Below are 47,342 nucleotides of genomic sequence, written 5' to 3' on the forward strand. Positions count from 1 at the left end.
GGCGTCGATCGCGGGCTGCGGCGCGCAGCCGCTCGACCCCAGCGGCCGCGCCACCTGCGTCGTCTCGTACCCGGCCCCGGGCGACCATGCGGTCGCGGCGGCCTACGCCGGCGACGACGAGCACCGGTCCTCGGCGACCACGGCGGCCGCCGCGGTCAGCATCGCCGCGCCGGGTGGCGGCGGCGGGGGTGGCGGCGGAGGAGGCACCGGCGGCGGTGGGACCGGGGGAGGCAGCGGGCCGCCGCGCAAGCTCGTCCCGCGGATCGCCAAGGTCGTCGCGGGCGCGCCGGCGGTCGGCTCGTTCGCCTACGTCGTCGTGACCTGCGCCGACAAGCCCTGCCGCGGCACCCTGCGGCTGCGCCTGCGACGGCGGGTCCCGATCGGGCGCCGGTCGCTGGTGGTGCGGGTGACCGTCGCCCACCGCAGCTTCGGGATCGGCGACGGCAAGTCGGCCGTCGTCCGGCTGCGGCTCGACCCGGAGACGACGCGGGCGCTGGCGAGGAAGCGGCGGCTGCCGGTCTCCTACACCGCGTCGGTCAAGGGCGGCAAGACCCGCACCGGGCGGCTGACGCTCGTGCTCAAGCCGCGGCGCGGTCGCTGAGCGGCGCGCCGCTTCGGCGCCGAGCGGCCCGTCACCCGGGGTGAGCCACCCCGGTCCGCCGGGTGAGCGGCGGCCGCGGGTGAGCCGTCGTGGCCCACTAGCACCGCCGTGGGTGAGGTGATCCGCGCCGCCGCCGCCATCGCGGACGCGGCACCTGCTCCATCCGGCCACCGGCGCGGCGACCGCCGGCGCGCAAGCTCCCAGGCGGATCGTGACTCCCCCACCGCCGGCGCCCCTCGCGGCGCCGGCGGGACGGGGTCGCGGCCCGGTCGTCGCGCCGCAGTCGGCGGACGGCCGGACGTCAACCGGTGGCGCGTCGGCGGCGCGCCGCCCGGAACCGATCGAGGGGTTCGTCGTGCAGGCACGACTCAGGCATGGATATCGAACATGGTCGCTGGCGGCGCTGCTGTGCGTCGCGGCGATGCTGCTGGCCGCGTGCGGCAGCGACAGCGGCGACTCCGGCTCCGGCGGGGGTGGTGGCGGCGACACGATCAAGGTCGGCGTCCTGCACTCGCTGAGCGGGACGATGGCGATCTCCGAGGTCTCGGTGAAGGACGCCGAGCTGCTGGCGATCGAGGAGCTGAACGCCGAGGGCGGCGTGCTCGGCAAGAAGATCGAGCCGGTCGTCGAGGACGGCGCGTCCGACTGGCCGACCTTCGCCGAGAAGGCCCAGAAGCTGATCAGCCAGGACAAGGTCGCCGCGACCTTCGGCGGCTGGACCAGCGCCAGCCGCAAGGCGATGCTGCCGGTCTTCGAGCGCAACAAGGCGCTGCTGTACTACCCCGTCCAGTACGAGGGCCTCGAGGCCTCGCCGTACATCTTCTACTCGGGCGCGACCACCAACCAGCAGATCATCCCGGCGCTGGAGTACCTGAAGACCGAGAAGAAGGCCAAGTCGCTCTACCTGGTCGGCTCCGACTACGTCTTCCCGCGCACGGCCAACAAGGAGATCAAGGCCTGGGCCGCCGCCAACGGGGTCAAGGTCCTCGGCGAGGAGTACGCGCCGCTGGGCTCGACCGAGTTCTCGACGATCGTCAACAAGGTCAAGGCCGCCAACCCCGACGCCGTCTTCAACACGCTGAACGGCGACTCGAACGTCGCCTTCTTCAAGCAGCTCGAGGGCGCCGGCCTGCCGGCGACCAAGCTGCCGGTCGTCTCGGTCTCGATCGCCGAGGACGAGGTCCGCGGGATCGGCGCCTCGAAGGTCGAGGGCCAGATCGTGGCGTGGAACTACTACCAGACGACCCCGGGCGCGGCGAACGAGAAGTTCGTCGCCGCCTACAAGAAGAAGTACGGCGCCAAGCGGGTCACCGACGACCCGATCGAGGCCGCCTACCTGCAGGTGAAGCTGTGGGCCGCCGCGGTCGAGAAGGCCGGCTCGACCGACGTCGAGAAGGTCAAGGCCGCCTCGAAGGGCCTGACCTACGACGCCCCCGAGGGCAAGGTCACGATCGACGGCGACAACCAGCACATCTACAAGACCGCCCGCATCGGCGTGATCCAGCCCGACGGCCTGATCAAGACGGTGTGGGAGTCCAAGGGTCCGATCAAGCCGGATCCGTTCCTGAAGACCTACCCCTGGGCCAAGGGGCTGTAGGTCGCGGGACACCACCGCGGGGAGCGCGCCGGTTGCGCGCTCCCCCGCCGGTGGGTGCGTGGGTGGCCCGGCTGAGGTCGTCGATGGCTCGTCCGAGGTCGTCGGTGGCCCGGCTGGTGCCCACCCATTCTCCCATGCCGCCCGACGTCCTTTCGGAGTCACACCGTGGAACAGCTCTTCTCCCAGATCTTCGTCGGATTGAGCATCGGCTCGATCCTGCTGCTCGTCGCCCTCGGCCTGACGTTCACGTTCGGCCAGATGGGGGTCATCAACATGGCCCACGGCGAGTTCATCATGGCCGGCGCCTACACGACCTACGTCGTCCAGCAGGCGCTCGGCGACGGCGCGACGTCGACCGCCTTCCTGCTCTCGCTGCCGGCCGCGCTGGTCGTCGCCGGGCTGCTGGGCCTGGCGCTCGAGGCGCTGCTGATCCGCCGCCTCTACGGCCGCCCGCTCGACACGCTGCTGGTGACCTGGGGCGTGGCGCTGATCCTCCAGCAGCTCGCCCGCGACCTCTTCGGCGCCCAGAACGTCGAGGTCAAGAGCCCCGGCTGGCTGAACGGCGGCACCGAGGTCCTCGGCGTCGGCGTCGCCTACAACCGGATCTTCATCATGGTCCTGGCGCTCGCGGCGACCGCCGGCGCCTGGTTCGTGGTCAGCCGGATGAAGCAGGGCCGGCGGATGCGGGCGGTGATGCAGAACCGCCAGCTGGCGGCCGCGTCCGGGATCGGCACCGCCGCCGTCGACCGCCGCACCTTCTTCCTCGGATCGGGCCTGGCCGGCGTCGCCGGGGTCGCGATCACGCAGCTGGGCTCGGTCGGGCCGACGCTCGGACAGAACTACATCGTCGACGCGTTCCTGGTCGTCGTGGCCGGCGGCCTCGGCAAGCTCCGCGGGGCGGTGATCGCCGCGCTGGTGCTGGGCCTCTGCAACTCGCTGATCGAGTACTGGACGGAGGCGAGCCTGGCCAAGGTGATCGTCTTCGTGCTGATCGTGGCGTTCCTGCAGCTGCGGCCGCAGGGGATCGTCGCCCAGGAGACGAGGGGTCTCGCATGAGCGCCTTGCTGGCCACCGTCCGACGGCGGGTCGTCGGCCCGCGCGAGGAGCTGCCCGCGCGGATCGCCTTCGCGATCGTCGCCTTCCTGCTGATCGTCGTCGCGCCGTCGATGCTGAGCGACTTCCGCCTCGGCCTGCTGGCGAAGTACCTGGTGTTCGCGATCGTCGCGGTCGGGATCGCCCTGGCCTGGGGCCGCGGCGGGATGCTCGTCCTCGGCCAGGGCCTGTTCTTCGGGCTCGGCGGCTACGCGATGGCGATGCACCTGCAGCTCGCCGAGGCGCCCGACGGCCAGCCGCCGGCGTTCATGACGCTGACCGGCGCCGAGCACGTGCCCGGCATCTGGGGCCCGTTCGAGTCGACCGCGTTCACGCTGGCGATGGTGGTGCTGCTGCCGATGCTGGCGGCCACGCTGCTCGGCCTGCTGGTCTTCCGCAGCCGGGTCCGGGGGCCGTACTTCGCGATCCTGACCCAGGCGCTGGCGGCCGCGTTCGTGATCTTCCTCGTCGGCCAGCAGCAGTTCTCCGGGGGGACCAACGGCCTGACGGTGATGACCTTCTTCGGGCTCGACCTGGCGGACCCGGACGACAAGCGGACGCTCTACCTGATCGTGGTGGCGGTGCTGGCGCTGGTCTTCCTGATCGGCCGCCAGCTGGTCCGCAGCCGCTACGGGCGGCTGCTGGTCGCGGTCCGCGACGCCGAGGACCGGGTCCGGTTCCTGGGCTACGACCCGACGCTGGTCAAGGTCGTGGCGTTCGCCGCCTCGGCGGGGATGGCGGGCCTGGCCGGCGCGCTCTTCGTGCCGGTCGTCGGGATCATCTCGCCGGCGTCGCTGGGGATCGTGCCGTCGATCGAGATGGTGATCTGGGTCGCGGTCGGCGGGCGCCTGTCGCTGGCCGGGGCGATCGCCGGCGCGGTCCTGGTCAACTACGCCAAGACCGAGCTCTCCGAGCAGCTGCCGTCGGCGTGGCTCTACGGCCAGGGGCTGCTGTTCGTCGTCGTGGTGGCGTTCGCGCCGCGGGGGATCGCGGGGATCGGCGAGTGGCTGCGGGAGAACCGCGGCCGGTTGCGACGAGGCCGCGACGCCACGCCGGCGGCCGCGACGACGGTGGAGGAGGGCGCATGAGCCCGCAGCCGACCCCGCCCCGCGCCGAGGGCGATCCCGCGATCCGGCCCCGCCACCCGAGCGACCCGCCGCAGACCCCGCCCGAGAAGGCCGGCGAGCCGCTGCTCCGGATCCGCGGGCTCGGCGTCCAGTTCGGCGGCTTCCACGCCCTCACCGACGTCGACTTCGACGCCCGCGAGGGCGAGGTCCACTTCCTGATCGGGCCCAACGGCGCCGGCAAGACGACGCTGGTCGACATCATCACCGGGCTGACGAAGCCGACCACCGGCTCGGTCAGCTTCGACGGCCAGCAGCTGGTCGGCCACAAGGAGCACCGGATCGTCCACTTCGGCGTCGGCCGCACCTTCCAGGCCGCGACCGTCTTCGAGGCGCTGACGGTGGGGGAGAACCTGGACCTGGCCGCCAGCTACCGGCTCGGCCTGCGGCGGCTGCTGCGCCAGCCGAGGGGGCACGCCGACGCGGTCGTCGAGGCGCTCGAGGTGACCGGCTTGGCGGACGAGGTCGACAAGTCCGCCGGCGCGCTCGCCCACGGGCAGAAGCAGTGGCTGGAGATCGGGATGCTGCTCGCGCAGGGCCCGCGGCTGCTGCTGCTCGACGAGCCGGTCGCCGGCATGAGCCCGGACGAGCGGACCCGGACGGGCGAGCTGATCCGCTACCTGGCGCGGGGCCGCACGGTGCTGGTGGTCGAGCACGACATGGACTTCATGCGCCGCTTCGCCGACCGGGTCACGGTCCTGCACGAGGGCCGGATCCTGCGGGCCGACGCGACGGTCGCCGAGGTCCAGGCCGACCCGACGGTCCAGGAGGTCTACATCGGCCGCGCGCGGGACGACCGCAACAGCGCCGGCCGCAGCGGGGCCGCCGCCGCAGGAGCCCCGGCGGCGTCCGACGACGAGGAGGCAGCATGAAGCTCACCGCCAGCGACCTGCAGGTCGCGCACGGCCGGACGCAGGTCCTGTTCGGCGTCTCGCTGGAGCTCGAGGAGGGTGGCAGCTGCTGCGTCCTCGGGCGCAACGGCGCCGGCAAGACCTCGCTGATGAACGCGATCATGGGCGTGCTGCCGACCAAGGCCGGGCGCGTGCTGCTCGACGACCGCGAGATCACGTCGCTGTCGCCGTGGGACCGGGTCCGCGCGGGCCTCGGCTACGCGCCCCAGGAGCGCTCCGGCTTCGGCGGGATGTCGGTGCTGGAGAACCTGCAGGTGGTCCTGGAGACCCGCCGCGACGGCAGGCGGTCGGAGATCGACGAGGTCCTCGACCTGTTCCCGCGGCTGAAGCCGCTGCTGAAGCGGCCGGCGACGTTCCTGTCGGGCGGCCAGCGCCAGCAGCTGGCGATCGCGCGGGCGCTGCTGACCAAGCCGCGGCTGCTGCTGCTCGACGAGCCGACCGAGGGCATCCAGCCGTCGATCGTGGCCGAGATCGAGGAGGCGATCCTGGCGCTCCGCGACCGCGACGGGATCGGCCTGCTGATCGCCGAGCAGTACGTCGAGATGGCGCTGCGGATGGCCGAGGACTACGTCGTCCTCGAGGCCGGCAACGCCGTCGCGGCCGGCAGGACCGCGGACATGGACGAGGCGGCGGCGGGCCGGCTGCTGGCGATCTGAGCGGGGGGTGGCGCCGCGGCCGGGTCGGGCCGCGGCGCCGGCGGGCCGTTCGGCTCGGTCGCTGGACGCGGTGGGTCGCGTGTCGGTGGGCGGGGGCGGCGGGTGGCGGGCTGCGGCGGCCGGGGGCGTCGGTGGTGGGCGCGGGGTGCGGCAGCCGGGGGCGCGCGCGGTGGGCGCGGGAACTGGCGACCGTTGAATCGTCGTCTCGGGACGACCCCGAGGCCGAGATGGCGGTTCGACGTTCCTGAGGCGTCGAATCGCTGCTTCGGTGGCGGAGGTACGGCGAGATGACACGAGGCCGGGGCGCAAGCGGGGCGCCCGATCGCGGATCGCCCGCCGAGGCCGGCGTCGCGGAGCCCGTCGGATGGGCACGTGGCCCGCAAGCGCGGCGACCGGCCCGAGCGGCGGTCGCCGGCCGCCTCAGCTCACCGATCCATCCCCGCCCCGCCGATCCGCCCGCGCCGCGCCCGCCCGGCCGATCGCGCCCTACGCTACGGATCCGTAGCTGGGTGTTGACATCTGACGTTGTCAGCTCCATCATCCTGACACCCATGGTTGTCGGGAATCGAGAGGACCGCGGATGAGCGCGTCCGAGCTGGTGCGTCCGTGGCGGGGCAAGAGCCCTGAGCAGCGCGTCGCCGAGCGGCGCGAGCAGCTGCTCGACGCCGCCCTCGAGGTCTTCGCGACGCAGGGCTTCCACCGCTCGCGGGTGCGCGACGTCTGCCGTCAGGCCGGCCTGACGGAGCGCTACTTCTACGAGTCGTTCGCCGGCAAGGAGGCGCTGCTGATCGCGCTCGCCGAGCGGATCGTCGCCGACCTGCTGGCAGCCGCCGCTCCGGGGATCGCTCTGGTCGAGCGCGACCTCGACGCCGCGGTCGACGCCGCCTCGGGCGCGGTCGTCCGCTCGCTGACTGACGACCCGCGCCGGGCCCGGATCCTCTTCGTCGAGGTCGTCGGCGTCAGCCGCGAGATCGAGGACCAGCGCCGCGCGATCATCGGCGGGCTGGCCGGCGTCGTCCGCGCCGCTGCGGCGCAGGCCTTCGGGCCGTGGGTGCTCGAGTCGGTCGAGACCGAGCTGATCAGCCGCGCCGTGATCGGCGCGGCGCAGGAGCTGCTCGTCGCGCACGTGCGCGGGGAGCTGCCGCTCGATCAGGACGACCTGATCGTGAACTTCGGACGGGTGTTCCGGCAGGCGGGGCCGATCGTGGCCGCGATGGCGGGGCAGCAGGACATCGAACGAGCAGGGAGCAGGACATGACCGTCACGACCGCACCGCGGAGCCGCGGCTTGGACCCGGACTACGAGGCGATGCTGCAGACGCTGTCGGAGGGCTCGGTGCACGTGCACTTCGACCCCTACGAGGACATCGCCTGGGACGCGCCGGAGATGACCATCGATCCCCGGGACCCGCGCTGGATCCTGCAGCCGGCGGTCGACCCGCTGGGCGCGACCGCCTGGTACGCCGCCCAGTCGCGCGAGCGCCAGATCGAGATCGGCCGCTGGCGCGTGATGAACGCCGTCAAGGTCGGCGGGTCGTTCGAGAGCATCCTGATCCGCGGGCTCATGCACTACGCGATGGGCCTGCCCAACGGGTCGCCCGAGTTCCGCTACTGCCTCCACGAGATGACGGAGGAGTGCAACCACATCCAGATGTTCCAGGAGCTGGTCAACCGCTCCGGGGCGGACGTGCCGGGCATGCGCACGTGGTTCCGCGCCGCGTCGCCGGTGATCGGCCTGGCCGGCGGCTACCTGCCGGTGATCCTGATGATCGGGATCCTGGCCGGCGAGGAGCCGATCGACCACTACCAGAAGTCGATCCTCCGCGAGGGCATCGAGATGCCGCCCGCGGTGCTGCGGACGATGGAGATCCACATCGCCGAGGAGGCCCGCCACATCTCGTTCGCCGGCGAGTTCCTGCGGCTGCGGATCCCGCGGCTGAGCCGGACGGAGCGGGCGATCGTGTCGGTCGCGTTCCCGATCATCATGCGCTGGCTGGCCGGCGAGATCATGACCCCGCCGCGCGCCTTCCAGCGCCGCTTCGAGATCCCGCGGGAGGTCTTCCGCGAGGCGTTCTGGCAGAGCCCCCACTCGCGGCGGATCATGGCCTCGTACTTCGGCGACATGCGCGCGCTCGCGACCGAGACGGGCCTGATGAACGCCGCCAGCCGGCGCGTCTGGCGGCGGATGGGCATCGACGGCGAGCCGACCCGCTATCGCGGCGAGCCCGACCGCCGCGCCGACCTGGTCGCCTAGGTGACCCCGGTCCCGGCCCCCGGCCCCCGCGACGCGACGAGCGAGCGAGGGAGCCGCTGATGCCCCACGTCGTCACGCAGTCCTGCGTCGGCGACGGGTCGTGCGTGCACGCCTGTCCCGTCAACTGCATCCAGCCGACGCCGGACGATCCGGCGTTCGAGCTGGCGGAGATGCTCCACATCGACCCCGCGACCTGCGTCGACTGCGGCGCCTGCGTCACCGCCTGCCCGGTCGACGCGATCAAGCCGCACGCGCAGCTGGACGAGCACGAGCGGGCGTTCGAGCTGATCAACGCCGCCTACCACCGCGTCCCGCGCAAGCGGGCGCTGCTGGCGCCGGTGCGACCGCGGCTGACCGTCCGCGACCGCGGCCAGGCGCTGCGGGTGGCGATCGTCGGCTCCGGCCCGGCGGCGATGTACGCCGCCGAGGAGGTCCTCACGATCCCCGGCGCCCAGGTGTCGGTCTACGAGCGGCTGCCCCAGCCCTACGGCCTCGTGCGCACCGGCGTCGCGCCCGACCACCGGCGGACCCGGCGCGTCAGCCACCAGCTCGATCGCATCCGCCAGCGGCCGGGGCTGACGATGCACCTGGGCACCGAGGTCGGCCGCGACGTCAGCCACCAGCAGCTGCTCGACGGCCACCACGCCGTGGTCTACGCCGTCGGGGCCGCGTCGGACCGGCGCCTCGACGTGCCGGGCGCGGAGCTGCCGGGCGTGCTGTCGGCCACCGAGCTGGTCGGCTGGTACAACGGCCACCCCGACCATGCGGACCGCGTCGTCGACCTGTCGCACCGGCGGGCGGTGGTGATCGGCAACGGCAACGTCGCGCTCGACGTCGCCCGGATCCTGACCGTCGATCCCGACGCGCTCGCCGAGAGCGAGATCGCGCCGGCGGCCCTCGACGCCCTCCGCGCCAGCCGGATCGAGGAGGTCGTCGTGGTCGGCCGCCGCGGCCCCGAGCACGCGGCCTTCACCCTGCCCGAGCTGGTCGGGCTGCGCGCGACCCCGGGCGTGACGCTCGGCGTCGCGGCCGAGGACCTGGCCGGCGTGCCCGGCGACGACCCGAAGCTCGAGCTGCTGCGGACGCTCGCGCCGCCGGCCAGCGCCGGCCGGCGGATCACGCTCCGCTTCCGGCTCGCCCCGCAGGCGATCGCCGGCGACGATCGGGCCGGGGCGGTCGAGCTGGCCGTCGCCGGCGGGCCCGCCGGCCAGCGGATCGAGGCCGGCCTGGTGATCACGTCGATCGGCTACCGCGGCCTGCCCGTCGCCGGCCTGCCGTACGACGCGGACGCCGGGATCGTCCCCAACGACGAGGGGCGCGTCGTCGACCCGGCGACGGCCGCGGTCGTGCCGGGCAGCTACGTCGTCGGCTGGATCAAGCGCGGCCCGACCGGCTTCATCGGCACCAACCGCGCCTGCTCGCAGGACACGATCGCGGCGCTCGTCGACGACTACAACGCCGGGCTCCTGCCGGCCCCGGCCGCGGCGCCGGTGGCGACCGAGCCGCCGCCGGTCGCGCGCCGGGGAGGGCTTCGCCACCTGACGCGCCGGGCGCTCGCCGGCAGTCGCTGACCTCAGGGCCGCAGCGATCCGAGCACGGCCTGGACCGTCGCGACCAGCCGCTCGACCTCGAAGCGATCGGGGTCCTCGACGATCAGGCGCCCGAAGTGCTCGAGGATCGCCATCAGCGCGTGCGAGACGATCTCGGCGTCCAGGTCGGGGCCGCCGCGCAGCGCCAGGCCGGCCTCCAGCAGCACCGCGATCCGCTCGCGGACGACCTCGCGGTCACGGGCGATCCGCTCGCGGACGGGCGTCGGCGTGCCCTCCGGGGCCAGCAGGATCGGCCGCCAGGTCAGCGGGTCGCCGCCGACGATCTCGACCAGCCGGCGGACGGTGGCGGCGACGAAGGCGTCCGGGTCCTGCAGGTCGAGGTCGAGCGGCAGGACGCCGGTCACCTGCTCGAGCGCGCGCCGCTCCTGGCGCTCGAGCAGCGCGTAGAGCAGCGGCTCCAGTCCGTCGAAGGCCCCGTAGACGACCGGGCGCGTGACGTCCGCCTCGCGCGCGATCGCGTCGATCGAGAGCCGCCCGTAGCCGTCGCGGGCGATCACCTGGATCGCGGCGTCGAGCAGCTGCTCGCGGCGCTGCTCGATCGGCATGCGCGGGGTGTAGGGGCGACGGGTACCGGCCATCTCGCTGCCCGTGAGCGTCCCAGAAACTCCTCCGACCCGAAAGCTACGGTCGTGTAGTATTGCTCCATGGCACTGACGCTGCGCAAGCGCGAGCCGGTCGCTCCGCACGAGGACCACGGCTTCTTCGGCCCCGACTCGGTCACCTGGCGGGTCTGGAGCTACCCGACATCGCTGACCGTCGGCTTCCAGCGCGCGGTCGTGATCGAGGAGCTCGATCCGGCCCTGGTCGCCGCCGTCGACGCGACGAAGGACATCCGCTACCGGCCGCGGACCCGCTACGACCGCACGCTGCGGTATTTCGCGCTGGTCGCCTTCGGCAGCACGCGCGCGACCAGCAAGGCCGCCGACGTGCTGGTCAAGGTCCATTCGAAGGCGATCGGGACCGAGCCGCTCAGCGGTAACCGCTACGACGCCAACGATCCCCACTCGCAGCTGTGGATCCACCTGACCGCGTGGCACTCGATCCTCTACGCGTACGAGCGCTACGGCCCCGGCCGGCTCTCGCCGCAGGACGAGGCCCGCTACTGGGAGGAGTGCGCGATCGCCGCCGAGCTGCAGACCTGCGACCCGGCCGACGTCCCGCGCTCGCGGGAGGGGATCCGCGAGTACTTCGCCCAGATGCGTCCGCGGCTGGCGGGGTCGGAGGTCGCCCAGTCGACGATGGACCACCTGCTCAACGCCGAGGTGATGCTGGCCCCGACCCCGCGGGTGCTGGCGCCCGCCCGGTGGGTGGTCAACAAGGTCCTGCGGGTCGCGACGATCGCGACGATGCCGCACTGGATGCGCAAGATGGCGGGCCTGCGCCAGCCGCGGGCGCTCGACGTGCTGGTGCGGCCGCTGATGCGGCTGAGCTTCGCCACCGTCCACCTGAGCCGCCGGCTCGAGCTGCTGGCGCTGGGGCTGCTGTCGCCCGCGACCGTGCCGGTGGTCGCGCCGATCCTGCTCGGCGTCGCCCCCGAGCGGCCCGAGACGCTGACGCCGGCCGAGGCCCGCGAGCGCTACGGCTACGAGCGGCCGGCCGAGGCCCACCGGGCGTGGCGGGCCAAGCAGCGCGCCCGGGTCTTCGAGCGGGGCGAGGCGCCGAGCGACGCCGGTCTGCTCGAATCCGAGGCGGTGCTCGGCTCGATGGCCGCGGCGGGACCGCCGGTGGCGACCGGCGACTGAGCCGGTCGCGACGGGCGATCGATCAGGCGCAGCGGCGGGTGGCGAAGCCGTCGGTGCCGGTGTGGACGTAGGCGTCGCTGACCCAGCCGCCGCCGATGATCTTGTTCCAGATGTTCGAGCGGCCGTAGGTGCCCGAGACCCACGAGCGGGTCCGCTTCTGGCAGATGATCCGCACGTAGCTGCCGTTCCTGACCTGGCGAATCTGGGTCGACCCGTAGCTCGGACGGGCGCGGACGCCGAGCGTCCAGCCCTTCGCGACCTTGACCTTGGCCGGGATCGTGTTCGGCGGCGGGCACGGGGTGCCGTCGTCGTCGATGCAGCGGGCCTGCGACGTGGCCGGCAGCGTCAGGGCGGCAGCCGGGGCAGCGGCCAGGGCGGCGACGACGGCCAGCGCGACGTGGCCGCGCCGCGAGAGGGCGATGGAGGACATGGGGAACTCCTCGGGAGGTGCGGGACGGGGGACGCGGAGCGGTCCGCGGTGCCGGTCCGGGAGCGGGCGATCGGTGCCCGGGCCGGCGACAGGGAGGACCCTAGGCGCGGGCCGGTCGCCCTGGCGAGGGCGTTCTCATCCGACTCTCACGAGCGATGAGGGACCGTGAGGGCGGCCCCCGCCGCGCGTCACTCGCCGACGTGTCGGGTCAGGACCTCGACGCCGCTCTCGGTGACGAGCACCGTGTGCTCCTCCTGGGCCGAGCGCTGGCCGTCGACGGTGACCGCGGTCCAGCCGTCCTCGTCCCAGATCCGGGCGTCGGGCGAGCCGAGGTTCAGCATCGGCTCGATCGTGAAGGTCATGCCCGGGAACAGCCGGTCGGTCGCCCGCCGGTCGTAGTTGTGGGGAACGTGGAGCCCGTCGTGGAAGTCGGGGCCGATCCCGTGGCCGCCGAACTGGGTCACGATCCCGTAGCGGTTGCGGACGACCTTCTCGATCGCCCGGCCGATGTCGCGCACCTGGCCGCCCGGCTTGACGGCCGCGATCCCGGCCTCGAGCGCGCGCTTGGTCGCGTCCATCAGGTCGCGCGAGCGCTGGTCGACCTCGCCGACCGCGAAGGTCTGGTTGAGGTCCCCGTGGACCCCGTCGACGTAGGCGGTGACGTCGATGCAGACGATGTCGCCCTCGTACAGCTGCGTGTCGAGGTCGGGGATCCCGTGGCAGATGACCTCGTTGATCGAGGCGCAGATCGACTTCGGGTAGTGGTGGTAGTTGAGCGTCGACGGGTAGGCGCCGCGGCTGATCATCAGCTCGTGGGCGATCGCGTCGAGCTCGTCGGTGGTCACGCCGGGGGCGATCGCGGCCGCGACCGCGGCCAGGGCGTCGCTGGCGATCGCGCTGGCGTGGCGCATCCCCTCGAGCTCGGCCGCCGTGCGCGGTCGCGGGCGCTTCGGCGCGGGCGGCTCGCCGAGCAGCGCGTAGGGCGGCTTGGCGATCTCCTTCGGCACCTTGCGGCGCGGGGAGTGCCGTCCGGGACGCAGGGGCGGGCGGGTCGAAGTCGGAGCGGACACCGCCTTCCAGGGTAGCGCCGGGCCGGCCCGCGGCGGTCGCGGCGGCAGGGCGCTCGGCGGGGCGGCGCCGCTCAGGACCGGACCGGTCGCAGTGCCGCGGCTCGCAGCGCCGCGGCCAGCGCCGCGCCGTCGTAGGCCCCGCGGTGGCGCCGGCCGTTGATGAAGAAGGTCGGCGTCCCCGAGACGCCCGAGGCGTCCGCGCTCTGGACGTCGCGGGCGATCCGGGGCGCGTGGCGGCGGCGCCGCAGGTCGTCGGTGAAGCGCTCGACGTCGAGGCCGAGCTCGGTCGCGTGGCGGTGCAGGTCGGCGATGGTCAGCGCGTCGTGGTCGTGCAGCAGCCGCTCGTGCATCTCCCAGAACGCGCCCTGGGCGGCGGCGGCCTCGGTCGCCTCGGCGGCCATCTGGGCGCCGGGGTGGACGTCGCTCAGCGGCAGGTGCCGGAAGACGTAGCGCAGCTCGTCGCCGAACTGCTCCTGCAGCTCGTGGACGACCGGCCAGGCGTCGCGGCAGTAGGGGCACTCCAGGTCGCCGTACTCCAGCAACGTGACCGGGGCGTCGGGCGCGCCGCGGACGTGGTCGCGGTCCGGATCGATCTCGTCGGAGAGGTCGACGATCTGCGGCGCGGTCCCCTCCAGCTGGCGGGCGCGGACCTCGGCCGGCAGCCGCCGCATCGCCCGCACGGCCAGCCACGCGACCAGCGGCGAGAGCAGCGCGGTCAGCAGCACCCCGACCTTGGCCTGCTCCAGCAGCGCGCCGTCGAACGCCAGCGACGCGACCAGCAGCGAGACCGTGAACCCGACCCCGGCCGACGACGCGGTGACGGCCAGCGCCGGCCAGGTCAGGGTCGGGCGGGTGCCGCCGAACGCGGGGCGGGTGGCGACCCAGGTGGCGGCCAGCACGCCGAGCGGCTTGGCGACCACGAACGCGACGACCAGCCCGATCGTGATCGACGAGGTCGACGCGGCCGACAGCAGGTCGCCGTCCAGGTGGACGCCGGCGTTGGCGAGCGCGAACAGCGGCACGATCACCCGGCTGGTCCACGGGTGCAGCAGGTACTGCAGCCGCTCGTTGGCCGAGATCGCCGCCGTCATGCTGGCGCGCGCCGAGTAGGCCAGCTCCGGGGTCGGCTGCTCGCGGAACGAGCGGGCCAGCTCGGTGGTCCGCTCGAGGTCGTCGCGGGCCGGTGGGTAGGCGCTGGTCACCAGGCCGATCGCGAGCCCGGCGATCACCGGGTCGACGCCCGACTCGAACATCGCCAGCCAGACGCCGAAGCCGGCCAGGATCGCGGTCGGCGCCCGCCAGCTGGTGCCGGCGAAGCGCAGCGCGATCAGCACGCCGAACAGCGCCAGCGCGATCGCGAGCGCCGTCAGCGAGACCGTCTCGGTGTAGGCCAGGGCGATGATCAGCAGCGCCACCAGGTCGTCGCTGACGACCATCGAGAGCAGGAAGACCCGCGCCCGCAGCCCGCGCCCGCGGGTCACCAGCGAGAGCGCGCCGAGCGCCAGCGCGGTGTCGGTCGAGACGGCGGCGCCCCAGCCCGACGCGCCCGGGCCGCCGGCGTTGATCAGCAGGTAGACCGCCGCCGCGACCGCCATCCCGCCGAAGGCCGCCATCGCCGGCACTGCCAGCCGGGCCCGCTCGCGCAGCTCGCCGACGTCGAGCTCGCGCTTGGCCTCGAGCCCGACCACCAGGAAGAAGAGGGTCATCAGGCCCTCGTTGATCCACCCGCGCAGGTCGGTCGACAGCCGGTGGTCGCCGACCGCGATCGTGGCCTTCGTCTCCCACAGCTGCTCGTAGGAGTGCGGGGCGAGGTTGGCCCACAGCAGCGCGAGGGCGATCGCCGCCACCAGGATCAGCGAGCCGCCGATCTCGGCGTGCAGGAAGCCGCGGATCGGCGCGGCGAGGTTGCGTGCCCAGGCGGTCCGCCCGGCGGTGGAGGTCGCGGTGGCCATCGGCAGCGTCGGGTCGGCGCCGACAGTAGCGGACGCCCGGACGGGCCCCTCGGCGGCGACGAGGCCGGCCTCTGTGCGCTGGATCACAGGTCCCCGCGCGATCGTTGACCGGTGAAGCGGCTGTTACTCTCGAACGAGGCGTCGCGGTTCTCTCCGCTCCCTTCCACCGCGCACGGTCATGGCCCCTGACACGCTCGATCACCGCGAGGGTCCTCGCGACGAATGCGGCGTCTTCGGCGTCTACGCCCCCGGGCAGGACGTGGCGAAGTTCGCTTACTACGGGATGTACGCCCTGCAGCATCGCGGGCAGGAATCAGCGGGCATCGCGTCGGCCGACCTGGGCGGCTACATCATCACGCAGCGCGCCCTGGGCCTGGTCAGCCAGGTCTTCACCGAGCACGACCTGCGGGCCCTCAGCGGCGACCTGGCGCTCGGCCACACCCGCTACTCCACGACCGGCGGCAACGAGTGGGAGAACTCGCAGCCGGTCCACCGCAACGACCGCCGCGAGCTGGCGCTGGCCCACAACGGCAACCTCGTCAACGCCGTCGAGCTGCACGCCGAGCTGGTCGCCAAGGGCGTCCACTTCCGCGCGACCACCGACTCCGAGATCATGGCCGCGCTGCTCTCCACGGGCGAGGCGAACAGCCTGGAGGACGCGATCGCGGACGCGATGCCGCGGCTGCGCGGGGCGTTCTCGACCGTCGTAATGGACCGCGACCGGGTCTGCGCCTTCCGCGATCCGCAGGGCATCCGCCCGCTGGTCCTCGGGCAGCTCGGGGGCGACGCCTGGGTCGTGGCGTCGGAGACCTGCGCCCTGGACATCATCGGCGCGACCTACGTGCGCGACGTCGCGCCGGGCGAGCTGGTCGTGCTCGACGAGCGCGGCGTCACCAGCCGCCAGGTGATCGAGGGCGAGCGCCAGGCGTTCTGCCTCTTCGAGTACATCTACTTCGCGCGGCCCGACTCGCGGATGAACGGTCAGCTGCTGCAGCGCAGCCGGGTCCGGATGGGCGAGATCCTGGCGCGCGAGGCGCCGGCGGTCGGCGCCGACCTGGTCGTCGCCGTGCCCGACTCGGGGATCCCGGCCGCACGCGGCTTCGCGGCCGCCAGCGGGATCCCGATGGACGACGGCTTCGTCAAGAACCGCTACGTCCAGCGGACCTTCATCCAGCCGGGCGACCAGCTGCGCCAGCACGGCCTGCGGCTGAAGTTCAACCCGCTGCCCGAGGTGATCGAGGGCAAGAGCCTGGTCGTCGTCGACGACTCGATCGTCCGTGGCAACACCACCCGCCAGCTGGTCAAGATGCTGCGCGACGCCGGCGCCCGCGAGGTCCACTTCCGGATCACCGCGCCGCCGATCCGCAACCCCTGCCACTACGGCGTCGACATGTCCTCGCGCGAGGAGATGGTCGCCCACGAGCGGACGGTCGACGAGATCCGCGACCACATCGGCTGCGAGTCGCTCGCCTACCTGTCGCTGGAGGGCGTCTACGAGGCGGTCCGCGGTCAGCGCAGCGGCCACTGCGACGCCTGCTTCAGCGGCGAGTACCCGATCCCGGGTACCGAGGACCACCTCGGCAAGTACGCGCTGGAGAACGCGCTGCCGATGGTCAAGGCCTGAGGCGGGCGCGCGGCCCCGGTCCCGTCGGCCGCGGCCGATCAGCGGTGGGCGACGGCGGGCCGGTCGCCGCTCGTCGCCGGCTTCGGGTGGCGCACCAGGCGGCCCGCGACCAGGTGCCGGTCGAGCCAGCGCCGTGCCGGGGAGCCGAGCAGCCGCGTGTAGGCGCTGACGTTGCCGACGCAGCGGGCGGCGCCGAAGCTGTTGATCGCGGCGATCGCGGGTCCGCGAGGCGTCTCGACCAGCAGCGGGCCGCCGGCGTCGCCGGTGCAGGCGACGGTGGCCGGGCTCCCGGTCGCCGCTCCGACGCAGAGCGCGTCGGGCGCGAGCACGCTGTCGTCGCTGCCGTCGTCGAGCAGCGAGCGGGCCACGCGGCGCGTGAAGGCGTCGCAGGAGCGATCGCTGCGGACCGGCGCCGACCCCGCTCGGAGCTCGCCGGCCCCGATGACGCCGGCGTTCAACCCGGTGTGCTCCTCGTCGGGATCCAGGTCGGCCCAGCGACCGACGCCCCAGCCGATCACCGTCGCGGACCGGCCGGGGGCGATCAGCGCCGCGTCGGCGCGATCGATCAGCGGCAGGGGCGTGACGTCCCGCGGTCGCGCCTCGAGCTCGAGCAGGGCGACGTCGGCGTTCAGGATCGCGCGGCCGCGCACGATCCAGCCGGGATCGATCGCCTGACGGCGCACCCGCAGTCGCTGGCCGCCGTCGTCGTCGCTCGTCGTCCGGCGGCCGAGCACCACGTGGGTCGCCCGCTGGCCGAGGAGGCAGTGGGCGGCCGTCAGTACCACCCGCGGGGCGACCAGCGCGCCGGTGCAGATGGTCCCCTCGCCGTTGTCGACCTGGGCCAGCGCGGGGTGGTCGGCGACCGGGACCGGGCTGCCGCGCAGGACGGCGGACGCCGGCGCCACCGGAGCCAGCAGGGCGCCGGCGGCGAGCAGTGCGGCGCCGGCCGCGCGGCTCGGACGGGGGCGGATGGTGCGGAGGGGCAGCATCCGGCCGATGCTGCGGTCCGCCGGCTGATGGCGCAATCGGGCGCCGGGCCCTGAACCTTCGGCCGCGCGACCCCGAGACGCGAGCCGCCCGCCACCGGGGAACGGCGACGGGCGGCTCGCGGGGGACGGGAGGTGGCGGGAAGCTCAGGTGATCCGGGCCCCGTCGGGCATCGCGGTGATCCGGCTGGTGGGCATGGCCCCAGGATCGAGCCGGGCGGCCGCCTCCGCAGGACCCTTCCGCGGTGAGCCCGACCACCCCGTCGCGTCGCGGTCGCCGAGCGACCGCGACGTCAGGGCTGGCCGCGCCGCCACGGGCACCGACGCGCCCCGACCGGTGCCGGCTCCGCACCGAACCTGCGCCACCCGGCCCGTCGTCCGCTTCGGCGGCTACCGTGAGGCATCGGATGCCGGTCGACGATCCGCTGCTCCACACCCTGCGGGTCGCCTTCGGCCACCCCGCGTTCCGGCCCGGCCAGGAGGACGCCGCGCGGGCGGCCTACGGCGGGCGCGACGCGCTGGTCGTCATGCCGACCGGCGCCGGCAAGTCGCTGACCTACCAGCTGCCCGCGCTCTGCCGTGACGACCTGACGCTGGTCGTCTCGCCGCTGGTCTCGCTGATGCGCGACCAGGTCGAGCAGCTGAACGCCCGCGTCGCGGGGCCGTCCGCGCACACCGCGGCCGGGGCGGCCCAAGCGCGGCCGCCGGCGGCGATGCTCAGCGGCCAGCAGGACCCGGCCGAGAACCTCGCGATCCTCGACCGCGCGGTCGCCGGCGACCTGCGGCTGCTCTACGTCGCGCCCGAGCGGTTCGGCTCGGCGGCCTTCCTGGAGCGGATCCGCCGCGCCCGGGTCGGCCTGTTCGTGGTCGACGAGGCGCACTGCGTCAGCCAGTGGGGCCACGACTTCCGTCCCGACTACTTCCGCCTGGCCGACGCCGCCCGCTGGCTCGGCGTGTCGTCGATCCTGGCGGCGACCGCCACCGCCACGCCGCAGGTCGCGCTCGACATCGAGCGGCGCCTGCACCTGCGCGACCCGGTCAACGTCCGGACCGGCTTCGACCGGCCGAACCTGTCGTTCGTGGTCCGCCGCTGCGCCGGCCAGGTCGAGCGTCGCGGCCGGCTGCTGGCGGCGCTCAAGGACGAGGACGCGCTGCCGGCGATCGTCTACGCCGGCACCCGCGACAACGCCGAGCGGCTCGCGGCCGACCTCTCCGCCCAGCTCGGCGTCGAGGCGGTCGCCTACCACGCCGGGCTCGACCGCAACCGCCGCGACGAGGCCCAGCGCCGGTTCATGTCCGGCGAGGTCCCGATCGTCTGCGCGACCAACGCCTTCGGCATGGGCGTCGACAAGGCCGACGTCCGGACCGTCGTCCACGACAGCGCGCCGCCGTCGGTCGAGGCCTGGTACCAGGAGGCGGGTCGCGCCGGCCGCGACGGCGCCCCGGCCCGTGCGCTGCTGCTGGCCGACGGGCGCGACAAGGGCCTCCACCGCTACTTCATCGAGCGCGGCGAGGTCGACGACCCGACCCTCGACCGGATCGCCGGCGCGATCGTCCGCGGGTCGGTCGAGGGCCGCTTCGACCTCGGCGTCGGCGAGCTGGGCGCCGGTGACGGCGAGTCGGCGCGGGCGGTCCTCGGCCACCTGACCCAGGCCGGGATGGTCCAGCCCGCGCCGGGTCCGCCGGACCGGGTCCGCGGGCGGCTGCTCGGTCCCTACGACGACCGCGTCCGTCACGAGATCCGCTCGCTGGCGCACGAGGCGCAGCAGAAGCGGTGGGCGCAGTACCGGGCGCTCTGGAAGTTCGTCGAGGGGGAGACCTGCCGGCGCGAGGCGGTCCTCCACCACTTCGGCGATCGGGCGACGCCGCACCCCGACGTCCCCTGCTGCGACGCCTGCGTCCCGCTGCTGCTGCCCGAGCCGGAGCCCTCGGCCGGCGGCCGCGGCGGTGGCCGCTCGCGCTCGCGCGGCCCGCTGCGGGCGCTGTCCGGCAACGAGGCGCGGACGATCGACCGCTCGGTGGTCGAGGTCGTCCGCGACGCGAACCCGCCGGTCGGCCGCACGCGCACCGTCGAGATCCTGCGCGGCGGCCGCTCGCAGAAGGTCATCGAGCGGGGCTACGACGGCCTGCCCGGTTACGGCCGCCACGCCGACCTGCGCGACGCCGACGTCCTGGCCCGGATCGACGCGCTGCTGGAGTCCGGCGCGCTCGGCTCCAGCGGCGGCCGCTACCCGACCCTGGTGCTGGTCGACGACGGCCAGCTCGACCTCGAGGACGTGGCATGAGCGACGACGCCGTCCCGGCCCGCGACCCGCTGCGGGTCGGCGTGCTCGCGTCGGGCCAGGGGACGAACCTGCAGGCGCTGCTCGATCGGCTGCCGCCCGACCAGGCGCGCGTGGTCGCGGTCGCCGGCGACCGGGCGGACGCGATCGCGTTCCGACGGGCCGCGGACGTCGGGGTCGAGCACGCGGCCTTCCCGCGCGACGAGCACCCCAGCCGCGAGGCGCGCGACGCCGCGATCGCCGCCTGGCTCGCCGCGCGCGAGGTCGAGCTGGTGGTGCTGGCCGGCTACATGGCGATCCTGACCCCGGCGTTCCTGCGGGCGTTCCCCGACCGGGTCCTCAACGTCCACCCGTCGCTGCTGCCGGCGTTCCCAGGGATCCGGGCGATCGAGCAGGCGGTCGCCTACGGGGTCCGGGTCTTCGGGGTCACCGTCCACCTGGTCGACGAGGGCGTCGACACTGGGCCGATCGTCCTCCAGGAGGCGATCCAGCTGCACGGTCCGATCGACGCGGCGACGGTCCACGCCGCGCTGCAGCCGATCGAGCACCGGCTGCTGCCGGAAGCGGTCGGGCTGGTCGCACGCGGCGCGCTCCGCCGCGACCCGGACGACCCGCGCCGCGTGCTCGTCGGCTGATCGCGCGCCACTGACGCGGCGGGCCGTCGGCCCGCCGGATGGTCGTGGGCGGGGCCGGCGCGCAGGGCGCCGAGCCCGCCTGCCCGGACTCAGTTGCCGGGGGTCCCGATCTGGTTCTTCAGGTCGTCGAGCTGCTTCTGGACGTCGTCGCCGCTGACGCCGCTCTTCTCGAGCTGCTTCTTGATCTCGTCGGAGCGGGGGATCTGGTCCAGCTGCTTCTTGATGTCGTCCGAGCTCGGCAGCTTGTCGAACTGGTCCTTCATCTTCTCGTACTGCTTCTTGATCTCGGGATCGTCGAGCAGGTCCTTGGCGCGCTTCTGGATCTCGTCCGGCGAGAGCTTGCCGCTCTGGACGTCCTTCTGGAACTGCTCGGCCTTCTGCTTGGCGTCGTCCTCGGCGCTGCCGCCACAGGCGGTCATGCCGAGGGCGGCGGTCAGCAGCAGGGGAAGAGCGAGCAGACGAACGGGGGTCATGGATACCTCTCCTGGTGGCCGTGTCGGCCGGAACGGGGGGATGGGACGGATGGAACTGTAGGGCCCGCGGCGGGCACCGGGCTCCCCTCCCGCGGTGAGCCGGCTGCCCACCTGGGCCGCGTGGCACGGCGAGGCCGGTGGATCGCTCGGCAGGCTGTCGCATGCAGGTACCAAAACGTTGTACGAGTGCACAGGAGGTTCGCCCTCGCCCGGTCGTAGCGTGACCGTCGACCCCTCGGGCGTCGCCGTGCCGGCACGCCCGCAACCCTCTCGAAAGGCACCCGTGGACGACGGAACCCCTCGGTTCGTCGCCGCGTCGGCCCCTGCGCGCACCCAGCGCACGGGCACGCTCCGGCGATCCCCGATCACGACCATCGATCGACGCGCGGCCCGCTCAGCCGGCCGCCCGGGCCCAGCCCTGGCTCGCGTCCGCCGCGTCGCGCTGACGCTGCTGCTCGGGCTGCTCGGCCTGGTGACGCTCGGCCCGGCAGCCGCGGCGGCGGACGACCGAGGCGTCCCCGACCCGCTGGCGATCGGCCCGCAGCAGGTGAAGAAGCTCGAGTACGACGCCGGCACCCTGCTGCTGAACCTGCCGACCGCCGGCCAGACGACCACCGTGCCGATGAAGGGCTCGATCGTCTACCCCGTCGGCGCCGAGCCGTCGAAGGTGATCATCTTCCTGCACGGGCGCCACAGCGTCTGCATCGGCACCACCGGCACGCCTTCGGCGCCCGGCCCGTCCCCGGGGACCTGCCTCGACAGCACCGCGCCGGACGGCACGCCGATCTCGACCGACGTCCGCAGCTACGGCGGCTACGACTACCTGTCGGCCAACCTCGCCAGCCACGGCTACGCGGTGATGAGCATCGAGGCCAACATCACCGGCTTCGACAACGGCTACCCCGACGCCGGAGCCGGCGCCCGGTCGCAGGTCATCCAGGCCTCGCTGCGCCTGCTGGACCGCTGGAACAACGGCCGCGGCCCGGTCACCGACGATCCCGACACGACGATCGGGACCAAGCTCGTCGGCAAGCTCGAGCTGTCGAGCGGGATCGGGCTGATGGGCCACTCGCGCGGCGGTGACGCGGTCACCGACTTCGTGACCTACAACCGCAACGGCTCGCGCTGGCCGCTGGCCGGCGTGCTCGCGCTGGCTCCGACCTACTACTCGCTGAACCGGACCCCCGAGGGCACCAACTACGCCACCCTGCTGCCGGCCTGCGACGGCGACGTCAGCAACCTGCAGGGCGCGCGCTTCTTCGAGAACGCGAAGTACGCGGCCGGCAACGCCAACGTGGCCAAGACGCAGTTCTACGTCCAGGGCACCGACCACAACTACTTCAACACCGTCTGGACCGGAGACGACTTCAGCTCGACCACCGACCCGGCCTGCTCGCGCGGCGCGGCCAGCAGCGCCCGGCTGACCCCGAGCGACCAGCGGCGCGTCGGCGTCGCCCTGATGGACGGCTTCCTGCGCCGCTACGTCGGCGGCGAGAAGGCGTTCGCGCCGCTGATGACCGGTGCGGTCACGCTGCCGTCGACCGCCTACCCGCTCGAGAGCGGCGTCGGCGGCCCGCAGACGGTCAAGACCAGCTACATCGGGCCGGAGAGTCAGCGGCTGGACATCCTGCGGCCGACGCCGATGGTCGACACCAGCGACACGACCGCGCCGCCGCCCGCGGTCGACGCGACCGCCACCACCGTCGCCGCGACCGGTGCGCCGATCGTCGCGACGGGCCTCTCGACGTTCCAGGTCTGCCGGACCGCGGCCCCGCCCGGCCGCGGCCTGCCGGCCACCTCGGGGCCCTACCCGGACTGCCCGGCCGACACCGCGTCGGCGACCGCGAACCGCTCGATCGGGACGCAGTTCACCGTCGCCTGGGACGGGCCGGCGTCGCTCGCCGCCGGTCTCGACCCGGCGGGCGCGGCGAAGGACGTCTCGGGCTTCGGGGTCCTCGACCTGCGGGCCGCCGTCAACCGCGCCGACCCGCGCAACCCCAAGGGCGACGACGTCCATCCCGAGGCCGCGACCCAGGACCTCGACGTGACGCTGGTCGACGAGGCGGGGCGCCGCGCGAGCACCAACGCGGCCCGCTGGTCGACGGCGCTCCAGCCGTCGATCGGCACGCGCTTCAAGCACGTCGTGCTCAACGGCATCCGGATTCCGCTCTCGGCCTTCGCCGGAGTCGACCTGACCCGGATCACGTCCGTCGAGCTCGGCTTCGGCGTCCGCACCGCGACCGGGTCGATCCAGCTGGCCGACGTCGGCTTCCAGGAGACCAGCGCGACCGACGTCGATCCGCGCGTGCCGCCGCGCAACGGCCCGGACTCGCCGGAGGGGACCGTGGTCGGGACGCCCGAGCAGCAGGGCACCTCGACGCCGCCGCCGGCCGGGCCGGGCACGAAGCCGGCGGCCTGCGTCGATCGCTGGCGGCCGAAGAGCGCGGTCCGCCGGATCCGTGCCAGCCGCACGCGGCTGCTGGTCGTCGGCATCGCCTCGGATCGCGGCTGCACCCGCGGCGGCAAGCGGGTCGCCGGCAAGGCCGGCGGCGGCGTCCGGCGGACGCTCGTGGCCGTCGGGCAGCCGAGCGGCAAGGGCTGCCGGTACCTGACGGCCAAGGGCCGCATGAGCGGCCGGCTCCCGTGCACGCAGACGATCGCGCTGAACGCGAAGGGCACCAGCGGCTGGTCGCTGTCGCGATCGGTGCGGCTGGCGAAGGGCCGCTACACGGTCACGGTCACCACGGTCGACCGCAGCGGCAACGCGGTCCGGGCGGCGCGCCAGTCGGTTCGCGTGCGCTGAGCGGGGACGACGACCGGCGGCCCGGGGGGAGCGGGCCGCCGGTCGATCGCACGGCGGGTCGCGGTTCACCCCTGAGCCGCGACCCGCCTGTCCGCCGGCCATCCCGACCGGCGGTTCGCGTGCCGCAGCGGTGGCCACCCCTGACCACGGCTGCGGTCGCTCGGCCGGCGCTCACCCCTGAGCGCCGGCCGTAACGCGGGGACCGACCCCTCGATCCCCAGCGGCCCTCGGCCGCGACCTCGTCCCCTGGACCTGGGTCGGCGGCCACCCCTGACCGCCGTCCCGTCCGGGGGACCGCTGGCGACCCGGGCCAGCGGTCCACCTCCCGCGCGACCCGCACGGGAGCGAAGCGAGCCGCGATGGCTCGCCACGATCTGTCGCCTACTGCCCGGGAACGGTCGGCACCTGGCCGTTCTGCGCATCCTCGAGCTGCTTCTTGGCGTCGTCGAGCTGGTCCTTGACCTCGTCCGGGACGTTGTCGCTCTCCTTGACGGCGTCGATCGTGTCGTTCGCCGTGTCGGTCGCCTTCTTGGTGATGTCGGCGCCGATCTCCTGCAGCTGCTTCTGGCCCTCCTCGGCGCTGAGCTCGCCGCTCTTGATCTTGTCGGCGATCTCCTGGGCCTTCTTCTGGGCGTCCTGACCCTGCTTCTGGAGCTGCTGGCCCTGCTCCTGGAGCGTCTTGGTCACCTTCTCGGCGTCGCTGTCACCGCAGGCGGTGATCCCCATCGCCGCGACGGCGAGGAGGGGAAGAGCGAAGTGGCGAATGCTGGGCATGGTCTGTCCTTGGTTCGGATGGTGAGCCGGAGCCATCGTCGTGCCGTGGCCGGGGGTTCGCATCGTGGTCAGCCCCCTGAACTTTTGGCCCGTCGCTCCGGTTGTGTCTCTCCAACCGCCGACCCGGCGGCGTATTACGCGGCTCGCGAGATTTCTTTTCGCGGACGGCGGATCGCCAGTCGCAGTCGGCGATCACGGGCTCGAAGAAGCTCGTGGATCCGGACCTCGACGGCCGTCCGTATCCTCGACTGTCGTGTTGGATCCGCTCGACGTCACCCCGCCCGACCGCGTTCCCGTCCGGCGGGCGCTGCTGTCGGTGTCCGACAAGACCGGCCTGGTCGACCTGGCCACCGCGCTCCACGAGCAGGGAGCCGAGCTGGTCTCGACCGGCGGCACCGCGAAGGCGATCGCCGACGCCGGCCTGCCGGTCGTGGCCGTCGACGACGTCACCGGCTTCCCGGAGATGATGGACGGGCGGGTCAAGACGCTGCACCCGCGCCTGTTCGCCGGGATCCTCGGCGTCCGCGCGCTCGAGACGCACGCGGCGGCGGCGAGCGAGCATGAGATCGGTTGGATCGACCTCGTCGTGGTCAACCTCTACCCGTTCGAGGACACGATCGCGCGCGACGGCGTGACCCTGGCTGAGGCGATCGAGAACATCGACATCGGCGGGCCCTCGCTGATCCGCGCCGCGGCCAAGAACCACGCCTACGCCTCGGTCCTCACCGACCCGGCGCAGTACCCGGCCGTGATCGAGGAGCTGGCGGCGTCGGGCGACGGATCGCTCGGCCTGGCCACGCGCCGCAACCTGGCGCTGCAGGCCTATGCCACGACCGCCCGCTACGACGCGGCGATCAGCGGCTACCTGCAGGAGCAGGACGACTTCGGCGGCACCGTCGCCGCGACCGACGCCGACGGCAACCCGACCGGCGAGACCCTGCCGGGCTTCCCGCCGACGTTCTCCCGCGGGTACGTCAAGGAGCGCGACCTGCGCTACGGCGAGAACCCGCACCAGCGGGCCGCCTACTACCGCCGCGCCGGCTCCCCGGCCCACCTGCTGGGCGGGGTCGAGCAGCTGCACGGCAAGGAGCTGTCGTTCAACAACCTGCTCGACCTCGAGGCCGCGCGCGCGATCGCGCGCGAGCTCGACGAGCCGGCGTGCGTGATCGTCAAGCACAACAACCCCTGTGGCGCGGCGATCGGCGACGACGTCGGGCAGGCCTACGCGCGCGCCTTCGCCTGCGACCCGATCTCGGCCTTCGGCGGCATCATCGCGCTGACCCGGCCGGTCGACGTGGCCGCCGCCGAGGCGCTCAGCCAGCAGTTCGTCGAGGTCCTGTTCGCCCCCTCCTACGACGACGACGCGCTCGAGATCCTGGCCCAGAAGCCGAACGTGCGGCTGCTGCGGGGCGACGACGCGGCGCTGCGCGGGCTCGAGCGGCTCGACGTGCGCCCGGTCGCCGGCGGCGCGCTGGTCCAGGACGCCGACAGCGTCGTGATCGACCGCGCCACGATGTCGGTCGCGACCAGGGCCCAGCCGACCGACGAGCAGTGGCGGGACATGCTCTTCGCCTGGCGCGTGATGCGCCACGTCAAGAGCAACGCGATCGTCTACGCCAAGGACGGCGCCACCGTCGGGATCGGGGCCGGGCAGATGAGCCGCGTCGACTCCGCCCGCCTGGCCGTCGAGAAGGCGGCCGAGCACGGGCTCGACCTGACGGGCGCCGCGATGGCCTCCGACGCCTTCTTCCCCTTCCCCGACGGGCTCGAGATCGGCCTTCGGGCGGGGATCACCGCGGTCATCCAGCCCGGTGGATCGATGCGCGACGAGCTGGTCGTCGAGGCCGCCGACGCGGCGGGCGCGGCGATGGTCATGACCGGCCGGCGCCACTTCCGACACTAGCGGGCGGGCGGCGCGAGGCGCACGTATACCGGCGCGTCTCGGGCCGGGCGACGCTCGGCAGTACCAGGTACGGCTCTCGCATCGCCCGCGCCGATCTGCTTGGTCTAGGTGCACCGCACATCCACCCGCGGGCGGGCGGGCTGGCTGGGCGCCGCGAATCGTCGTCTCGACGGCGGCTCGGGCACGAGACGGCGAACGGGCGTGGCTGGGCCATCGTTGTGCCGTCTCGCCGCGGCACGGCGGCGAGAAGGCGATTCGGCAGGCCGCCTGGTGACGCCGTAAGCTGCCCGCCGTGGTGCGCTTCAAGGACCAGAGCAAGCTCGACTCGTCGCAGATCGAGGACGTTCGCGGCGGCGGCTCGCGGATGCCTGGCGGTCGGGTGGCGATCGGCGGCGGGACCGGCGTCGTCGGGGTGATCGTGGCATTGGTGGTGCTGCTCTCCGGCGGCGGCGGGGGCGGGTCGGCGCTCGACGCCCTCGGAGCGCTCCAGGACCAGTCGGTCGGCTCCCGCCCACCGGCGTCCGGGGCGCTCGAGAGCTGCCGCACCGGCGCCGACGCCAACAGCGACGACGACTGCCGGATCGTCGGCTACGTCAACAGCATCCAGGCCTACTGGGGCGACGCCTACCGCCGCTACGAGCCCGCCCGCACCGTCTTCTTCGACGGCCGGGTCTCGACCGGCTGCGGCGCGGCCAGCGCCGCGTCGGGCCCGTTCTACTGCCCGGGCGACAAGAAGGTCTACATCGACCTCGGCTTCTTCGCCGACCTGCGCGAGAAGTTCGGCGCGACCGCCGGCCCGGCCGCCCAGGCCTACGTGCTGGCCCACGAGTACGGCCATCACGTCCAGGACCTCGAGGGCACCCTCGACGCGATCGGCGACGATCGCGAGGGCGCCCAGAGCCGTGCCGTCCGCTCCGAGCTGCAAGCCGACTGCTACGCCGGCGCCTGGGCCCACAACGCGGCCAGGACCGGCTACCTGGAGCCGCTGACCCGCGACGACGTCGCCGACGCGCTGAACGCCGCCCAGGCGATCGGCGACGACCGGATCCAAGAGCGCTTCCAGGGCACCGTGACGCCCGACACCTGGACCCACGGCTCCTCGCAGCAGCGCGTGCGGTGGTTCACCACCGGCTACGACAGCGGCGACCCGTCCGACTGCGACAGCTTCCGCGGCCGGATCTGAGCCGCGCGGCCCGCCCGTCCGGCGGATGCCGCCGAGCCCGGCCTGTACGGGCGGCCACGCGGGGAGCGGGCCGGAGTGACTAGGGTCATCGGGCATGAGCCGCGACCAGGAGCGCGTGCAGCGGATCCACTCCGGAGGCCCGTGGGAGACCGAGGTCGGCTACTCACGGGCGATCCGCGTCGGCGACCGGGTGCTCGTGTCGGGGACCACGGCCGCCCGCGGCGACGACGAGCCGATCCCCGCCGACGCCGGCCAGCAGGCGCGGATGGCGATCGAGACGATCGCCACGGCGCTCGAGCAGGCCGGGGCGCAGCTGGCCGACGTGGTCCGCGTGCGCCTGTTCGTGGTCGACCTGCCGGTCAACGGCGAAGCGGTCCTGGCCGCCCACGGCGACACGCTCGGCGCCGTCCGCCCGGTGATCTCGACGCTCGGGGTCGCCGCGCTCGTCGACCCGCGGCTGAAGGTCGAGATCGAGGTCGAGGCGATCGCCGGCTCGGGCGACGTGTACGAGGGCTAGCGGGCGGCGCCCGGCGTCCGCGGACGCTGCGGGTCCCGCCGCCGTGCTCGCCCGCGTCGGTCAGGCGCTGCCGCCGTACGGCGGGTAGACGTCGACCATCGCGATCGGCAGGACGTCGCCGATCCAGACGGCCCAGGCGTCGCGGCCGTCCTCGCGCAGGAAGGTCAGCCGCCGGCGCGGCAGCTCGGGGTTGGCGAACGAGGCGCGCTCGATCGCGGTCGCGGCCGGGACCGGCTCCTCGTCCTGCCAGAGCGCACGCTCGCCCTCGCCGGCGGCGGCCGCGGGGGCGGCGCTGAGGTCGTCGAGCGGGCGCCAGTCGAGCTCGCGCCAGCGCAGCGGCCGGCCGTGGGGGTCGAGCTCGGCGGCGTCCTCGGCCCCGACCGACAGCACCACGTGGCGCTCGTCCGCCTCGTCGACGACCAGCAGCGCCCGCTGGCCCTTGTCCTCCAGGTGCCAGGCCGCCCACGCGGCGCCAGGCCCGCCGGTCACCCGCTGGACGCCGCGGACCCGCCAGGCGCGGTCGTCGCAATCGACGCGGGCCCCGACCTGCAGCCGCTCGACGTGGGAGGCGATGCCGGCGATCCCCTCGGGCAGCGTGCCGTTGCGCTCGGCGCGTCCGGACTGCCGCAGGGCGAACAGGAAGCTCGCCGCCGCGATCACGGTCAGTACGCCGACGACGATCCCGAGCACCATCGCCGCCGAGCATAGGCCAGCGCCGATCGGGCCCCCCGCGCCCCTGTTATGATATGAATTCAGATCAGAAATAAGAGTTTCCGTCGCGCCGTGCTCTCGGGCAGGGCGAGGACGGACGCCAATCCGCGGCCGTCGCCCGACGGTCGCTCGTGCACATGCATCAGCCGTCGGCGCCGAACCGATGGGGGACTGGGTGAAGAACGACACGCAGCCACCGCATGAGCACCCCTGTCCGCACCGCCCCGCCCGTCTCGGCGACCGCCGCCGACCCTGACGCCGCCGTCGTCGCGCTCGACGGCGTCGGCAAGACCTTCGCCAACGGCACCGCCGCCCTGGCCGACGTCCAGCTGGAGGTGGCCCCCGGCGAGCTGGTGTCGTTCGTCGGCCCGTCGGGTTGCGGCAAGTCGACCGTCTTCCGGCTGATCGCGGGGCTCGCCGATCCGACCCGCGGGACGGTCTCGGTGATGGGCACGTCGCCGCAGCGCGCCCGCCGCGACGGCTCGGTCGCCTACGTCTTCCAGGACCCGACCCTGCTGCCGTGGGCCAGCGTCCGCGACAACGTGGCGCTGCCGCTGCGGCTGCGCGGAGACGGCCGCCGCGAGCGGGCCGCCGCGGCCGACCGGGCGCTCGAGCTGGTCGGCCTCGACGGCCACGAGCGCGACCTGCCGCGCCAGCTCTCGGGCGGGATGCGGATGCGGGTGTCGATCGCCCGCGCGCTGGTCTCGCGCCCGCGCCTGCTGCTGATGGACGAGCCGTTCGGCGCGCTCGACGAGATCACCCGCCAGGCCCTCCAGGGGGAGCTGCTGCGGATCTGGCGACAGGCGGACGACATGACCGTCCTGTTCGTGACCCACAACGTCTTCGAGGCGGTCTACCTGTCGACCCGGATCGCGGTGATGGCGCCGCGGCCCGGGCGGATCGCCGCCGCGCTGACGGTCGCCGAGCCCTACCCGCGCGAGGCCGCCTTCCGGACCTCGCCGCAGTTCAGCGCCGCGGTCGCCGAGGTCGGGGCGGCGCTCCACGCCAGCGCGCTGCCTGCCGGGGCGAGCGCGCCGGCGACGGAGGCCGATCGTGTCCAGTGACGTCCTGGCGTCCGCCGACGCCCAGGCCCGCGACGCCGCTCCCCGCGCGGCCGAGCCCGGGCGATCCGCAGCGCCCCGGCGACGGCCGACCGCGATCCTCGACGCCGCCCTGCGCGGCGTCCGCCGGGCGCTGCCGCCACTGGTCGTGCTCGTCGTGGTGCTGCTGGCCTGGCAGGCGATCACGCGCTGGGGCGACGTGCCGAGGTACCTGGTGCCGAGCCCGACCGACGTCGCCTCCGCGGCCCGCGACAACGCGCCCGACCTGCTGACGTCGCTGCTGACGACCACCCGCGAGGCGGTCACGGCGTTCGTCGTCAGCGGCGCGCTCGGGATCCTCGGGGCGATCGGCCTGGCCAGCTCGCGGACGATCGAGCGCAGCGTCTACCCCTACGCGATCGTGCTCCAGACGATCCCGGTGGTGGCGACCGCGCCGCTGATCGTGATCTGGTTTGGCGCCTCGATCACCTCGGTGGTCGTGATCGCCGCGATCATGGGCTTCTTCCCGGTCCTCTCCAGCACCCTCACGGGGCTGCGAGCGACCGACCACCGGCTGACCGACCTCTTCGCGCTCTACGACGCCGGCCGCTGGCAGACCATGTGGCGGCTGCGGATCCCGGCCGCGCTGCCCTACGTCGTCTCCGGCCTGCGGGTCTCCAGCACGCTCGCCGTCGTCGGCGCGATCGTCGGCGAGTACATCGCCGGGATCGGCAACGGCGAGGCCGGGCTCGGGTTCGCGATCACCCAGTCCGCGATCCGCCTGGAGACGCCGTACCTGTTCGCCGCCGGGATCGCCGCGTCGATCCTCGGCATCGCCTTCTTCCAGCTCGTCAACGGCCTCTCGCGCCTGCTGCTCGGCTCGTGGCACGAGTCGGAGATGCGGGTGGAGCGATGAGCCCCCGCCCGACGCACCCCGCCGCGGACGCGGTCCGCGCGCACCCGACCCCTCCCGGAAGGACCTCCATGAAGCACCGCATCCTGCCCCTCCTGCTGGCCGTCGGGGCCACCCTCGGCCTCGTCGCGTGCGGCAGCGACGACGGCGGCTCAGCCGACGGGGGCACCCGCTCCACGACGCTCGCCCTCGACTGGTTCGCGCAGCCGTCCAGCGGTGGCCCGTACGCCGCCCAGGCCGAGGGCTTCTACCGCGATCGCAAGCTCGACGTGACGATCCAGCCGGGCAGCGCCCAGGCGACCTCGATCCAGATCGTCGGCGGCGGCAAGGCCCAGTTCGGGCTCGAGACCGCCGAGAACATCCTCCAGGCGCGCGACAAGGGCGTCCCGATCGTCGCGCTCGCGGCCACCCTGCAGAAGAGCCCGGCGGTCCTGCTGTACCACCAGGGCCAGGACGTCGAGAGCTACCGCGACCTCAACGGCCGCACCGTCTACACCCAGATCGGCTCGCCGGTCTGGCAGTGGCAGAAGAAGCACTACGGCCTGGACGACGTCAAGGACCGCCAGTTCGCGGGCTCCTACGCTCCGTTCGCCAAGGACCAGCGCGCCGTCGCCCAGGGCTACGTCACCTCGAGCCCGGCGCAGCTGAAGGCCCAGGGCGTCGACGTCGCCGTCCTCGAGAACCCGGAGGGGACCGGCTACGGCAGCGTCCTCTTCACCACCGAGAAGGAGATCCGCGACCACCCCGACGTCGTCCGCGACGTGGTCGCCGCGACCGTCGAGGGCTGGACCTACTACCGGGACCACGTCGCTCAGGTCAGCGAGGTGCTGGCCAAGAACGCCAAGGGCCGGACGATCGAGGACCTGAACGCCGAGGGCGAGGCCCAGAAGCCGTTCATCTGGACCGGCGACGCGACGACCCACGGCTTCGGCTGGACGACGGCCGCGCGCTGGCAGGCGACGGCCGACCTGCTGCTGAAGGCCGGCGCGATCTCGAAGCCGGCGGACGTGGCCAAGGCGTTCACCACCGACTACCTGCCGAAGCGATGAGCGGCCGGATCCGGCTCAACGCGGTCACGGTCAACGGCCCGACGGTCTCGCCCGGGCTCTGGGCGCACCCCGACGAGCGGGCCCACGAGTACACGTCGCTGGGCCACTGGCGCTCGCTGGCCCGGACGCTGGAGGACGCGCGCTTCGACGCGATCTTCTTCGCCGACATGCTCGGGCTCTACGACGTCCACCAGGGCAGCGCCGCGCCGGCGCTGCGGCAGGCGATCCAGGTCCCGCTGAACGACCCCACCTACCTGATCCCGGCGATGGCGGCGGTCACCGAGCACCTCGGGTTCGCCGTCACCGTCTCGACCACCTACGACCAGCCGTATCCGGTCGCCCGCCGGCTCTCGACGCTCGACGTCCTGACCGGCGGGCGGGTGGGGTGGAACGTCGTCACCTCGAACCTGGCCAGCGCCGCCCGCGCCCACGGCTACGCCGACGAGGTCCCGGCCCAGGAGCGCTACGACCGCGGCGACGACTTCCTCGCCGCCGCCTACAAGCTGTGGGAGTCCTCGTGGGAGGACGACGCGGTCGTGCTCGACAAGCCGGGCCGGGTCCACAGCGACCCGGCAAAGGTCCACGACGTCGACCACGTCGGACCCTGGTTCCAGGTCCCGGGGCCGCACCTGATCGGCCCGACGCCGCAGCGGACGCCGTTCCTGTTCCAGGCCGGATCGTCGGAGCGGGGGCGCGAGTTCGCGGCCACCCACGCCGAGGCGATCTTCCTCAACACCCCGACGGCGAAGGCCACGAAGTTCATCGTCGACGACATCCGCCAGCGGGCCGAGCGGCACGGGCGCGACCCGGCGTCGGTGCTCTTCTTCCCGAAGCTGACGCCGATCGCGGCCGCCAGCGACGAGGAGGCCCGGGAGCGCTACGCGGACTTCCTGCGCTACTCCTCGACCGAGGGGATCTTCACCCTGCTCGGCGCCTGGACCGGCCTCGACTTCGCCGAGGTCGGCGAGGACCGGCTGCTGGCCTTCGTCGAGAGGGCCGACCAGCGCGGGCTGATCGAGTCGCTGCGCCGGACCCGGCCCGGCGGCGGCTGGTCGGTCGACGAGCTGGCCAGCGTCTTCGCGTTCGGGACCAGCGCGCTGACGATCGGCGGCCCGTCGGCGATCGCCGACGAGATCGAGCAGTACGTCGAGGCGACCGGCGTCGACGGCTTCAACATCGCCTCGATCATCCAGCCGGGCACGATCGCGGCGTTCGCCGAGCACGTCGTCCCCGAGCTGCAGCGGCGGGGGCTGGTCCAGCGCGACTACGCGCCCGGGACGCTGCGCGAGAAGCTCGGCGGCGACGGCCCCCACCTGCGCGACGACCACCCCGGCCGCGCGATCGCGCAGGACGTCGCCTGGCGGCGCGAGCGGTCCGACGCGGCGACCGCGGCCCGAGGAGCCGGACGATGACCAAGCAGATCCACCTGACCCTCGTCGAGCAGGGCGGCCCGGCCGCCGACAGCGGGCTCTGGAACCACCCCGACTTCCGCCCCGGGCTGAACGAGGACGTCCGCTACTGGGAGGACCTCGCGCGGACGCTGGAGTCCGGGGGCTTCGACGCGATCTTCTTCGCCGACACGCCGGCCCTGCGCGCGGACACCCCCGAGGCCCGCGACCACCACCTGCGCAGCGGCGGCGTCCCGCGGCTCGACCCGGCGTACCTGATCCCGCTGATGGCGGCCGTGACCGAGCACCTGGGCTTCACCGTCACCTCGTCGATCAGCTACGACCATCCCTACCCGCTGGCGCGCAAGTTCACGACGCTGGACCACCTGACCGACGGCCGGATCGGGTGGAACGTCGTCGCCAGCAACGTCCGCAGCGCCGCGATCAACCACGGGCTCGACGACCAGCTGCCGCACGACGCCCGCTACGACCGCGGCGACGCGTTCCTCGAGGTCGCCTACGCGCTCTGGAACGGCAGCTGGGAGGACGGCGCGGTCGTCCGCGACCCGGCCCGCGGGATCTACGTCGATCCCGACCGGGTCCACGAGGTCGACCACGCGGGGGAGTGGTTCACGCTCCGCGCCCCGCACCTGTCGGAGCCGTCGCCGCAGCGCACGCCGGTGCTCTTCCAGGCCGGCTCGTCGGATCGCGGCCGCCGCTTCGCCGCGACCCACGCCGAGTGCGTCTACCTGAACGCCAACTCGATCGAGGAGACCGGGTACCTGGTGGCCGACGTCCGCCGGCGGGCCGACGCACTCGGTCGCGACGGGTCGCGGCTGCGGTTCCTGCCGCGGATCATCCCGGTGCTCGGCGGGACCGAGGAGGAGGCCCGGCGCCGCTACGAGGACTACGTCGACCACCACGACGAGCAGTCGGCGGTGGTGATCCTCCACCAGTGGGCGGGGATCGACGTCCGCGGGCGCGACCTCGAGGAGCCGCTGGACCTGAGCACCCTGGTCGTCGAGGGATCGAGCAGCCAGCACACCGGCGACTACCTGAAGCGGCGGCAGGCGGCCGAGGGGCGTCGCTTCACGGTCCGCGACCTGCTGCGGATGTACGCCTTCGGCGGCGAGGGCAACGTCACCGTCGGCACCCCCGAGCAGGTTGCCGACGTCCTCGACCGCTACGTCGAGGACGCCGGCGTCGACGGCTTCAACATCGCCTACATGGTCCGCGAGCAGAGCGTCCGCGAGTTCGCCGAGCAGGTCGTCCCCGAGCTGCGCCGGCGCGGCCGGGTCCCGAGCGAGCCGCGCCGCGGAACCCTGCGCGAGCAGCTGCTCGGGGCCGGGTCGCACCTGCCCGACGACCATCCGGGGGCGCGGCCGCGGCTGGTGCGACGGCCGGAAGCCGCCTGAGGACGGCTGATCCGCGATCGGGAGCGCGGGCGTTGGGCGGGGAGCGGGCCGAGTGGCGTCAATTCACCCGCCCCCTCATGCAGTGGCGTCATCTCGCCCCGCCCAGCGAGGTGAGATGACGCCACCGCACGGGTACGGCGGAAACCTGACGCCACTCGGTCTCGCCGCTGAGTCACCAACGCACCGCCCACCGGCCGATCACCCCCGACGAGCCGCCACCCCGCTAGTAGTCCGCCCAGCCCTTCCGCGTGTAGTCGAGGATCGCCGGCCGGTCGAGGGTCGTGGGGCGGACGTCTCGCGGACCGCGGTCGGGCGCAAAGGTCGCCGCGGCCCGCAGCACGTCGGGGGTCAGGAAGCGCAGTCCGCGCGGGGCGCCGGCGAGGGTCAGCGGCGGGGGGCTGCGGCGGACCGCGGCCGGGGCCGCGAGCCAGAAGCCCCAGTCGCCGAAGGTCGGCACGTCGACGTGGTAGGGACGCCCGCGCCAGCCCGCCAGCTCGAGCGTCCTGCCGACCGACCAGAACGCGTCGGGCGCGAAGTACGGCGAGCCGGACTGCACGACCATCACCCCGCCCGGCGCCAGCGCTCGCGTCCGCACCATCCCGTAGAGCTCGGCGCTGTACAGCCGCGCCAGGCCCTGGTCGTCGGGGTCCGGGAAGTCGAGCACGATCACGTCCCAGCTGCGGGCGTCGGCGCCGTCGAGCTTGCGGATCCAGGTGAAGGCGTCGGCGTTGGCGACCGTCACCCGGCGGTCGTCGAGGGCGCCGTGGTTCAGCCTCCGCAGCCGTGGATCGCGGCGGGCCAGGCGCGTCATCGCCGGGTCCAGGTCGACCAGCTGCACCCGCTCGACGCCCGGGTGGCGCAGGATCTCGCGGACCGCCATCCCGTCGCCGCCACCGAGCACCAGGACCCGCCGGGGCCCGCGCGCCCGCGTCCCCGGACCGGCGCCCGCCGTGGCGGCGCCGATCGCCGGGTGGACGAGCGCCTCGTGGTAGCGGTACTCGTCGCGGCTCGACAGCTGCAGGTCGCCGTTGAGGAACAGCCGCACGTCCTTGGTGCCCGAGAAGGTCGCGCTCTCGGTGATGTCGATCTCCTGGTAGGGCGTGCGCTCGCTGACCACGATCGGGTCGTCGTAGAGCTGCTGGCGGGCCGAGACCTCGAACCGGCCCGCGTAGCCGAGGCCGGCCCCGACCGCCACCGCGCCGAGCGTCAGCACGGCGATCGCGCCGCCGCGGTGCCGCCGCGAGAGGTCGCCGCGGAAGACGACCAGCACGATCACCGCCGCGCAGACCAGGTTCAGCAGCCCGGCCGCGAGCGCGCCCCGCAGCTGGCCGAGCAGCGGCAGCAGCACGAACGGGAACGCCAGCCCGCCGACCAGCGCGCCGATGTAGTCGGCGGCCGTGAGGTCGGCGACGGCGCGTGCCGCGGCCTGCCGTCGGACGCGCTGCAGCAGCTCCATCAACAGCGGCAGCTCGGCCCCGACCAGGGTCCCGCACACGAGCGACATCAGGACCACCGCCGGCGTGTAGATGCCGGCGTAGGCGAACGCGGCGTAGCAGACGAGGACCGAGAAGCCGCCGGCCACCGCGACCCCGGTCTCGATCACCACGAACGCGCCGAGCGGCCGCGACAGCAGCGGCTTGGCGGCGAGGGCGCCGAGCCCGAGCGCGAACACGAACAGCGAGACGACCAGCGAGGTCTGGGTCACCGACGAGCCGACCAGGACGCCGCCGAGGGCGACCAGCGCCAGCTCGTAGATCAGCGCGCAGGCGGCGCAGGCGCCGGCGGCGCCGAGCAGCAGGGCGCGGGCTCCGCGCTTCATCGCGGCGCCACCGGCCGGGTGGGACGGGCGGCGCGTCGGGCGCCGCTGCGCCTGGATCCACCGATCCTCGGGTCGCGTCGCCGCGGATGACCGGCGACCGTGTCGATCCGACACCATCGATGGGGAGGACCCCACCTCAGGTGTCGCCCCGCCACGGTCTTGGTCCTCCACACCGACGCTCAACCGATCATCGGTGGATCCAGGCGCGGACTCACGAGATCGAGGCGGCGACGATCGCGCCGACCGCCAGGTGCGTGACGACGGTGATCCACACCGCCGGATGATGATCGTCGTCGGCGACCATCGCGCCGAGGTCCCCCGGCGTCAGCAGGTCGACGACCTTGAACACCAGCCCGATCAGGATCACCCCGAGCAGGCCGTAGCCGGCGGCGTCGACCAGGCCCTTGTCCAGCTCGTCGTTCGAGGACAGGATCGCGACCACGATCGTCGCCGTGTTGGCGATCAGGCCCGAGGCGAGGACCGCCGTCAGGTCCTTGTTCTTGTCCTCCCAGATCTGCCGGCGCAGGTTGCCCGGCGTCGCCAGGTCGACCGTGACGAACCCGGCCACGAGGACCAGCAGGCCGACGGCGGAGTAGGCCGCGGCGGAGCCGATGCCGGTGAGCAGGTCGTTGAGCGTGTCGGTCATCAGGCGGTGGGTGGGGTCGGGGAGGACGGCGGCTCGTCCGTGGGCGGGGCGTCCGACGAGGCGTCGGACGGCGGCCCGCCGGTGGGCGGGGCGTCGGCGGCGGGCGCGTCCGATGTCGCCGTCGCGGGGGTCGCGGGGCGCGCGGGCGCGGCGGCGAAGCGGCCGTTGGCGCTGCGGCGCGGCGCGGTCCGCTGGGCGCGGCGGATCCGCCAGGCGCAGAAGACGGTGGCGAGCGCGATCAGCAGCACCACGATCGACACGGCCATCCCGATGCCGTTGGCCCGCAGCCAGTCGGAGCCGGGCTTGCCGGTCAGGTGGTCGCCGCCCGGCGCGGCCTCCTGCTTCGCCGGCTCGGCCGGGACCGCGTCGTCGAGCGTCAGCGGCAGCGCCGCGGTGGCGTCGCGCAGGGCCTTGTCGTCGTCGTTGCCGAGCAGGTCGCCGGAGGACAGCGGCGAGAGCTGCACGAGTCGCGACCTGACGGTGCCGCTGGAGAGCCCGGGGACGGTCGAGACGACGCTCCACGAGGCCGAGTCCTCGGATTCGCAGGAGCCGCAGGTGTAGGTCAGCGAGACCTGCAGCTCGATCGCGCCCTTGGGGCAGCTGGGGCCGGTGGCGGCGCGCTGGTTCGGGCCCGCGCTGGAGACCGCGTCCTGCTGGGGCACGCCGGAGTCGGACAGCTGGACCACGTAGCCGAAGCAGACGCCGCTCTCGCTGGTCGCCTCGGCCAGGCTCGAGGCCAGCTCGACCCGGTCGGCGGCGGCCAGCAGGACGCCGTCGCCGGCCTGGGCGGCGGTGATCTCGGGCGTGGTCGTCGCAGGGAGGGCCACGTCGATCTGGTCGCTGCCACTGGTCTGCTTGGTGCTCTGGGCCTGGGCCTGGGCCGCGGCCGAGGGCCCGAGCGCCAGGAGGACCATCGCGAGGGCGGCCGTGAGAAGCCATGCGGCCGCCCACGAGCGCGACGTCGAGGTTGGCCCCGCGCTCACTTGCCACTCCCCGGGCCACCGCCGCGGAAGCCCTCGGCGCGACCGGAGTAGGTCCCGAACCAGCCGCCGACGAACGGGTACCAGTGGGCGTAGCCGCGCTCGGGATCGTCGATCTCGATGTCGGTGCCGCCCCCGGATCGCGGGCGGACCGCGACGAAGGTGTCCGAGTAGCGCAGGAAGACCCCGCCCGGATCGGTCAGGCGGTCGGCGGGCTTCCAGGCGTCGGTGATCTCGGAGACGACCTTCTCGACCCGCTTGTCGCTGCGGTACAGCTCGGCGCCGTTGCGCTTGCCGACGTGCGAGTAGTGGTCCTTGACGTAGCCCTTGACCGAGGATCCGCAGGACGACAGCGTCCCGACCAGCACGACCAGCGCCACGACGGCCACGATCGCGCCGATCACCAGCGCGGTGGTCGACTTGCCGGTGGCGCTCATCGGCTCGCTCCGCGCAGGACCGGGACGCGCACCTCGCCGGCGGCCGCGGTCGGCGGGCCCGACACGACGGCGACCGAGGTGCGGGTGCGGACGACCTCGCCGCGCTCCGGGTACAGGTGCCAGGTCTGCCAGCCGGCGGTCGGGCCGTGCGCGGCGTGGTCGCCGGCGTCGCGGTCGCGCGACGGGTCGCCGTCGACGGTCGGCCGCAGCGCGGTCAGCGCCCCGGACGTTCCGGGGAACGCGGCCGCCAGCGCGTCGGGCCGCCCCTCGCAGATCGCTCGCAGCTCCTCGCCGAGCGCGAGCACCGCGGCGCCTCCGGGCGCGTCGACGGTGGCGTGGAAGCGGTAGCGCAGGCCGTCCCGCTCGATCGCCGACGGCGCGTCGCCCAGCGGTCGGCCCTCGGGCGCGCCGCAGGCGACGACCTCGGTCAGGCGTCGCTCGCCGATCCGCAGCTCGACCGCGTGCGAGGCCCCGAGCACGTGCAGCCGCACCGCCAGCGCGCCGGTCCCGACGTCGAGCGACGCCAGCGCGTCGGGAGCGGCCGCGCCGGCAAGCAGCGACCAGGCGAGGTCGCCGGCTGACGCGTCGCGGAACGGGACGTCCAGGTCCAGCAGCACGGTCAGGCGGCCGGTGCGCTCGGCGCCGGCTGATCGTCGGCGTCGCCGCGGTCCGCGCGCAGGGCCTCGTAGGCGACCTCGGCGCGGTGGGCGAGATCGCGCAGCTGGTCGATCCGGGCGTCCAGCCGCGCGGCGCGCGCGTCGTGGGCGTTGGCGCTGCTCGTCAGCTCGGCGAGGCCGCCGGCGGCCTGCGAGCGCTCCCGCAGCCGCGCGGCCTCGGCGAGCGCCTGGGCACGGGCGGTGATCGCCGCGCCGGTCGCCTCGCGGGCGGCCTCCATCGCGGTCCGGGCGGCCGCCACGGGGCCGCCGTCCGGGGTCGGCGCTCCGGCGACGGGGTCGCTCACGCGCCCGCTCCGCTCGACCGGCCGGCCGGGTAGATCTCCAGCAGGTGGGCGGGGACGACCTCGCCGGTCGAGACCTCCCACGAGCCCTCCTGCGACCAGCGCTCGAAGCCCAGCCGCTTGCCGCCCTCGGCCTTGTAGTCGACGTACCAGGCCGCCCCGCTGTCGGGGACGCCGGTGGTGCCGGTCGAGGTGAAGCGGGCCTTGCCGGACTCGACCTTCTTGTAGGTCCGCCCGCCGTGGGTGACCGGGCCCGAGGGCTCCAGCTCCCCGGCGTCCTCGGCGGGCCGCCAGAGCGCCACGTCGGTGCCGTCGGAGAGGTCGACCGACAGCCAGGTGCGCTCGTCGCCGCCGGCGTCCAGGTGGTACTCCGACCAGACGTAGCCGTCCTCGTCGAAGCGGATCTCGCCGCGGACGACGTAGTCGTGGCCGCCGAAGGCGACGACGGCGCCGACGCCGAGCCCCTCCAGGGGGCCGCCGCGGCCCTCGGCCAGCGGGTCGACCGGGGCGGCCAGCGGCGCCGGCCGCTGCTGGCGGTTCCTGGACCACCAGAGCCCGATCGCCACGCCGATGGCGACGAGGACGAGGATCACGATCACGACGACCATGAGCCGGACCCTAGCGGGAGCGCGCCACGGCGCAACCCGAAGTCCTCCCCGAGATCGCGACGACGCGGCGACGACGCGGCGGCCGGCGGCCGGCGGCGCGACGGCGAACCCCGGCAGGTGCAGGGAGGACGTGCGGCGGCCGCTCGCGAGGGGCCCCGTCCGTCCGGCCCGTTCCGCAAGATCTGGCGTCGCCCCGAGCTCTCCGTCACAGAGCTCCGACGCCGTCTCTGGCAGGCTCCCGACCCCGCGTGTCCGCACCCACCGCCACTCCCACCCTTCGCCTGTGGCAGCAGCAGGCCCTGGCCAAGATGGAGGCCTGGGAGTCGGGCACCTTCCTGGTCGCCGCGGCCCCGGGCGCGGGCAAGACCCGGCCGGCGCTGGAGCAGGCGGTGCGGCTGCTCTACGCCCGCAAGGCGGACCGGATCGCGCTGATCTGCCCGACCGCCCCGCTGACCCGCCAGTGGGCGGCCGCGGCGGCCCGGCTCGGGGTCAACCTGGCGCCGGACGCGACCGAGCTGACGCCGCCCGCCGGCTTCCACGGCGTCGCCGTCACCTACGCGCGCGTGGCCCAGTCGGCCGAGCGCTGGGCGGCGCAGTGCCTGGAGAGCACGCTGGTGATCGCCGACGAGGCGCACCACCTGGGCGAGGAGCTGGCCTGGGGCCAGGGCTTCTCGCTCGCGCTCGGTCGCGCCAAGCGCTGGCTGCTGCTTTCGGGCACGCCGTTCCGCTCCGACGCGACCCCGATCCCCGGCGTCGACTACGACGCCGACGGCGTCGCCCAGCCCGACTACGCCTACGGCTACGCCGACGCCGTCCGCGACGCGGTCTGCCGTCCGGTCACCTTCATCCCCTTCGACGGCGCGATGTCGTGGCGGGTGGGCGAGGAGACGGTCGAGGGCTCGTTCGCCGACCAGGTGGCCAGCGACCAGCGCGCCAAGCGCTACCGGACCGCGATCTCGACCGAGCTGGCCGGCGCGCTCCCGAAGATCCTCGGCGACGCCCATCGACGGCTGACGGGGCTGCGCGAGTCGAGCCATCCGGACGCGGGCGGCCTGGTGGTCACGGCCGACAGCGATCACGCGCGGGCGGTGTCGGCGGTCCTGCACCGGATCACCGGCTCGCCGCCGGTGGTGGTGATGCACACCGACACCCAGGCCCACGATCGGCTGGCGAGGTTCACCGACTCGACCGAGCCCTGGATCGTCGCCGTCAACATGGTCAGCGAGGGCGTCGACATCCCGCGGCTGCGGGTCGGCGTCTACGCGACCACCGCCAAGACGGCGATGATCTTCCGCCAGATCGTCGGGCGCTTCGTGCGCACCGTCCCCGGGCGGCCGATCGAGAGCTCGTGGCTCTACCTGCCGGCCGAGCCGACGCTGCGGGCCCACGCGGCCGAGATCGACCGCGAGCTGGTGCCGCTGCTGCGGCGCAAGGAGGACGTCGATCCCGACGCGATGCTCGACGACGGCGCGCTCGAGCAGGCCAACAAGACCGAGGACGAGGCGGGCCTGGCGCCGGAGTGGCAGGCGCTCGAGGCGGACATGGCGCCGGCCGCCCAGCTGGACCTGTTCGGCGGGGCGACCCCGATCAAGGACCCGGAGCCGGTGATGACGGCCCCCTCCGCGGCGTTCGGGGCGCCGGCCGCGCTGCCGGCGAACGGCGGCGGCGTGGCGGCCCCGCCGGCGGTCCAGGACGTCCCGCTCTGGCAGCAGCGCCAGCGGCTGCGCGACACCCGTCACCGGCTGGTCGCCGAGCTGGGTCGCAGCCGCCGGGCGTCCCACCGCGAGATCAACGCCTGGCTCAACGGGCGGGTCGGGATCGCCAAGGTCGACGACGCCACGATCGAGCAGCTGGAGCAGTCGATCGACGTGCTCCACGACGCGCTCGCCGGGCGGGCTTAGCGGAGATCGGCCGCGGCTGTCCGCGGCAGGCCGGACGGTACGCCGTCGACCCTCGAACCTTCACCCGGCCGCGAGCGGCCTCGGGTAGCGTCCCGCGCCATGGACGTCACCACCCGCCACGCCCCGAGCTTCGCCGTCGCCCGCCTGACGCTGGCCGGCGGCGAATCGATGAACGCCGAGTCCGGCGCGATGATGGCCACCTCGGCCGGCGTCGAGGTCGAGTCGAAGATGCGCGGCGGCCTCAAGGGCGCGTTCAAGCGCGGGATCCTCGGCGGCGAGTCGCTGTTCGTCAGCACCTTCACCGCGCCGTCCCAGGGCGGTTGGGTCGACGTCGCGGCGCGGCTGCCCGGGGACCTGGTGGTGCTCGAGGTCGACGGCGCGGTCAACCTGGCTCGCGGCGCCTACCTGGCGGCCGACGAGGGCGTCACGATCGACGCCAAGTGGGGCGGCTTCAAGAACCTGGTCGGCGGCGAGGGCGGGTTCCTCGTCCGGGCCGAGGGGCGAGGCCCGCTGGTGGTCGCCGCCTACGGCGCGATCGACGTCGTCGAGCTGGCCGCCGGCGAGTCGGTGATCGTCGACTCCGGCCACATGGTCGCCTACGGGGACGGGGTCGAGTTCTCGCTCCGCAAGGTCGCCTCGGGCCTGATCCAGTCGGCCAAGAGCGGCGAGGGCTTCGTCTTCGAGTTCCGCGGGCCGGGCAGGGTCTGGACCCAGAGCCGCAACCCGGGCCAGCTGATCAGCTGGCTGACGGCCGAGCTGCCGTTCTCCCGCGGGTAGACTGCCGCCATGCGCGCACGCGTCGCCCTCTGCATGACCCTGCCGTACGCGATCGCGTTGGCGGCGATGGCGCTGTCGGCGGCGTGAGGGGCACGTAGACGCTTCGGATCTCGCGACGCCCGTCGCTCGGCAGTACCGGGTACGGCTCTCGCTCGGGCGCCGCGACCTCCTTGGTCTACGTGCCCCTCACATCCACCGACGGTCCTACGGCAGGTCGGCGACGACGTCGGCCAGCGGCTTCCGGATCCCGGCCAGGAACGGCAGCTCCTCGCGCATGTGCGCGCGGGCCTTGGCGCCGCGCAGGTCGCGCATCAGGTCGACGATCCGGGTCAGCTCGTCGGCCTCGAACGCCAGCAGCCACTCGTAGTCGTTGAGCGAGAAGGCGCTGATCGTGTTGGCGCGGACGTCCTTGTAGCCGGCGGCCATCATCCCGTGCTCGCGCAGCATCTGCGAGCGCTCGGCCGGGTCCAGCAGGTACCACTCCAGCGAGCGCACGAAGGGGTAGACCGAGATGTACTTCTTGGCCGGCGTGCCCTCCAGGTAGGCCGGCACGTGGGCCTTGTTGAACTCGGCCTCGCGGTGGACGCCGATCGAGGTCCACCACGGGTCCAGCGCCTGGCCCAGGCGGGTGCGGTTGAAGGCCACCAGGGCGTCCTGCAGGGCGTCGGCGCTCGGCCCGATCAGCCACAGCAGCACGTCGGCCTCGGCCCGGAAGCCGACCGTCGAGTACGAGGCGCGGAGGATCGCGTCGCCGCCGGTCAGCGCGGCCTCGGCCTCGGCCGCCAGCTCGGCGCGGACCTCGGGGGCGTCGTTGGGGACTCGCCGGTGCCCACGCGCCGCCTTGAACGAGGCGTAGATCGCGTACAGGTTGGTGAAGTCCGTCTGCGTGCTCATGGCCCCGCGGACGATAGGACGATGCGGCGCGCGGTGCCGTTCGCCCACGGGCAGGAGCGACGCGAGGCCCCAGCCACGAGCTGGTCGCCGGCCACCCCGCCGAACGTCCAAGCCCGGCCCTGGCCAGATGGTCACCGGGATCGCTCCGACGGCTGCCCGGCTCGTGTATCACTCCGAGTGTGCGCCGTCCGCTGTGGTTGTCCCCGCTGCTCGTCCTGATCTCGCTCGCCGCGCTGCCGCAGGCCGCGTCGGCCGCCGAGCCACCGAACCAGCACGATCCCTGCGCCAGCGGCGGCCGCAACACCTGCGGCACGACCGGCGTCGGCAAGTACGACCGCTACCGCTACGGCACGCGCTGGTTCGGCGACTTCCGCGGCGCGATCGATGGGGTCTCGGCCGGGGCGTTCTGCATCGACCTGCGGTTCTGGTACCCGTCCAAGCGGTTCGCCTACGAGAAGCGGCCGATCGCCGGCCTGAAGAGCAAGGAGCGCAAGTCGATCTCGGCCGCCAAGCTGCGCCAGATGGCCTACGCGCTCTGGAACTTCGGCCGCTCGCGTCAGAGGAACCAGCAGGCGGCGGTGATGCTCTACGTCCACGGGCTGATGGACGACGGGGCGCCGGGCGAGGTCGATCCGAAGGCGATCGGCGTCTCCTCGCTCTACGCGCGGATCGCCCGCGACGCCCGCCGCTACGCCGGTCCCTACCGCGTCCAGGTCGACCTGCCGTCGTCGGGCCTGACGGTCGGCACCGCGATCAAGCCGACCGTGCGGGTGCTCGCGTCCTCGGGCGCGGTCGTCCCCAACGCGACGGTCGACCTGTCCGGATCGGCCGGCGCCACGGGGCTGCCGCGCACGATCAGCACCGGGCGCACCGGCGTCGCGCGGCTGGCCCTGACCCCTAGCGACGCCAAGGGCGGGCTGCGCCTGAGCGCCAGGGCGACCGGGCTGGCCGCCGCCGAGCCCGACCTCTACGTGCCGACCAGGGGCGCGTCGGCCCGCAGTGGGCAGCGGCTCGTGGTGCCGGCCACCGCGTCGGTCGCCACCGAGCGCGCGGTGCCGGTGGCACCGGCCCGGATCAAGGTCACGACCGCGGCCACGCCGACGTCGGTCCTGCTCGGCACCCAGAGCACCGACAAGGTCACGATCAGCGGGGCTCCGGCCGGCTGGTCCGCCCCGATCGCGGTCCGCCTCTACGGTCCGGCTCCGTCGCAGGCGGCGATCCGCTGCGACGGCCCGCCGGCGGCCGAGGTCACCCACCGCGCCGGTGGCGGGGACTCGATCACGCCGCCGGTCACCCCGAGCGCGCCCGGCTGGTACGGCTACCAGCTGGTGGTGCCCGGCAGCGACGACGTGATCGGCACCACGACGCCGTGCGCCGAGCCGAGCGAGTCGCTGCGGGTCGAGGTCCAGCCGCGCGTCCACACGCAGATCAGCAACCAGCTCCTGAACGGGCCGGGGTCGGTCACCGACACGGTCTGGATCGAGGGGCTCTCCGGCCAGCCGGCGACGGTCGCGGCGGCCCTCTACGGCCCGCTGCCGGCGGCCGACAAGCTGACCTGCGACGGGCCGCCGGTCTGGTCGGGCAGCTTCGCCGCCGCCACCGACGGGCAGTACGTCACCGATCCGGTCCAGCTGAGCGTGCCGGGCTACTACACCTACCGGGAGCGGCTGACCGGGTCGGAGTTCGTGCGGGTGACCGACACGGCCTGCGGCGATGCGGCCGAGACGACGATCGTCCGCGGCCACCCGCAGATCACGACCCAGATCAGCAGCCAGGACACCGCCGTCGGCAGCGAGGTGACCGACACCGCGGTGGTGACCGGTCTCGGCAAGCTGCGGGCCGACGTCGCCGTCGAGCTGTGGGGTCCGTTCCCCTCCCGCGACGCGATCCGCTGCGAGGGCACGCCGTACTGGACCGGGACGTTCCCGGCCGACGGCGACGGCAGCTACAGGACCGCGCCGGTCAAGCTGCAGAAGGCCGGCTACTACACCTACCGCGAGGCGATCACCGGCAGCACGGCCTACGACGGCGTCCAGACGGCGTGCGGCGAGGCCGCCGAGACGACGATCGCCCGCGCCAAGCCGCAGGTCACGACGGTCGTCTCGAGCGCCGTGACGCGGCCGGGCAGCTCGATCTCCGATCGGATCAAGGTCACCGGCCTGGGCCAGACCCCGGCGCGGGTCGAGGTCGAGCTGTTCGGCCCCTTCGCCTCGCGCGGGCAGATCCGCTGCGGCGGCACCCCGTACTGGAAGGGCGCGGTCGACGTGGCCGGCGACGGCGAGGTCTCCTCCCCGAGCGTCCGCCTGGCGAAGGCCGGCTTCTACACCTACCGCGAGCGGATCGCGGGGTCGGAGTCGGTGACCGGCACCGAGACCGCCTGCGCCGAGGAGGCCGAGACGTCGCTCGGCCGGCCGCTGATCCTGACCGGTCGTGGAGAGGGCGAGCGGGTCGCCGAGGTCCGCGCCACGGCAGCGCCCGGCGCGGTCGCGCCGACCCAGGTCCGGCTCGATCGGCTCGGCGTGCGCGCGTCGCTCGGCGCGGTCGCGATCGACCTCGGGACCGGAGCGCTGGCGGTGCCCAAGGACATCAAGCGCGCCGGCTGGTGGGCCGACGGCGCGGATCTTGCCTCGAAGGCCGGGACGGTGCTGCTGGCCGGCCACGTCGACAGCGCGAAGCGCGGCGCCGGAGCGTTCTTCCGCCTCAAGAGCGCCCGCCGCGGCGACACGGTGACGGTCAGCGGCGGGGGCCGGACGCAGCGCTACCGCGTGACGTCGGTGACGCGGGTCGCGAAGGAGCGGCTGCCGGTGGGCATCTTCACCCGCACGGGCAGCCGCAGGCTGGTGCTGGTCACCTGCGGCGGGCCGTTCGACCGCCGCAGCGGCCACTACCGCGACAACATCCTCGTGACGGCGGTGCCCCGCTAGCGCGGCGGCGCGCACGAGCGGACGCCAGGCTCCCGGGCCGCCGTCGCGACGGCGGCCCGGGAGCGGGGCGATCAGCGGATCTCGACCGGCTTGGCGATCGTGTCCGGCAGCCCGGCGGCCGCGTTGCTGATCGCCGTCAGCTTCCAGCCCGACCGCTGGCCCGCGCTGCTGCCGCAGCCCGGGTTGTCGATCGTGGACGAGGTGAACTCCTCGTTCTTGCTGACGCCGCCGCTGACGGTCGCCGGGCGCATCAGCGTGCTCATCGAGCCCGAGTAGACGAGCCACTTGCCGGTCACGAACGCGTCCCGGGCGTTGGCGCCGACTCCGATCCCGCCGTCGTTGAGGAAAGCGGTGCCGGTGCAGGAGGCCCCGGTGTAGTAGATCTGCGCCGGCTGGAAGACGCCGGTGTACGGGATCGAGACCTCGTAGCCGGCAGACGTCAGGACGGTCGCGGCGCCTCGGTCGGCGCTCAGGACGCGTCCGAGGGTGACGCCGTTGCCGTCGACCAGCGTCCCGCCGCCGGCGGGGCCCGCGGGGCCGGCGGGGCCGGTCGCGCCGGTGTCGCCCTTCGCCCCGGTGTCGCCCTTCGCGCCGGTGTCGCCCTGGGGGCCGGCCGGGCCGATCGGGCCCGTCGCGCCGGTGTCGCCCTTCGCGCCGTCGGCGC

Annotated in this window: 41 protein-coding genes and 1 pseudogene; 25 read left to right on the forward strand and 17 right to left on the reverse strand. The window is 74.0% G+C overall.

The genetic code is table 11. From position 1 onward, the window contains the following. The 9 genes from PAI11_RS21465 to PAI11_RS21505 all read left to right on the forward strand — a co-directional run. A partial coding sequence (locus PAI11_RS21465) for an Ig-like domain-containing protein (RefSeq protein ID WP_040601317.1) occupies nt 1–601 on the forward strand: 601 nt, incomplete at its 5' end. 421 nt (nt 602–1,022) lie between these two features. Beyond that, entirely contained in the window at nt 1,023–2,198 is a 1,176-nt protein-coding gene (urtA, locus tag PAI11_RS21470) for an urea ABC transporter substrate-binding protein (RefSeq protein ID WP_050897354.1), read from the forward strand. A gap of 165 nt (nt 2,199–2,363) precedes the next feature. Further along, the gene (gene urtB, locus PAI11_RS21475) at nt 2,364–3,254 is read left to right on the forward strand and encodes an urea ABC transporter permease subunit UrtB (protein WP_007578661.1); all 891 of its coding nucleotides are present in this window, start codon (nt 2,364–2,366) and stop codon (nt 3,252–3,254) included. After that, entirely contained in the window at nt 3,251–4,378 is a 1,128-nt protein-coding gene (urtC, locus tag PAI11_RS21480) for an urea ABC transporter permease subunit UrtC (RefSeq protein ID WP_007578663.1), read from the forward strand. The genes urtB and urtC overlap by 4 nt, the downstream gene beginning before the upstream one ends. Then, the gene (gene urtD, locus PAI11_RS21485; protein WP_007578665.1) at nt 4,375–5,286 is read left to right on the forward strand and encodes an urea ABC transporter ATP-binding protein UrtD; all 912 of its coding nucleotides are present in this window, start codon (nt 4,375–4,377) and stop codon (nt 5,284–5,286) included. The genes urtC and urtD overlap by 4 nt, the downstream gene beginning before the upstream one ends. Continuing rightward, nucleotides 5,283–5,981 (forward strand): ATP-binding cassette domain-containing protein, encoded by a 699-nt coding sequence (locus tag PAI11_RS21490; RefSeq protein WP_007578667.1) that lies wholly within the window; start codon nt 5,283–5,285, stop codon nt 5,979–5,981. The genes urtD and PAI11_RS21490 overlap by 4 nt, the downstream gene beginning before the upstream one ends. A gap of 580 nt (nt 5,982–6,561) precedes the next feature. Continuing rightward, nucleotides 6,562–7,239 (forward strand): TetR/AcrR family transcriptional regulator, encoded by a 678-nt coding sequence (locus PAI11_RS24995; protein WP_007578669.1) that lies wholly within the window; start codon nt 6,562–6,564, stop codon nt 7,237–7,239. Next, nucleotides 7,236–8,234 carry an AurF N-oxygenase family protein gene (locus PAI11_RS21500; RefSeq protein ID WP_007578671.1) on the forward strand — a complete coding sequence of 333 codons (999 nt, stop codon included), beginning with the start codon at nt 7,236–7,238 and terminating at the stop codon, nt 8,232–8,234. Before PAI11_RS24995 ends, PAI11_RS21500 begins: the two co-directional genes overlap by 4 nt. Nucleotides 8,235–8,293: 59 nt before the next feature. Next, a complete protein-coding gene (locus PAI11_RS21505) occupies nt 8,294–9,805 on the forward strand; it encodes an FAD-dependent oxidoreductase (protein ID WP_007578673.1) in 1,512 nt (503 codons plus the stop codon). A 2-nt stretch (nt 9,806–9,807) separates the two neighbouring features. On the opposite strand, the gene PAI11_RS21510 is transcribed toward PAI11_RS21505, so the two are convergent. Continuing rightward, nucleotides 9,808–10,389 (reverse strand): TetR/AcrR family transcriptional regulator, encoded by a 582-nt coding sequence (locus tag PAI11_RS21510; RefSeq protein WP_007578675.1) that lies wholly within the window; start codon nt 10,387–10,389, stop codon nt 9,808–9,810. 99 nt (nt 10,390–10,488) lie between these two features. Here PAI11_RS21510 and PAI11_RS21515 point away from each other — a divergent pair, with 99 nt between their 5' ends. After that, nucleotides 10,489–11,586, forward strand: coding sequence for an oxygenase MpaB family protein (locus tag PAI11_RS21515; protein ID WP_007578677.1), 1,098 nt, complete (start codon nt 10,489–10,491; stop codon nt 11,584–11,586). Between the two features lie 22 nt (nt 11,587–11,608). Here PAI11_RS21515 and PAI11_RS25000 read toward each other — a convergent pair whose 3' ends face one another. The 3 genes from PAI11_RS25000 to PAI11_RS21530 all read right to left on the reverse strand — a co-directional run bounded on the left by PAI11_RS25000 (nt 11,609) and on the right by PAI11_RS21530 (nt 15,125). Then, a complete protein-coding gene (locus tag PAI11_RS25000) occupies nt 11,609–12,016 on the reverse strand; it encodes a hypothetical protein (RefSeq protein ID WP_007578679.1) in 408 nt (135 codons plus the stop codon). Nucleotides 12,017–12,204: 188 nt separating this feature from the next. Then, nucleotides 12,205–13,086 carry a type I methionyl aminopeptidase gene (gene map, locus PAI11_RS21525; protein ID WP_040601319.1) on the reverse strand — a complete coding sequence of 294 codons (882 nt, stop codon included), beginning with the start codon at nt 13,084–13,086 and terminating at the stop codon, nt 12,205–12,207. Between the two features lie 71 nt (nt 13,087–13,157). Next, complete coding sequence (locus PAI11_RS21530; protein ID WP_211656644.1) at nt 13,158–15,125, reverse strand: Na+/H+ antiporter NhaA; 1,968 nt, start codon at nt 15,123–15,125, stop codon at nt 13,158–13,160. A gap of 91 nt (nt 15,126–15,216) precedes the next feature. Between PAI11_RS21530 and purF the strand changes: the two genes are divergently transcribed. Next, a complete protein-coding gene (gene purF, locus PAI11_RS21535) occupies nt 15,217–16,662 on the forward strand; it encodes an amidophosphoribosyltransferase (RefSeq protein WP_007578686.1) in 1,446 nt (481 codons plus the stop codon). Between the two features lie 38 nt (nt 16,663–16,700). Here the strand turns inward: purF and PAI11_RS25005 are convergent, their stop codons facing one another. After that, nucleotides 16,701–17,651, reverse strand: coding sequence for a S1 family peptidase (locus PAI11_RS25005; RefSeq protein WP_007578688.1), 951 nt, complete (start codon nt 17,649–17,651; stop codon nt 16,701–16,703). A 404-nt stretch (nt 17,652–18,055) separates the two neighbouring features. On the opposite strand from PAI11_RS25005, the gene PAI11_RS21545 reads away from it, so the two are divergent. Together PAI11_RS21545 and purN are read left to right on the forward strand one after the other, a co-directional pair. After that, complete coding sequence (locus PAI11_RS21545; RefSeq protein ID WP_007578690.1) at nt 18,056–19,933, forward strand: RecQ family ATP-dependent DNA helicase; 1,878 nt, start codon at nt 18,056–18,058, stop codon at nt 19,931–19,933. Then, entirely contained in the window at nt 19,930–20,565 is a 636-nt protein-coding gene (gene purN, locus PAI11_RS21550) for a phosphoribosylglycinamide formyltransferase (protein ID WP_007578692.1), read from the forward strand. Before PAI11_RS21545 ends, purN begins: the two co-directional genes overlap by 4 nt. An 89-nt stretch (nt 20,566–20,654) precedes the next feature. On the opposite strand, the gene PAI11_RS21555 is transcribed toward purN, so the two are convergent. After that, on the reverse strand, nt 20,655–21,038 hold the full coding sequence (locus tag PAI11_RS21555) for a hypothetical protein (RefSeq protein ID WP_040601320.1): 384 nt from the start codon (nt 21,036–21,038) through the stop codon (nt 20,655–20,657). 283 nt (nt 21,039–21,321) lie between these two features. Between PAI11_RS21555 and PAI11_RS21560 the strand changes: the two genes are divergently transcribed. Then, complete coding sequence (locus PAI11_RS21560; RefSeq protein WP_007578694.1) at nt 21,322–23,841, forward strand: alpha/beta hydrolase; 2,520 nt, start codon at nt 21,322–21,324, stop codon at nt 23,839–23,841. Nucleotides 23,842–24,222: 381 nt separating this feature from the next. Here the strand turns inward: PAI11_RS21560 and PAI11_RS21565 are convergent, their stop codons facing one another. Further along, entirely contained in the window at nt 24,223–24,615 is a 393-nt protein-coding gene (locus PAI11_RS21565; protein ID WP_138974471.1) for a hypothetical protein, read from the reverse strand. A gap of 253 nt (nt 24,616–24,868) precedes the next feature. On the opposite strand from PAI11_RS21565, the gene purH reads away from it, so the two are divergent. The 3 genes from purH (at nt 24,869) to PAI11_RS21580 (ending at nt 28,218) form a co-directional block, all read left to right on the forward strand. Continuing rightward, nucleotides 24,869–26,518, forward strand: coding sequence for a bifunctional phosphoribosylaminoimidazolecarboxamide formyltransferase/IMP cyclohydrolase (gene purH / locus PAI11_RS21570; protein WP_007578697.1), 1,650 nt, complete (start codon nt 24,869–24,871; stop codon nt 26,516–26,518). A gap of 295 nt (nt 26,519–26,813) precedes the next feature. After that, nucleotides 26,814–27,701 carry a KPN_02809 family neutral zinc metallopeptidase gene (gene ypfJ / locus PAI11_RS21575; RefSeq protein WP_007578698.1) on the forward strand — a complete coding sequence of 296 codons (888 nt, stop codon included), beginning with the start codon at nt 26,814–26,816 and terminating at the stop codon, nt 27,699–27,701. A gap of 94 nt (nt 27,702–27,795) precedes the next feature. Continuing rightward, a complete protein-coding gene (locus tag PAI11_RS21580) occupies nt 27,796–28,218 on the forward strand; it encodes a RidA family protein (RefSeq protein WP_007578699.1) in 423 nt (140 codons plus the stop codon). A 60-nt stretch (nt 28,219–28,278) separates the two neighbouring features. Here the strand turns inward: PAI11_RS21580 and PAI11_RS21585 are convergent, their stop codons facing one another. Then, nucleotides 28,279–28,911 carry a DUF4178 domain-containing protein gene (locus tag PAI11_RS21585; protein ID WP_040601321.1) on the reverse strand — a complete coding sequence of 211 codons (633 nt, stop codon included), beginning with the start codon at nt 28,909–28,911 and terminating at the stop codon, nt 28,279–28,281. A 218-nt stretch (nt 28,912–29,129) separates the two neighbouring features. Between PAI11_RS21585 and PAI11_RS21590 the strand changes: the two genes are divergently transcribed. The 5 genes from PAI11_RS21590 to PAI11_RS21610 all read left to right on the forward strand — a co-directional run bounded on the left by PAI11_RS21590 (nt 29,130) and on the right by PAI11_RS21610 (nt 34,734). After that, complete coding sequence (locus PAI11_RS21590; protein ID WP_007578701.1) at nt 29,130–29,993, forward strand: ABC transporter ATP-binding protein; 864 nt, start codon at nt 29,130–29,132, stop codon at nt 29,991–29,993. After that, on the forward strand, nt 29,983–30,885 hold the full coding sequence (locus PAI11_RS21595) for an ABC transporter permease (RefSeq protein WP_007578703.1): 903 nt from the start codon (nt 29,983–29,985) through the stop codon (nt 30,883–30,885). The genes PAI11_RS21590 and PAI11_RS21595 overlap by 11 nt, the downstream gene beginning before the upstream one ends. A gap of 68 nt (nt 30,886–30,953) precedes the next feature. Further along, nucleotides 30,954–31,931 carry an ABC transporter substrate-binding protein gene (locus PAI11_RS21600; protein WP_007578705.1) on the forward strand — a complete coding sequence of 326 codons (978 nt, stop codon included), beginning with the start codon at nt 30,954–30,956 and terminating at the stop codon, nt 31,929–31,931. Then, nucleotides 31,928–33,343, forward strand: coding sequence for an LLM class flavin-dependent oxidoreductase (locus tag PAI11_RS21605; RefSeq protein WP_081488584.1), 1,416 nt, complete (start codon nt 31,928–31,930; stop codon nt 33,341–33,343). The genes PAI11_RS21600 and PAI11_RS21605 overlap by 4 nt, the downstream gene beginning before the upstream one ends. Then, complete coding sequence (locus tag PAI11_RS21610) at nt 33,340–34,734, forward strand: NtaA/DmoA family FMN-dependent monooxygenase (RefSeq protein WP_040601322.1); 1,395 nt, start codon at nt 33,340–33,342, stop codon at nt 34,732–34,734. The genes PAI11_RS21605 and PAI11_RS21610 overlap by 4 nt, the downstream gene beginning before the upstream one ends. A gap of 223 nt (nt 34,735–34,957) precedes the next feature. On the opposite strand, the gene PAI11_RS21615 is transcribed toward PAI11_RS21610, so the two are convergent. The 7 genes from PAI11_RS21615 to PAI11_RS21645 all read right to left on the reverse strand — a co-directional run bounded on the left by PAI11_RS21615 (nt 34,958) and on the right by PAI11_RS21645 (nt 40,182). Further along, entirely contained in the window at nt 34,958–36,670 is a 1,713-nt protein-coding gene (locus PAI11_RS21615; RefSeq protein ID WP_007578706.1) for a polyamine aminopropyltransferase, read from the reverse strand. A 94-nt stretch (nt 36,671–36,764) separates the two neighbouring features. Continuing rightward, nucleotides 36,765–37,199 (reverse strand): DUF350 domain-containing protein, encoded by a 435-nt coding sequence (locus PAI11_RS21620; protein ID WP_007578707.1) that lies wholly within the window; start codon nt 37,197–37,199, stop codon nt 36,765–36,767. Further along, nucleotides 37,199–38,113 (reverse strand): hypothetical protein, encoded by a 915-nt coding sequence (locus PAI11_RS21625; protein WP_007578709.1) that lies wholly within the window; start codon nt 38,111–38,113, stop codon nt 37,199–37,201. Before PAI11_RS21625 ends, PAI11_RS21620 begins: the two co-directional genes overlap by 1 nt. A 65-nt stretch (nt 38,114–38,178) precedes the next feature. Then, nucleotides 38,179–38,616 (reverse strand): DUF4247 domain-containing protein, encoded by a 438-nt coding sequence (locus tag PAI11_RS21630; protein ID WP_007578711.1) that lies wholly within the window; start codon nt 38,614–38,616, stop codon nt 38,179–38,181. Further along, nucleotides 38,613–39,233 (reverse strand): DUF2617 family protein, encoded by a 621-nt coding sequence (locus tag PAI11_RS21635; protein WP_007578713.1) that lies wholly within the window; start codon nt 39,231–39,233, stop codon nt 38,613–38,615. The genes PAI11_RS21630 and PAI11_RS21635 overlap by 4 nt, the downstream gene beginning before the upstream one ends. A gap of 2 nt (nt 39,234–39,235) precedes the next feature. Continuing rightward, a complete protein-coding gene (locus PAI11_RS21640; protein ID WP_007578714.1) occupies nt 39,236–39,577 on the reverse strand; it encodes a hypothetical protein in 342 nt (113 codons plus the stop codon). Then, nucleotides 39,574–40,182, reverse strand: coding sequence for a DUF4178 domain-containing protein (locus PAI11_RS21645; RefSeq protein ID WP_007578717.1), 609 nt, complete (start codon nt 40,180–40,182; stop codon nt 39,574–39,576). The genes PAI11_RS21640 and PAI11_RS21645 overlap by 4 nt, the downstream gene beginning before the upstream one ends. 248 nt (nt 40,183–40,430) lie before the next feature. Between PAI11_RS21645 and PAI11_RS21650 the strand changes: the two genes are divergently transcribed. Then, nucleotides 40,431–42,083: a DEAD/DEAH box helicase gene (locus tag PAI11_RS21650; RefSeq protein WP_138974472.1), complete on the forward strand. Its 1,653-nt coding sequence runs from the start codon at nt 40,431–40,433 to the stop codon at nt 42,081–42,083. A gap of 99 nt (nt 42,084–42,182) precedes the next feature. Continuing rightward, nucleotides 42,183–42,860 carry a TIGR00266 family protein gene (locus PAI11_RS21655; RefSeq protein ID WP_007578721.1) on the forward strand — a complete coding sequence of 226 codons (678 nt, stop codon included), beginning with the start codon at nt 42,183–42,185 and terminating at the stop codon, nt 42,858–42,860. 204 nt (nt 42,861–43,064) lie between these two features. On the opposite strand, the gene hemQ is transcribed toward PAI11_RS21655, so the two are convergent. Next, nucleotides 43,065–43,754: a hydrogen peroxide-dependent heme synthase gene (gene hemQ, locus PAI11_RS21660; RefSeq protein WP_007578723.1), complete on the reverse strand. Its 690-nt coding sequence runs from the start codon at nt 43,752–43,754 to the stop codon at nt 43,065–43,067. 179 nt (nt 43,755–43,933) lie between these two features. On the opposite strand from hemQ, the gene PAI11_RS25010 reads away from it, so the two are divergent. Then, a complete protein-coding gene (locus tag PAI11_RS25010; RefSeq protein WP_007578725.1) occupies nt 43,934–46,678 on the forward strand; it encodes a class F sortase in 2,745 nt (914 codons plus the stop codon). 71 nt (nt 46,679–46,749) lie between these two features. Here the strand turns inward: PAI11_RS25010 and PAI11_RS28375 are convergent. Next, nucleotides 46,750–47,342 (reverse strand): annotated as a pseudogene (locus tag PAI11_RS28375) (hypothetical protein); the annotation flags it as partial.

The sequence above is a fragment of the Patulibacter medicamentivorans genome, from assembly GCF_000240225.1.
GTDB lineage: Bacteria > Actinomycetota > Thermoleophilia > Solirubrobacterales > Solirubrobacteraceae > Patulibacter > Patulibacter medicamentivorans.

What these genes read in the sequence shown, in the direction of transcription:
- urtA (WP_050897354.1), top strand. Translation starts at nt 1,023, where the DNA reads ATGCTGCTGGCCGCGTGCGGCAGCGACAGCGGCGACTCCGGCTCCGGC.
- urtC (WP_007578663.1), top strand. Translation starts at nt 3,251, where the DNA reads ATGAGCGCCTTGCTGGCCACCGTCCGACGGCGGGTCGTCGGCCCGCGC.
- urtD (WP_007578665.1), top strand. Translation starts at nt 4,375, where the DNA reads ATGAGCCCGCAGCCGACCCCGCCCCGCGCCGAGGGCGATCCCGCGATC.
- PAI11_RS21490 (WP_007578667.1), top strand. Translation starts at nt 5,283, where the DNA reads ATGAAGCTCACCGCCAGCGACCTGCAGGTCGCGCACGGCCGGACGCAG.
- PAI11_RS24995 (WP_007578669.1), top strand. Translation starts at nt 6,562, where the DNA reads ATGAGCGCGTCCGAGCTGGTGCGTCCGTGGCGGGGCAAGAGCCCTGAG.
- PAI11_RS21500 (WP_007578671.1), top strand. Translation starts at nt 7,236, where the DNA reads ATGACCGTCACGACCGCACCGCGGAGCCGCGGCTTGGACCCGGACTAC.
- PAI11_RS21505 (WP_007578673.1), top strand. Translation starts at nt 8,294, where the DNA reads ATGCCCCACGTCGTCACGCAGTCCTGCGTCGGCGACGGGTCGTGCGTG.
- PAI11_RS21510 (WP_007578675.1), bottom strand. Translation starts at nt 10,389, where the DNA reads ATGCCGATCGAGCAGCGCCGCGAGCAGCTGCTCGACGCCGCGATCCAG.
- PAI11_RS21515 (WP_007578677.1), top strand. Translation starts at nt 10,489, where the DNA reads ATGGCACTGACGCTGCGCAAGCGCGAGCCGGTCGCTCCGCACGAGGAC.
- PAI11_RS25000 (WP_007578679.1), bottom strand. Translation starts at nt 12,016, where the DNA reads ATGTCCTCCATCGCCCTCTCGCGGCGCGGCCACGTCGCGCTGGCCGTC.
- purF (WP_007578686.1), top strand. Translation starts at nt 15,217, where the DNA reads ATGGCCCCTGACACGCTCGATCACCGCGAGGGTCCTCGCGACGAATGC.
- PAI11_RS25005 (WP_007578688.1), bottom strand. Translation starts at nt 17,651, where the DNA reads ATGCTGCCCCTCCGCACCATCCGCCCCCGTCCGAGCCGCGCGGCCGGC.
- PAI11_RS21545 (WP_007578690.1), top strand. Translation starts at nt 18,056, where the DNA reads ATGCCGGTCGACGATCCGCTGCTCCACACCCTGCGGGTCGCCTTCGGC.
- purN (WP_007578692.1), top strand. Translation starts at nt 19,930, where the DNA reads ATGAGCGACGACGCCGTCCCGGCCCGCGACCCGCTGCGGGTCGGCGTG.
- PAI11_RS21555 (WP_040601320.1), bottom strand. Translation starts at nt 21,038, where the DNA reads ATGACCCCCGTTCGTCTGCTCGCTCTTCCCCTGCTGCTGACCGCCGCC.
- PAI11_RS21565 (WP_138974471.1), bottom strand. Translation starts at nt 24,615, where the DNA reads ATGCCCAGCATTCGCCACTTCGCTCTTCCCCTCCTCGCCGTCGCGGCG.
- PAI11_RS21580 (WP_007578699.1), top strand. Translation starts at nt 27,796, where the DNA reads ATGAGCCGCGACCAGGAGCGCGTGCAGCGGATCCACTCCGGAGGCCCG.
- PAI11_RS21585 (WP_040601321.1), bottom strand. Translation starts at nt 28,911, where the DNA reads ATGGTGCTCGGGATCGTCGTCGGCGTACTGACCGTGATCGCGGCGGCG.
- PAI11_RS21590 (WP_007578701.1), top strand. Translation starts at nt 29,130, where the DNA reads ATGAGCACCCCTGTCCGCACCGCCCCGCCCGTCTCGGCGACCGCCGCC.
- PAI11_RS21600 (WP_007578705.1), top strand. Translation starts at nt 30,954, where the DNA reads ATGAAGCACCGCATCCTGCCCCTCCTGCTGGCCGTCGGGGCCACCCTC.
- PAI11_RS21605 (WP_081488584.1), top strand. Translation starts at nt 31,928, where the DNA reads ATGAGCGGCCGGATCCGGCTCAACGCGGTCACGGTCAACGGCCCGACG.
- PAI11_RS21610 (WP_040601322.1), top strand. Translation starts at nt 33,340, where the DNA reads ATGACCAAGCAGATCCACCTGACCCTCGTCGAGCAGGGCGGCCCGGCC.
- PAI11_RS21615 (WP_007578706.1), bottom strand. Translation starts at nt 36,670, where the DNA reads ATGGTGTCGGATCGACACGGTCGCCGGTCATCCGCGGCGACGCGACCC.
- PAI11_RS21620 (WP_007578707.1), bottom strand. Translation starts at nt 37,199, where the DNA reads ATGACCGACACGCTCAACGACCTGCTCACCGGCATCGGCTCCGCCGCG.
- PAI11_RS21625 (WP_007578709.1), bottom strand. Translation starts at nt 38,113, where the DNA reads ATGGTCCTCCTGGCGCTCGGGCCCTCGGCCGCGGCCCAGGCCCAGGCC.
- PAI11_RS21630 (WP_007578711.1), bottom strand. Translation starts at nt 38,616, where the DNA reads ATGAGCGCCACCGGCAAGTCGACCACCGCGCTGGTGATCGGCGCGATC.
- PAI11_RS21645 (WP_007578717.1), bottom strand. Translation starts at nt 40,182, where the DNA reads ATGGTCGTCGTGATCGTGATCCTCGTCCTCGTCGCCATCGGCGTGGCG.
- PAI11_RS21655 (WP_007578721.1), top strand. Translation starts at nt 42,183, where the DNA reads ATGGACGTCACCACCCGCCACGCCCCGAGCTTCGCCGTCGCCCGCCTG.
- hemQ (WP_007578723.1), bottom strand. Translation starts at nt 43,754, where the DNA reads ATGAGCACGCAGACGGACTTCACCAACCTGTACGCGATCTACGCCTCG.